Origin of the sequence: Pseudomonas sp. NPDC089422 (assembly GCF_044749405.1) — a bacterium.
Lineage (GTDB): Bacteria > Pseudomonadota > Gammaproteobacteria > Pseudomonadales > Pseudomonadaceae > Aquipseudomonas.
On record NZ_JBIVHW010000005.1, the window covers coordinates 230,687 to 286,655 of the forward strand.

Sequence of the window (55,969 nt, forward strand, 5' to 3'; positions counted from 1 at the left end):
GGCAAGGATTACGTTAGCGCAGGCGTGTTGCGGAATTATTTAAGGCCGGGGGGTTCGGCTTGGGGGGTGTAGCGCCTGCAAGATCGAGCGCCGCCCGTGCGGCGCATCGCAGGCAAGCCTGCTCCTACATCTGTTTCGGGCCAGTTACTCCTGCATTTTCGGCACGCGTACCCTGGGTGCATGACTAGAGAAAGATGAGAAGCAAATGCTCACCTTTCGATATCGAATGGTACAAACAAGGGATCGCGCGCCAATGGCACAGGCAAGACTGGCCCGAAACAGATGTAGGAGCAGGCTTGCCTGCGATGCGCCGCGCGGGCGGCGCTCGATCTCCCAGGCGCTGCCCCCCAAGGCAAGCACCCCCCAGCCCCACCGCCATCAATCATCCCGCGTCAGCACTTCCAGCAATTCGATCTCGAAGGTCAGGTCCGAATTCGGCGGAATAGCCCCCACGCTACGCTCGCCATACCCCAGGTGCGCCGGCACTTGCAGCTTGCGCTTGCCACCCACGCGCATGCCCATCAGCCCCTGGTCCCAGCCTTTGATGACACGGCCGGTGCCAATCACGCACTGGAACGGTTTGCCGCGCGACCACGACGAGTCGAACTCGCTGCCGTCGGCCAGCCAGCCGGTGTACTGGGTCGTGATCAGGGCGCCCTTGACGGCGGCCTTGCCGTCGCCTTCGACGAGGTCGGTGATCTGCAGTTCGCTGCTCATGGGCATGCTCCAACGCTGAAATTCAAGGCGCCCTTTTCTCAGGAATGCACCGGTTTGGCAAGTTCACGGGGTGTTCCATGCTGACGCATCGACCACAGCACCCCGCCGATCACCAGAATGATTGCCGCGGCCTCCAGCAGGCTCGGTCCGGCCTGCCGCCAGAGGAAGGCGTACAGCAGCGCGAACAGGGTCTCGAACACGATCAACTGCCCGCTCAAGGTCAGCGGCAAGCGTTTGGACGCAGCGTTCCACAGCGCCGTGGCCAGCCACGAACCCAACACCGCGCAACCCAGGCAAGCGCCCCAGAACAGCCACCAACGCGCCATCGGCGCCTCGACCTGCAGCTGCTGCGGCTGCCACATCGCCAGGGCGACCACCATCACCAGGCTGCTCAGGCCGGTCAGCACGCCGATCAGCACCGACCACTGGTGGCTGTCGAAATGCCCGCTCTGCTTGAGATAACGGCTGTTCTGCACCGCGTACCAGGTCCAGCAGGCCAGCGCGGCCAGGGCGTAGAACAGCCCCATGAGCTTGTCGCCGATATCGCCCGGGGCGAAGGCAAAGGTCTGCAGATTGATGCACAGCATCCCGGCCAGAATCAGCGCCAGTGGGCCGATCAGTCGCCGGATCGGCACTGCGCCGCTGTCGTTGCGGCCATACAAGGTGATGGTCAGCGGCAGCACACCGACGATCAGCGAGGCAGGTGCCACGCCCAGTCGCTGGATCGCCGCCACCAGGCAGATGAAGTACAGCAGGTTGCCGACCACTGCCAGGCGCAGCAGCATCCAGCCGTCCGCCAGGGTCAGCTGGCGCAGCTGCCGGGCCATCGGCACCGCCAGCAGCAGCGAGATCAGGCCGACCATCGCATAGCGCACGCTGCTCAACAGCATCGGGTTGAACTCCGGCAACAGCTCCGGAACCATCAGTACCATGCCCCACAATGCGCCGGCCCCACCGGCATACATCACACCGCGCTTCACGCTTTTTGCTCCTGTTCGTGGATGCGCGCAGGCTAACGCTGTAAGGGGCCGGCGGCAAAGGATCTTTGCGCATGCGGGCATTGCCGTGGGGAATGGCTCAGCCGAACTGCTCGAACGCTTGCTCGCCGGTCAGCTCCTTGGTCTGGTTGGCAAAGCAGTACCAGGCGGGTTTCTGCTCGACGAAGATCTGCAGGTCGAAATCCCAGGCCTCGTCGCCGTCCAGCAGGCCCACCGGCACCGCATAGTGGTCTTTATCCTTGAGCCGGTAATACAGGTGCGTGCCGCAACGGCTGCAAAAACCACGCTGGGCCCATTCGGAGGAGTCGTAGACCGCCGGCGCCCGCCCCTCGAAGACCGGCGCCTGGCTGCAGTCCACGACCAGCAGCGGGCCGCCGGTCCATTTGCGGCACATGCTGCAATGGCAGGCGCTGATGTGGGTGTTGTCGACAGTGACGCGCAGACGGGTTTCACCGCAAAGGCAGCTACCGCTTTTTTCCAGGGTCATGATGGGGCTCCTTGCAGGTTGGGCCAGCAAGTATAGATCGGGCGCCAAACCACAGCGCCCGCAGCCCCATCCGCGCGCTCAGATGAACACGCTACCGCGCAGGTACAGCGCCGCACGCCCGCTGATGATCACCCGGCCATTGCCCGGCACTTCACAGTGCAACTGCCCCTTGCGCGCGCCACCCTGTTCGCAGCTCAGCGACGATTTGCCCAGCCGCTCGGCCCACAATGGCGCCAGCGAGGTATGCGCAGAGCCGGTAACCGGGTCTTCATTGACGCCGACCCGCGGGCCGAACCAGCGGGTGACGAAGTCGAAGCCACGGCCGGCGGCAGTGACCGCAATGCCACGCACGTCGAATGCCGACAAGGCGACGAAATCGGGCTTCAGCGGGTCGAGCAGCGCGGCATCATCGACCACCACCACATAGTCGTCGGAGCGATACACCGCCTTGGCCGCACTCAGGCCCAGTGCCTCCAGCAACCCGGCCGGCACGTCCACGGCTTGCGGCTGCTTGGCCGGGAAGTCCATGGCCAGCAGGCCGTCGGCGCCACGGCTGACCCGTAGCTCACCACTGCGGGTGTTGAAGCGCAGCACTTCGGCTTGCTCGCCCAGCTGTTCGAACAGCACGTAGGCCGAGGCCAGTGTGGCGTGGCCGCACAGGTCGACTTCGACGGCGGGAGTGAACCAGCGCAGGTCGAAGGTTTCGCCATTGCGCACGAAGTAGGCCGTTTCCGACAGGTTGTTCTCTTCGGCGATGCGTTGCAGCACATCGTCCGGCAGCCAGCTTTGCAGCGGGATCACCGCCGCCGGGTTGCCACCAAAGGGCTCGGCGGAGAAGGCATCGACCTGGAAGATTTCGAGTTGCATCAAACGCTCCTTGTGATCCGGGCAATGCCGGGGGTATTGAAAAGGTTAGGCGCGGACCGGCGTGAGCACCGGCTCGCCGGCAAAGAAGGCCTGCAGGTTGCGCAACACAAGGGTCACGGTGTCGCGTGCGGCCTCCGGCGACTGGCCGGCCACATGTGGCGTGAGCACCGTATTGCCGAGGGCCTTGAGAGCATCTGGCACAGCGGGTTCGTCATCGAACACATCGAGCGCGGCGCCGGCAAGCCGGCCTTGCTCGAGGGCAGCTACCAGCGCCTGGGTATCGACCACGCTGGCCCGGGCGATATTCACCAGGTAACCCTCCGCGCCCAGTGCCTCGAGCACCTGGGCATCAACCAGATGGCGGGTATTGGCGCCACCGGGTGTGGCGACGACCAGGATGTCGACGGCCTCGGCCAGGTGCAACGGGCTGTCGTACCAGGTGTACGGCACGTCCGTTCGCGGGGTGCGGCTGTGGTAGCTGACATTCATGTCGAAGCCCAGGCTGGCGCGCTTGGCGATGGCCTGGCCGACCGCGCCGAGGCCCAGCAGGCCCAGGCGCTTGCCGCTGACCGACGGGCTGATCACCCGGTTCCACTCGCCGCGGCGGGTGCTGGCATCGGCGCGAGGGATGTCGCGCAACAGCGCCAGCAGCATGGCCAAGGTGTGGTCGGCAACCGCCGCGGCATTGGCGCCGGCGCCATTGGTGATGGTGATGCCACGGCCGGCAGCGGCAGCCAGGTCGACCTGCTCGTAGCCAGCACCGATCACGCAGATGATCTGCAACTTGGGCAAGGCGGCGATTTCAGCGGCGGTCAGGCCCAACGGGCCTCGGGTCAGCACGGCGTCGATCTCGCCGGCATGGCGCTGGATGGCGTCGGCACGCATTTGCGGGGATGGGGCGCGAATCAGACGGTAGCCGGCCTGTTCGAGTAATGGCAGATAATCGTCGACGGTTTCTACCAGTACCAGGACTGTCTTGCTCATGCCACCTCCGAGTCAATTTGAAGGGGCATTATGCGGAGTCACCGTCCAGTACAGTCAATCGAAAAATAAGGGGAAAACTGTACTGTATTGGTTATCAGGCCGCTCCTACAATTACTGCCCGTAAGCGCGCCCCAGCCCTCCAGGCACACCACTGCTGTCGGTTTCCTGCCACGGCCCATCCGGGTTCAGCGACCAGCTCCAGCCATTGTCATAGCGGTAGTAGGTACGCTGCCGGTAAAACACATTGGTCTTGTTCTCCAGCACATATACGCCGAGCTTCGGATCCCAGTGACTGGCGCCACCCGGCGGCGGCGCGAAGCTGGCAGAGGTACGCGGCATCGGTTTGGGGATCCCCGCCGGCTTGCTCGGCTGTGTCGACGGCTGGCCGCCTGGCAACGGTTTCACCGCTGGCCCCTGGTGCGGTGGTGCTGTCTCGATCGGCGGCGACGGCTGCTCGTACGGCTGATGCACCGTACACGCGGACAAACCCAAGGCCAGGGTGATCAGGGTCAGGCGGACGGTGCTGTGCATGGCGTTGTTCTCTTACTGGTCGGGGCTGTCGATGGTCAGGTGCTGGGTGGCCTGGGTGGTATTGGCCAAGGGCGCGCCCTGGCCGATCCATTCGCCGCGGGTCGGCTGGCCTGCGCGCGATACGCGTGCCACCAGTTGGACTTCGGCGAACTGGGACAGTTTCATCTGCGGCAGCATAGCGTCAGCGTCGGACAATTCCACTTCCAGCGGCAATTGCGCCACGGTGACCCGCTTGGCCGCCAGCGGCATGGGCGGGCCGTTGCTGGCACGGGCGAAGATGAACACGGTATCGTCAGGCTTGACCTTGTCCTTGAGCGCCGCCGCCAGTTCCACCCGCACCTTCAGGCGGGCAGCCGCAGTGGCCTGTGGTTTGCTGCCGGTGCTGCCCAGGCGCTCTGCCGCGCGGTCGATGCCGCCTTGCAGCGCCGCCCGCGAGGCATCGCCTTCGGGCAGTTGCGCCAGCAGGCGGTTCCAGTAGTCGATGGCTTCCTGGTAGCGCTCGCCCTCGAAGGCGGCGATGCCGCGCAGGCCAAGGCTGGTCACCTCGTTCGGGTCGGCCTTGAGCGCTTCGTCGGTCAGCGCCTGCACCTGCGGGCTCCATTTCTTCTCGGCCGCGAAGTACAGCGCCTGGGCCCACTGGCCCAGCAGCTCGGGCTGGCGGCCGGCCAGGGCGACGGCGCGCTCGTAGGCCCGTGCCGCGTCGGCCGGACGTTGCTGGGCCATGTAGGCCCGGCCCAGGAAGTACAGGCCTTCGGCCGAGTCCGGCTGGGCTTCCACGGCACGCTCGAGGCGCGTGGTCATTTCGTCCATGGTCTTCGGTGCGGCGGCGAATTCCTGGGTCAGCTCGACCTTGTCTGCCGCGCCAAAGTGCAGGTACAGCGCGAGAGCCAATGCAGGCACCAGCACCGCCGCCAGCAATGGCAGGGCCTTGCCCAGGTGGCCCTGGCGCGCCGGTTCCGCGCCTTCGGTGTCGGCCAGCAACTCACGGGCCGCCTCATCGCGGCCCTTGGCCATTTGCGCCGCGTCGAGCACGCCGGCTGCCTGCTGGGCGGCCAGTTCGGCGACACGCTCCTGATACAGTGCGACGTTCAGGGCGGTGCGGTCTTCTTCCTGCTGCTGGCGACGGCCACGCAGGATCGGGATCAGCAGAAAGCCGAGGGCGGCGAGCAGCAGCAGGCCCGCGCTAAGCCAGAATTCAGTCATGGGTCTGTTCTTTTTCCAGCAGTTTGGCGAGACGCTCGCGTTCTTCGACGGACAGTTCCTGTGCAGCCTGGGTCGCCGGGCCACGGCGACGGCGGACGATCACCGCCAGCACCACGAAACCACCAGCCAGCAGGATGCCCGGGCCGAACCACAGCAACCAGGTGCGGCCGCTGAGCGCCGGCTTGTAACGCACGAAGTCGCCATAGCGGTCGACCATGAAGTCGACGATCTGCTGGTTGCTCTTGCCTTCGCCGAGCATGCGGAAGATCTCGCGGCGCAGGTCGGCGGCGATCGGTGCGTTGGAGTCGGCGATGTCCTGGTTCTGGCACTTGGGGCAGCGCAGTTCCTTGGTCAGCTGCTGGTAACGCTCGCGCTCGGCGTCATCGCGGAACTGGTAGGTATCGATGGCCGCCTTGGCCACACCGGCCAGGCTCATGCCCAGCACGGCGGCTGCCAGCCAGCGCCTCATGGCTTGGCCTCGTCGACCAGGCCCTGGTACAGCGGCGCCAGCTGCTCGCGCCACACGTCGGCATCGACGATGCCGACGTGCTTGTAGCGGATGATGCCCTTGGCGTCGATGAGGAAGGTTTCCGGCGCGCCATACACGCCCAGGTCCAGCCCCAGGCTGCCCTGCTCGTCGCGGATATCCAGCTGGTACGGGTTGTGGAACTCGGCCAGCCACTTCTGCGCGGCGGCGTTGTCGTCCTTGTAGTTGATGCCGTGGATCACCACACCCTGCTGCGCCAGCTGATTCAGGTACGGGTGCTCGACCTTGCACGACGGGCACCAGGTGGCCCACACGTTGACCAGCGCCGGCCGGCCGTGCAGGTCGGCCTGGGTCAGGTTGCGGTCACCCTGGGTCGACGCCAGGGCGAACGCCGGGAACGGCTTGCCGATCATCGCCGATGGCAGCTCGTCGGGCTTGAGGAACAGCCCCTTGTAGAGGAAAACCGCCATCAGCAGGAATACCGCCAGTGGCACGACCATGATCCAACGCTTCATGCAGCAGCTCCAGACACGCCCAGGGCTTCACGCACCCGGGTCTTGACCTTGACGCGATAACGCCGGTCGAAGGCCGCCAGCAACCCGCCCAGGCCGGTCAGCAGACCGCCCAGCCAGATCCAGCGGACATAAGGCTTGATATGCACGCGCACTGCCCAGGCGCCGTTCTCCAGCGGCTCGCCCAAGGCCACGTACAGGTCACGGGTGAAACCGGCATCGATGCCGGCCTCGGTCATCATCGATTGCTGCACGGTATACAGGCGCTTTTCCGGGTGCAGGGTGGTCACTTCACGGCCGTCGCGGCTGACCACGATGGTGCCCTTGTCGGAGATGAAGTTCGGCCCCTCAAAGTGCTTGGCGCCCTCGAACAGGAAGTGATAACCGCCCAGTTCGACGCTCTCGCCCGGCGCCATGCGCAGGTCGCGCTCGGCGCTGTTGTTGCTCGACAGCACCACGCCCAGGGCGCACACCGCCAGGCCCAGGTGCGCCAACTGCATGCCCCAGTAGCTGCGGGTCAGGCCGCGCACACCCTTGGCCAGGCCTTTGTGGCGGGTCTTGTCGACGATATCACGCAGCCCGCCAAGCACCACCCAGACCGCCAGGGCGAATGCGCTGAGGACCGGCCAGTCGAGGTCGTCGACGATCAGGCCGGCGACCGGTGCCAGCACTGCGCTGCCGATCAGCACCGGGGTCATCATGTTCGCCAGCCACTTGCCGGGGGTGTCCTTCCAGCGCACCACCACCCCCACGCTCAGCACCACCATCAGCAGCGCCATCAGCGGCAGGAACAGGGCATTGAAGTAAGGTGGGCCGACCGACAGCTTGGCCCCGGTCAGGGCATCGAGCACCAGCGGATACAAGGTGCCGAGCAGGATCATCGACGCCGCCACCACCAGGATCAGGTTGTTGGCCAGCAGCAGGGTTTCACGCGACCACAGGGCGAAGCCGACCTGGCTCTTGACCACCGGAGCGCGCAGGGCGAAGAGGGTCAGCGAGCCACCCACCACGAACAGCAGGAAGATCAGGATGAACACACCGCGCGCCGGGTCGGCGGCGAACGCGTGTACCGAGGTCAGCACGCCGGAACGCACCAGGAAGGTCCCCAGCAGGCTCAGCGAGAAGGCGGCAATCGCCAGCAGCACGGTCCAGCTCTTGAACACCCCGCGTTTTTCGGTTACCGCCAGCGAGTGGATCAGCGCAGTGCCCACCAGCCAGGGCATGAACGAGGCGTTTTCCACCGGGTCCCAGAACCACCAGCCGCCCCAGCCCAGTTCGTAGTAGGCCCACCACGAGCCCAGGGTGATACCGACGCCAAGGAAGGCCCAGGCGACGATGGTCCAGGGCCGCGACCAGCGCGCCCAGGCCGCATCTAGGCGCCCGCCGAGCAGCGCGGCGATGGCAAAGGCGAAGGCCACCGAGAAGCCCACATAGCCCATGTACAGCATCGGCGGGTGGACGATCAGGCCGAAGTCCTGCAGCAGCGGGTTGAGGTCACGGCCGTCGGTCGGCACCTGCGGCAGCAGGCGCTGGAACGGGTTGGAAGTGATGATCAGGAAGCTCAGGAAGCCGACGCTGATCATGCCCATGACCGCCAGCACACGGGCCAGCATCACCTGCGGCAGTTGCCGCGAGAAGATCGACACGGCAAAGGTCCAGCCACCGAGGATCAGCGCCCACAGCAGCAACGAGCCCTCGTGCGCGCCCCAGACCGCACTGAACTTGTAGTACCACGGCAAGGCGCTGTTGGAGTTGCTGGCCACGTAGGCGACCGAGAAGTTGTCGGTCATGAACGCGTGGGTCAGGCAGGCAAAGGCGAAGACCAGGAAGGTGAACTGGCCCCAGGCTGCCGGGCGCGCCAGGCCCATCCACAGGCTGTCACCGCGCCAGGCACCGAGCAGCGGCACCGTGGCCTGCACGGCAGCGAAGCAGATCGCCAGGATCATCGCCAGCTGGCCGAGTTCGGGGATCACCAGTGCCGCGTTCATGGCTTGGCCCCCTCACCGCTGGCCGCCTGGCCGCTTTCCTTCAGGGCCTTGGTGACCTCGGGTGGCATGTACTTCTCGTCGTGCTTGGCCAGCACTTCGTCGGCCACCACCACGCCGTCGCCATTGAGCTTGCCGAGGGCGACGATGCCCTGCCCTTCACGGAACAGGTCCGGCAGGATACCGCGGTAGGTGATCGGCACCGACTTGTTGAAGTCGGTGACCACGAAGCGCACGTCGAGCGAATCGGAGGAACGTTGCACCGAGCCCTTCTCGACCATACCGCCGGCACGAATGCGCGTGTCCAGCGGCGCCTCGCCGTTGGCGATCTGGGTCGGGGTATAGAACAGGTTGATGTTCTGCTGCAGGGCGCTCAAGGCAAAGCCGACGGCAACCGCAACCCCGACCAGCAGGCCGAGGATAATGAACAGGCGTTTCTTGCGCTGCGGATTCACTGGTGGTTCTCCCGGCGCAAACGGCGCGCCTCATCTTGCAGGTAGCGGCGGCGGGACAGCAACGGTGCAGCGACATTCAGCGCCAGCACCGCCAGGCAGATGCCATAGGCCGACCAGACATACAGGGCATGATGGCCCATGGCGAGAAAATCGCCGAAGGAAGCGAAACTCATCGCGCGGCCCTCCGCCCCAGGCTGTTCAATACTTCATCCTTGACCCAACTGGCGCGTGCCTCGCGCTTGAGCACTTCGAGGCGCATGCGCAGCAGCAGCACGGCGCCGAAGAAGCAATAGAAGCCCAGCGCCGTGCACAGCAGCGGCAGCCACATCTCGGCCGGCATCGCCGGTTTTTCGGTGAGGGTGAAGGTCGCGCCCTGGTGCAGGGTGTTCCACCACTCCACCGAGTACTTGATGATCGGAATGTTGATCACGCCGACGATGGCCAGCACCGCGCAAGCCTTGGCCGCGCTGTCGCGGTTGCTGATGGCCTGGCCCAGGGCAATGATGCCGAAGTACAGGAACAGCAGGATCAGCATCGACGTCAGCCGTGCGTCCCAGACCCACCAGCTGCCCCAGGTCGGCTTGCCCCAGATGGCCCCGGTGACCAGCGCCACGGCGGTCATCCAGGCACCGATGGGCGCTGCGCATTGCAGCGCGACATCGGCCAGTTTCATCTTCCATACCAGCCCCACCACGCCGGCCACTGCCAGCAGTACATAGCAGGACTGCGCCAGCATCGCCGCCGGCACGTGAATATAGATGATGCGGAAGCTATTGCCCTGCTGGTAGTCCTCGGGGGCGAAGGCCAGGCCCCAGACCACGCCGGTGACCAGCAGCAGCACAGCGGAAACGGCCAGCCATGGCAGCATGCGGCCGCTGATGGCATAGAACCATTTCGGCGAACCCAGTTTGTGGAACCACGTCCAGCTCATTTTCATCAGGTACATCCAGGGTATTAGCCGGGCTTGAGAGCCCGGGACTCGTTATTCGCCGACGCTGATCTTCAGGCCGGCCGCTATCGCAAAGGGCGCCAGGGTGACCGCCAGGGCCGTCAGGCTGGCGAGCCAGAGCAGATGGCCGGTGGCAGGCATATTTTGCAATGCCGCCTGCAGCGCACCACTGCCCAGGATCAATACAGGGATATACAACGGCAGAATCAGCAACGCCAGTAACAAACCTCCGCGCTTGAGACCGACCGTCAGCGCAGCGCCAACGGCACCCAGCAAGCTCAACACCGGCGTGCCCAGCAGCAGCGAGCCGAGCAGCACCGGCAGGCAGTGGCTGGGCAAGCCCAGCATCAGCGCCAGCAATGGCGCCAACAATACCAGCGCCAGCCCGGAAAAGATCCAGTGTGCCAGCACCTTGGCCAGCACCAGCAGGGCCAGCGGGTGCGGCGACAGCACCCACTGCTCCAGCGAACCGTCCTCGAAATCGCTGCGGAACAGGCCGTCGAGCGACAGCAGCACGGCCAGCAAGGCCGCGACCCAGACCAGCCCAGGCGACAAGGTTTGCAACAATTGGCTTTCCGGGCCCACCGCCAGCGGGAACAGCGCCACGACGATGGCGAAGAACACCAGCGGGTTGGCCAGCTCCGCCGGGCGGCGGAACAGCAGGCGCGCTTCACGGCGCAGCAACAGGATGAATACGCTCATGCCGCCCATTGCCCCAGATTGAGTTCCCGGTAGCCGGACGGTTTGCGCTCCAGCGTGTGGTGCGTGGTCAGCACCACCGTGCCGCCCTGTTCGCAGTGGCTGGCCAGGTGTGCTTCGAGCTGCGCCACGCCCTGTTTGTCGAGGGCGGTGAAAGGTTCGTCGAGGATCCACAGCGGCGGGCTGTCCAGGTGCAGCCGGGCCAGGGCCACGCGGCGCTGCTGGCCAGCGGACAGGGTATGGCAGGGAACATCTTCGAAACCGCGCAGGCCGACCGCTTCGAGTGCCGACCAGATGGCTTCAGGGGTGGCCGGTTGGTGCAGCGCACAGAGCCAGGTGAGGTTTTCCTCCGCCGTGAGCAGATCCTTGATACCGGCAGCGTGGCCGATCCACAACAGGATGCTGGCCAGGGCGTGGCGCTGTTCGCCGAGCGGTTGGCCACCCAGCAGGATCTGCCCGGCAGTCGGCTGCATCAGCCCGGCCAGCAGGCGCAGCAGGCTGGTCTTGCCGCTGCCGTTGGGGCCGCTGATCTGCAGCATGTCGCCGGGGCGCAGCTCGAAATCGAGGTGCTCGAACAACAGGCGCCAGTCGCGCTCGCAGGCCAGGCCCACGGCTTGGAGGTGAAGGGTCACGGATTCGCCTTATCTATATGCTTCTCAAGTCGCCCAACTCGCTGCCGTTATACTGGCAGTGACAGGCGGCAGGCATTATTACATGTGCTGCCACGCTGCCAAGAGGGCGGGCTCCACAGGTTGTATACAATCATGACTGAAATCAATAGTCTCGGCGCACAAACCGCCATCAATCCGCAGGCGATCAAGGCCCAGCTGACCGGTGAGCTGCTCAACCTGACCCAGGCCCAACCCGGCCTGCTCAAACCCGGCGAAACCGCCCAGGCCGAAGTGCTGGCGATGCGCCAGAGCGGCGGTACCTTCCAGCTGGTGTTACAGGTGATCCAGGCCAGCGGCAGCCAGACCCAGGTCCAGGCCACTGCCAGCCAGCCGCTCGCGCAGGGCAGCCAGTTCACCGTCAGCCAGCCTGAAAGCAATCGTCTGGCCGTCATGGTGCAGCAAGCCAGCGCCAGCAACATCGCCACCCTCACCCAGCTCGACACCAGCAAGGTGCCGGTCGGCACCCTGCTGCAGGGCAAGGTTCTGACCAACCAGCCACTCATGTCGAGCCTGGGCGAAGCGGCCAGCTTCCGTTCGCTGGTCAGCCTGCTCAACACGGCCCAGGCCGGCGCAACGCTGACCATCGACAGCCCACGCCCGCTGCCAATCGGCAGCCTGCTCAGCGCCCTGGTGCAAGGTGACCAGTCGCTGCGCTTCGTGCCGCTCAGCGGTCGCCAGGAACAATTGAACATTGCCCAGCAACTGCTGACTCAGCAAGGTCGCCAGGCGTCCCTGCCCGGCCTGCTCGGTGCGCTGCAGCAGATTGCCAACAGCCCGGGCAGCGACGGCGAACTGCGCAGCACCGCCAACAGCCTGCTGGCCAACCTGCCGGATGCCCGTCAACTCAGTGACGGCAAGGCGCTTGCCCAGGCCCTGAACAACAGCGGCGCCTTCCTCGAAGCCAAGCTGCTCGGCGGCCTTGGCGCCAGCGTGGTCACTGACCTCAAGGCGCAACTGGTCAGGCTGGTGGCGCAGGCATCGGTGAACGCGCCCGCCAGCCCGGTAATCGCCTCCACCACCCTGGCGCAGGCACTGCCAGCCATGGCCCGCAGTGCGCTGGGCATGCTCGACCGGGTCAGCCCGAGGACACCACCAGGCGCATTCCCGTTGCCCTCCCGGCTGTTGCAGGCGATGGAAAACGAAGGTGACCTGCAACAACTGCTGCGTCTGGCCGCCGCCGCCATCTCGCGCCTGCAGAGCCACGCCCTGAGCAGCCTGCAACAGTCCGGCACGCTGGATAACGGCAACCTGCAGACCACCTGGCAGACCGAGATCCCAGTGCGCCACGGCCAGGAATTCATCCCACTGCAGGTCAAGCTACAGCGCGAAGAAACCCCGGAACAGCAGGCCGAGCGCCAACGCGAGCAGCAAGACCCGCTGCAGGCACTATGGCGGATCGAGCTGGCCTTTGATCTCGCCCCGCTGGGCCCGCTGCAGGTCCAGGCACAACTGGCTCAAGGGCACCTGTCCGGCCAGCTGTGGGCCGAGCGCGAGCAGACCGCGCGGCTGATCGACAGCCAACTCGGTGCCCTGCGCGAACGCCTGCTGGCCCGCGGCCTGGAAGTCGGTGACCTGGAATGCCACTCCGGCATTCCACCTCAGGGCCCGCGCACGCGGGTGGAACAACGCTGGGTGGATGAAACCGCATGACCAACAAACAACCGCGCCAGGCCATCGCCCTCAATTACGATGGCCAGCAGGCCCCCACACTGACCGCCAAGGGCGACGACGAGCTGGCCGAAGCCATCCTGGCCCTGGCCCGCGAGCACGAAGTGCCGATCTATGAGAACGCCGAGCTGGTGCGCCTGCTGGCCCGCCTGGAGCTTGGCGAACAGATCCCCGAAGCCCTCTACCTGACCATCGCCGAAATCATTGCCTTCGCCTGGCAACTGCGTGGCAAGGTTCCGGTCGGCTTCAGCGACGAGCCCGCCACCGAACGCGACATCACGCCCGACCCATTGCGCCTGCCCCCAGGCCGCCCCCTGTAGATATCTAACGCAGCCAGCGAGCCCAGACGTCGCAGCCTTGCCAGTTCCTCAACCGAGCAAGGTGAATTCCATGTCTGCCAGCAGAATCAACGCCAGCGGCGTGCAGTACGTCCGCGACCACTTGAGCAACCTGCCACGCCCCGATCGCGAGGCCAACCGGCGGATCCGCCAGTGGCTGGCCCAGCGCGGCCTCGACCTCGACCCCGACCAGATCGATGTCGTCACCCTGCATTACCGCGCGGATGGCCCGCGCGCCTACCTGGCGGCAGTGACCCAGCGCCAGAGCCTGGCACAGGCGCTGCTGGGCAATTGGCAAGGTGAATCCAGCAACGACCTGCTCGACGCCCTGATCAAGCCCTCTTGGGCCGGTACCCTGCCCGACGGCCCGTTGCGCATGGTCGAAACCTTGCCGGCGCCAGCCTTCAACCACTATGGCGCGGCCCACGAAGTGTTCAATGGCCTGTTCCGGCGAACCGAGCCCGCCCGTTACGACGCCTCGACGCACCTTCCGATAGCCGCCGAGGCGTTTCAGCAGTTCATCGCGACGCTGGACTTCCACACGCCGTTCAAAGCCATGCTGGATGATTACTGGCGCAACCACCTGCACAGCTACCGATTGTCCAGCAAGCTCAATTTCATCGCCGCCTGCAACCTGCAGGTCGCACAAGGCAGCCTCAGCGATGCCGGACGCCAACTGGCCTGGCGTGCCGCCGACCTGCTGCCGCGTGGCCAGGACCTGCGCCTGAGCACCCTGAACATCTATGGCTACGCCGCAACCGACCTGTTGTACATCAACGACGCCAGTAGCGATCTGACCCTGCTGTACGCCCCAGGCAACAGCGCTCCGCTGTTGGAGTTCGCCAGCGAGACGCTGCTCAAGGACTGGGTTGGCCAACAATGCAAGGCGCCCGCCAGTCGCCAGGCCCTCAGGCAGCACTTCAGACTGGCCGACGGCCCCCAGGGCCTGGACTTCAGTGGCCTCGATACCGCCCTGGAAGGCTTGGGCGAGTATCCCCGCAGGCATCGTTTACCACCTGAGCACGGCTTTTTCAACGACGATGGCACCTGGTCGCCCCGCAACTATGTCAACTATCGGCCTGGCAAGTACAACCCCAGAATCGCTGGCGACCTGTTCCAGGCCCTGGCTGAGCGGCAGCGCCAGCGCAGCTACGACGATGCCGACTTCATCATCACCACCGACAGTGACGTCACCAAGGCACGTTGGCGCACCTACCTGAACACCACGCTCAACCTGATAGCGCCGCTGAGCCTTGTGGTACCTGGCCTGGCACCGCTGCTGGCGCTTGGCGGTATCGCCCAGCTCGGCCTTGGGCTGGACCAGGCCATCAATGGCAAGGGCCTGCAAGACAGGCAAGACGGCTTGGCCGACATCGCCTGGGGCCTGCTCAATGCCGTGCCGCTGATCGTGCACGGGGTTGCCCGCAGCAAGGTACTGTTCGAAAGCAAGAGCGACCGTTTCGTAGTGCCAAGCCGCCTCAACGATCAACTCGGCTACCCGCTCAGCCCGCTTTCACCGCCACACCTGCCAGACGTCGATATCGCGCCGTACTTCCACATCCCTGACCCCATCCCGCCATTGCCGGAAGGCGATCAGGCCGTGGCCGACTCGGTGATACGGGTCCCTCGCTACGATGGCACACCCGATAACCTCGACGCGCGTATCGATACCTACAACGTACGCGTCATCTACGACATGGAGCGAGATGCATTCATTCAGGAAAACGCGCTCAATGAAGTCGACCCGGTTGCCTATATAGCCCGCCCTGGCAGCCACGATCTGGTCCCGGCAGCTGCCGGTCGAGAAGTCAGCAACGCCACACGCGTGCGTACCCTTCGGGCGCTGGGCGTCGACTTGCCACTGCCGGTCGATTTTCCGTTGGCGGCGGACGAGGGCAGCCAGGCAATCCCGAAAACGATCTCCTGCCTTTGGGTTGGCGACAAGGTGATCAGCCCGTCGCTCATCGCCAACCTGGCCAGCAACGCCGCACGTGCCAACGACAGCGCCTACACCCTGCGCTTGTTTCTTTCCGCCGCGTCGCCATCGGCCTATGCCGAAAACCTGCGTCTCCTGGCCGAGCAGGCCCCTGCCCTGCAGGTTCTGCCGCTGGAAGAGCAAACCTTCTTTCGAAGCTTCCGGCAAAGCAGATACTACGGCCAGTACCAGGCCGCGCTGGACGGCAACGGCGGACTGGCAAGCAACTATGCCTCAGCCTCCGATGTGCTGCGCTACCCCATGCTGCACCATGAAGGTGGGCTGTACATGGACGTGGATGACTACCTGCTGGCGCAGGGTGAGCCGCCACTGGTAGTCAACGGGCAGGCCATCGGCAACCCGGGTGAAACGCTCGATCAGGTCGCGCTGGTCAGCGCAGCAGATGGGCTGCTGCTGCCGCCGCCGATGTCCAACGAGAAAATGAGCATGAACTGCCTCTACAACACCAGCGTGATCGGCAGCCATGCCGGTAACCCGACACTCGAGGCAATTTCCGAAGAAATGCTTTCCCGCTACCAGGCCAACCTGGACTTTTACGACAGCAAACCAAGCCTGGCGCAAGACCCTGCTGGCTTCTATCGCTACGCCAAGCGCCTGAGCTACCTGACCGGGCCAGACTTGCTCTCCAGCGTTGTCGATCAACGCCTGCCGGCCCTGCGCACCCTGCGCCAGATCATGAACCTGTACAACATGCCGCGAATCCACGCATGGCAGCACGTCAACATCGACCATTACAACCAGGCACTGCGCAACCTGTTGCCGCTTAACCGCACGGTCAGAGTCGGTGCCAACCATTCCTGGGCCACGGCCTGACTACATACATACCCCATGGGCCGTGGGGCCTGCACCCATCATGCAGGCCCCACGACTATGGCAGGTCAGCCCATGACGACTCAATTGCACCCTTGCGCCATCCAGCACGCGCGCGACCATCTCACCCAGATCCCCCGCCCCGATCGGCTCAGCCTCGAAAAGACAAAGGCGTGGGCGCAGGCTCAAGGCGCGGATTTCGACCCGGAAACCACGCTGGCAGTGACCTTGCACTACAAGCCCAACCCCGAGGGAGGCTGGATGGCTCAGGTGGTCGAGCAGATACCGCTTGCGCAGGCGGTACTTTCCAAGTGGCAGGAGCAGCCCGACAATTTGCTGCACGTTCCGCCAGGCACCTTGAGCGCCCTCAATTTTCTCGGCCTGCTGCGCGACTGGAGCCTGCCGCAGGAGCGCTGGTCCGAGGCTTTCGCCCAGGCGCAGGTGCAGATCGTCGATGAACTGCCAAAGGGCGGCCTGTTCGGCACGCTCGACGATTACGCCGTGTATCAAGGGCTGTTCCGCAAGTCGCAGCCCATGCAGTACTCCCGCGAAACCCAGGTCGCCACGGATACCCAAGCGTTTCAGACGTTCATCTGGGCGCTGGATCTGCACGATGAGTACATCGCTCAACTCGACAACTACTGGCAACACGCGTTCGACGACTACACCACACTGGCCCAGGTCAACTTTCTCGCAGCCTGCAACAGGCAGGTCGAAGAAGGCAGCCTGAGCGAGGCCGGTTGCGCGCTGGCCTGGCGCTCGGCTGGCATCGCCAGCGCGGGAGAACCATCAATGGGTGATGAACGCCCGTTCGAAGCACGCATGCTGAATGTCTATGGCTATGTGGCCACCGACATCCCGTGCCTCACCGATCAGGACTCGGGACTGACCTTGCTGTACATCCCTGGCAACTCATCGCCGCTACACGAGTTCGAAAACGCCGACGCGATGAAAGCCTGGCTGGTGGAACAGTGCAAGGACGCCGAAAAGCGCAAGGCACTGATGGCGCACTTTCGTCTCCAGGACTTGTCGACCGGGGTCAACTTCACAGGGCTGGAGGATACGCTCAAAGGGCTCGCCAATTACCGGGGGCCGCGTTTCGTGCATGTTAGCAACCTGATCATTCCAGCCCGCGGCTGGTCCACCGACTACATCAACTACAAGACCGACGAATACAGCCCTTTGATAAGCGAGGGTCTGTTCGGTCATATTGCCACGCGGCAAAAACTGCGCAGTTATGAAGATACACAGTTCCTGATCACGACCAACAGCGATGTCATCAAGGCGAAATGGCGCGGTTATCTGAACCTGACGATTACCCTGCTTGCCCCACTGACGCTGGTCGTGCCTGGGCTGGGATGGGTGGTTGCCATAGGCGGCATCGCTCAGCTTGGCTTGGGGCTGGATGAAGTCATCAATGGCAAGAACCTGGAGGAGAAGGTCGATGGCGCCGTGAATGCAGCGTTCGGCGCACTATGTGCCCTGCCGTTGGCTGCCAATGCCTGGAGCGCCAGCAAGCAGATCTTCCAGACTCAATTCGATGGATTCGTCGCCCCCGAAAGAGTCAATGGGCAGATCGGCTACCCGCTCAGCCCGATACGGGCACCCAGGACGCGCTGGACCGGTCACAACTTCGAGACATTCTTCGAGCAACCGGTCCCGGTCGAACCGCTGCCGGCACCCGCGCCCCAAATGCTGATCAGCCGCCAGACCACCCATGTCGGCATGGACACGCTCGTGGACACGAGCAACCCGGCAACGCATTGGGTGTATGAGCTCGAAACGGACGCCTTTGTAAAAACAAGCGATCTTGAACAGCACTCACCCGAACGCTACATCGCCCAGAATTCCCGCTTGCGTGTCTACCGGCCAGAAATCAACGGCCCACGTGTGGTGACGGACGCCATGCGCGAAAGCACGCTGCGCACCCTCGGCATAGAAATAAGCCTGCCCATCGAAGTACCGAGGGTGCCTGAGGTAAACCAGGTAGATATTCCCAAGCGTGTGATGCACCTGTGGGTCAGCGACGATCTCCTTGCACCTGACATGCTCACCCGCATCGCCCGCAATTCCAGGCTGCTCAGGGATGCGGGTTATGGCCATTGCCTCTATCTGTCCGAACAGAACGCCGCAGCCTTCAACCAGAATGCCCGTGCCTTGGCGGTTGCCGCACCCAACCTGCAGGTACTGCCGCTCGAGCGACAAGGTTTTTTCGCCAACATGGGACACACCAGACGCTACTACGATGCCGCCATGCAAGGCCCTGCGCGAGGTTCATCCCACCTGACCGCCGCCACCGACATGCTGAAGTACCATGCGCTGCATGAGAATGGCGGCCTGTACATGGACATTGGCAACGACCTGCTGGCCCCCCCGGCCCACCCTTCGGCGGCAGGCATCACCAATGAAGCTTCACCCAGTGACTGGATTGGCAACATACCCCTGCGGACCACGCCCGATGGGCTATTGCTGGAGCAGCCTACATCGAACCCGTTCAAGGGGGTTCACCAGCAATACAACACCAGCGTGATCGGCAGCCATCCGGGCAACCCGACACTGATGAATGTGATTCGCAACATGGACCTTCAGCTGGATACGCGACCTGGCTTTTTCACGCAGAGCTCCCATTGGCCGGGCAAAGGCGCTCATGCCCCCAAGTATGCAACTTATGCCAGAGCGCTGAGCGAGCTCACCGGCATTGGCATGTTCAATCAGGCCGTGGACCAGAGCCTGCCCACCCTGCGACAGATGAAAAAGCTCTACAAACTGCTCAGCTGCCCATTGCTGAACGCGCCCACGTTGCTGGGGGCTGACCTGCAGCCTGTGTCGAACACAGAGCTGCAGACCACCCTGCAGTCGCTGTTTCGCGTTTCACGGGTCGTACGCGTCAACAACGGGTTCGGGTGGCGGAACCTGAATCACTGACCGTGCCAAATTGCGTACTGAAGCGGAAAACCAAAGGGCGCCCTCAGGCGCCCTTTGCTGTTTCATTCGCTGCGATGCAGCTTGCTCATCAGTTCCGCCTCGGCCTGGGTCAGGCCGCAGGTTTCCGTAAGCTCCGCCACACTGGCGCCCATGCCTACCAGCTTGGCGGCCTGGGTGAAGGTCACGCTGTTGGGGTCGCGCTGCTCCAGCTGATGGAGCTTTTCCGGCAGCGGTGCCACGGTCGCGCGCAGTTCATGGATGGCCTCACCCATGCGCACGGTCCCGTTCTGGTAGTCGTCCAGGCGCTTGGCCAGGTCCTTGATGCGCTGGTCGCGCAGGGCATCGCCCACGGCCTGCTGCGCCGCCAGTTCGCGCTGGCGCTTGCTGTAGTTGAGGAAGAACCACAGGCTCAAGGCCCACAGCAGCGCCAGAAAGATTACCGCCACCTCGAAGATCAACTCAGATGTTCTCCAGCTCGGACCACTCTTCCTCGGTCATCATCTTGTCCAGCTCGACCAGGATCAGCAGTTCGCCGTTCTTGTTGCACACGCCCTGGATGAACTTGGCCGACTCTTCGTTACCCACGTTCGGTGCCGTTTCGATTTCCGACTGGCGCAGGTACACCACCTCGGCAACACTGTCGACCAGGATGCCGACCACTTGCTTGTCCGCCTCGATGATGACGATACGGGTGTTGTCGGTCACATCCGACGGCATCAGGCCGAAGCGCTGGCGGGTGTCGATCACCGTCACCACGTTACCGCGCAGGTTGATGATGCCCAGCACGTAGCTTGGCGCGCCCGGCACCGGAGCGATCTCGGTGTAGCGCAGTACTTCCTGCACCTGCATGACGTTGATGCCGTAGGACTCGTTGTCCAGACGGAAGGTTACCCACTGCAGGATCGGATCTTCAGAACCTTGCGCAGACGACTTTTTCATTCCCCTAGCCCTCTAAATCCGCTGTTGGCGGTTGTGTTCGGTGTCATTTCTGTTTGCCATGCAACTGCTTGACCGCGCCACTGGCGATCAGCTCGGCCAGTTCGGCGACGTCGAGCAGTGCACACATGTGTTCGATGACCGTGCCAGCCAACCAGGGTCGCTGGCCACGCTGGCTGCGCCACTTGATCTCGGCGGGGTCCAGGCGCAGCGAGCGGCTGACCTGATGCACCGCCAGGCCCCATTCGTAGCCCTGCACGGAAATCACGTAATTCAGGCCCTGGCGGAAGTCGTCGCGGTAGCGGTCGGGCATGACCCAGCGCGCGGTATCCAGCACCTTGAGGTTGCCGGCCTGGCAGGTCAGGATGCCCAGAAACCAGTCCGGCTGGCCGAACAGCGGTGTCAGCTCCTGGCCTTCCAGGCTGTAGATCGAGCCCAGGCAAACCAGCGGCACCGCCAGGGTCAGCCCGGCGACGTCGAACAGCAGGCACTCGAACGGCTCGGCAGCCCAGGCCGGGCGGCCATCGACGCTGGCCGGCGGGGCCGGCGTGTCAGCCATGCCTGCCGCTGGCAGGTGTACTTCCACCAGGGGCGCAACCGGCTCCGGCGCCGGCACCTCGGTCAGCACCGGGATGCTGGCCTGCACCACCACTTCAGCCTCGACCACGGCCACCACCGGCTGCTCTACCGGCATCACGGCGGGCAGCACCTTCACCTGCGGCTCGGCGAACGGCCTGGCTGCGGGGGTTGGCTGGCGTGCGTCACGGGCCTGCTCTTCACGCACGGCGGCGGTGAATTCGTCGTTGGCCGTGGGCGCCTGGGCAGGCGTTGCCAGGTCGAGGATATCCTCGGCCTCGGTGGCCTCCTGCAACAGCCCATCAAGGTACGACTGCAGGGCCAGTTGTGGCTTGGTACCGACAGGCCGGTTCATGAAACCACCTGCGCGGCCGGCTTGTAGGTGAGCATGTGCTTGAGCAGTGCCCGGTAGGCGATCACGCCGCGACTCTTGCCATCGAACTGTGACGGCGTGACGCCATTGCGGCTGGCATCGCGCAGGCGCGTGTCGACCGGGATGTAGCCCTGCCACACCTGGTGTTCATAGGTATCGCGCAGCACCTTGAGGGTGCCCAGCGAAGCCTGGGTACGGCGGTCGAACAGGGTCGGCACGATCTGGTAGGGCAGCGCCTGCTTGCGCGAGCGGTTGACCATGGCCAAGGTGCCGATCATGCGCTCCAGGCCCTTCACCGCGAGGAATTCGGTCTGCACCGGGATCACCAGCTGCTGGCTGGCAGCCAGGGCGTTGACCATCAGCACGCCGAGCAAGGGCGGGCTGTCGATCAGCGCAAAGTCGAAATCCTGCCAAAGCTGCGCCAGACTCTTGGCGATCACCAGGCCCAGGCCACTCTGCCCCGGCGACTGACGCTCCAGCACCGCCAATGCGGTACTCGACGGCAGCAGCGAGATACGCTCATCGCTGGTGGGCAGCAACAACTGCCCCGGCAGGCCCTCGGGTACGCTGCCCTTGTGCAGGAACAGGTCGTAGCAGCTGTGCTCCAGGGCATCCGGGTTGTGCCCGAAATAGCTGGTCATCGAGCCATGCGGGTCGAGGTCGACGACGACCACGCGCTTGCCCGCCTCGGCCAGCAGGCCGGCCAGGGCGATGGTGGTCGTGGTCTTGCCTACGCCACCTTTTTGATTGGCTACTGCCCAGACTCTCATAGGACAACTCTTGTCTCATTGGTGTCGCCGGCTCCCACAGGGCATGCGGTGACGGAGAATTGACGGCTCACTTGGCCGTCGTCGCTGCTGGGGCTGGCGGTGCACTTTGTGTGCCAGCACGGCGCAACGCTGCATCCGGGGTCGCATTGGCACTGCCCGAGCCGGTCAGGCTGCGGCGCACTTCGAGGTTGCGGGAAATCACCAGCACGACCCGGCGATTGCGCGCACGCCCTTCGGCGGTGTCGTTGCTGGCCACCGGCTGGTACTCGCCATAGCCCACCGAGGCCATGCGCGCCGGGTTGACCCCTTCCATGGCCAGCAGGCGCACGATGCTCGCTGCCCGCGCCGCCGACAGTTCCCAGTTGGTCGGGTACTGCGCCGTGCGGATCGGCAGGTTGTCGGTGAAGCCCTCGACGTGCACCGGGTTGGCGAACGGTTTGAGGATGTTGCCGACCTTCTCGATGATGGCGAACGCCTGGTCACTGGGCATGGCATCGCCACTGCCGAACAGCAAGGACGAGTTGAGCTCGATCTCCACCCACAGCTCGTTGCCACGCACGGTCATCTGGTCGGACTTGATCAGGTCGCCGAAGGCATCGCGCACGTCGTCGCTGATGGTCTTCAGCGGGTCGACGTTGGTCTGGGCCAGGCCCGCATCGGTCTGCTCGCTGTCCTTGATCAAGGGTTCCGCGGGTTTCACGCTGAGCGGCTGTTCATCGCCGATCGGGATCGGCTTCATGCTCCGCTCAGGGTCGTTGAACACCCCGAGCAGCGCTTGCGAGATGACCTTGTACTTGCCCTCGTTGATCGAGGAGATCGAATACATGACCACGAAGAAGGCGAACAGCAAGGTGATGAAGTCGGCGTACGACACCAGCCAGCGTTCGTGATTCTCGTGCTCCTCGGTATGACGGCGACGGCGCATGGCTTACTCCATGAAGCCTTGCAGCTTCAACTCGATCGAGCGCGGGTTCTCGCCCTCGGCGATCGACAGCAGGCCTTCGAGCAGCATCTCGCGGTAGCGCGACTGGCGCAGGACGATGGCCTTGAGCTTGTTGGCGATCGGCAGCAGGATCAGGTTGGCGCTGGCCACGCCGTAGATGGTGGCGACGAAGGCCACGGCAATGCCGTTGCCCAGCTGAGACGGGTCGGCCAGGTTGCCCATGACGTGGATCAGGCCCATGACCGCACCGATGATGCCGATGGTCGGGGCGTAGCCGCCCATGCTCTCGAACACCTTGGCGGCCTGGATATCACGGCTTTCCTGGGTCAGAAAGTCGACTTCGAGGATGCTGCGAATCGATTCCGGCTCGGCACCATCGACCAGCAGTTGCAGGCCCTTGCGGGCGTACGGGTCGGGCTCGGCATCGGCCACGCCTTCCAGGCCGAGCAGGCCCTCCTTGCGCGCCGTCAGGCTCCAGTTGACCACCCGGTCGATACCACCGGCCAGGTCGACCCGCGGCGGGAAGAAGATCCAGCGCAGGATCTGCAACGCGCGCTTGAACGCCGACAGCGGCGACTGCAACAGTGCCGCCGCCAGGGTGCCGCCAAGCACGATCAGGCCCGCCGGGCCATTGAGCAAGGCACCGACATGGCCACCTTCAAGGAAGTTGCCACCGACGATGGCGACGAACGCCAGGATCAGGCCAATCAGGCTGAGCACATCCATCAGACACAAGCCTCGACCAGGTGTTTGCCGATTTCATCCAGGCTGTACACCGCGTCCGCCAGGTTGGCTTTGACGATGGCCATGGGCATGCCGTAGATCACACAGCTGGCCTCATCCTGGGCCCACACGGTACTGCCGCCCTGCTTGAGCAGGCGCGCGCCTTCACGGCCATCGGCGCCCATGCCGGTGAGCACCACCGACAGCACCTTGTCGCCGTAGGACTTGGCCGCCGAGCCGAAGGTGATATCCACGCACGGCTTGTAGTTCAGGCGCTCGTCGCCCGGCAGGATCTTCACCGTGCCACGGCCGTCGATCATCATCTGCTTGCCGCCCGGGGCCAGCAGCGCCAGGCCCGGGCGCAGCATGTCGCCGTCCTCGGCTTCCTTGACGCTGATCTTGCACAGCTTGTCGAGGCGTTCGGCGAATGCTTTGGTGAAGGCCGCGGGCATGTGCTGGATCAGCACGATCGGTGCCGGGAAGCTCGCCGGCAGCTGCGTCAGCACCCGCTGCAGGGCCACCGGGCCGCCGGTGGAGGTACCGATCGCCACCAGCTTGTAAGGCTTGCGCTTGGGTGCCGGGGCATGCGCCGGTGCCGGTGCCGCCGCACGGGCAGGCGCGGCAGGCCGCACCGGCGCGGCGCTGGCCAGGCTGCTGGCGGGTGCATGGCTGCTGGCCGGTGCCGGAGCGGTGAGCGGCGCGTGGCTGCTGTAACCGCCGAAACGGCGGTTGCTGCGCGAGAGGGTATGCACCTTCTCGCACAGCAGCTGCTTGACCTTCTCCGGGTTGCGCGAGATGTCTTCAAAGTTCTTCGGCAGGTAGTCCACCGCACCGGCATCCAGCGCGTCGAGGGTGACGCGGGCACCTTCATGGGTCAGCGAGGAGAACATCAACACTGGCGTCGGGCAGCGCTGCATGATGTGCCGCACTGCGGTGATGCCATCCATCATGGGCATTTCGTAGTCCATGGTGATGACATCGGGTTTGAGCGCCAGTGCCTGGTCGATCGCTTCCCTGCCGTTGGTCGCGGTGCCGACCACCTGGATCGTCGGGTCCGCCGAGAGGATTTCCGAAACGCGGCGGCGGAAGAAACCGGAATCATCCACCACCAGGACCTTGACTGCCATAAACACTCCATATAGGCGGCGCAACCCGCCAGGGTGCGCCGCCGAAAATCAGATACGCCGTGCCGCGTAACGCTTGAGCATGCTCGGCACGTCGAGAATCAGCGCGATGCGGCCGTCACCGGTGATGGTGGCGCCGGACATGCCCGGGGTGCCCTGCAGCATCTTGCCCAGCGGCTTGATCACCACCTCTTCCTGGCCCACCAGCTGGTCGACCACGAAGCCGATACGCTGGGTACCGACCGACAGGATCACCACATGGCCCTCGCGCTGCTCCTCGTGCACCTGGCCCTGAACCAGCCAGCGCTTGAGGTAGAACAGCGGCAGCGCCTTGTCGCGCACGATCACCACTTCCTGGCCGTCGACCACGTTGGTGCGCGACAGGTCGAGGTGGAAGATCTCGTTGACGTTGACCAGCGGGAAAGCGAACGCCTGGTTGCCCAGCATCACCATCAGGGTCGGCATGATCGCCAGGGTCAGCGGCACCTTGATGACGATCTTCGAGCCCTGGCCCTTGGCCGAGAAGATGTTGATCGAGCCGTTGAGCTGGGAAATCTTGGTCTTCACCACGTCCATGCCGACGCCGCGGCCGGACACGTCGGAAATCTCGGTCTTGGTCGAGAAGCCCGGGGCGAAGATCAGGTTGTAGCAGTCCGACTCGCTCAGGCGGTCGGCGGCGTCCTTGTCCATCAGGCCCTTTTCCACGGCCTTGGCGCGCAGGATGTTCGGGTCCATGCCCTTGCCGTCGTCGGAGATCGACAGCAGGATGTGGTCGCCTTCCTGCTCGGCCGACAGCACCACACGGCCGGTCCGGGCCTTGCCGGAGGCTTCACGCTCGTCCGGCATCTCGACACCGTGGTCGACCGCGTTGCGCACCAGGTGCACCAGCGGGTCGGCCAGGGCCTCGACGAGGTTCTTGTCGAGGTCGGTCTCTTCACCGACCAGCTCCAGGTTGATCTCTTTCTTCAGTTGCCGAGCCAGGTCGCGGACCAGGCGCGGGAAGCGGCCGAAGACTTTCTTGATCGGCTGCATGCGGGTCTTCATCACCGCGGTCTGCAGGTCGGCGGTGACCACGTCGAGGTTGGACACGGCCTTGGACATGGCCTCGTCGCCGCTGTTCAGGCCCAGGCGCACCAGGCGGTTACGCACCAGCACCAGCTCGCCGACCATGTTCATGATCTCGTCCAGGCGCGCAGTGTCGACACGCACGGTGGTTTCCGCTTCGCTGGCAGGCTTTTCCGCGGCCGGGGCCGGGCTGCGGGCAGGCGCGGCAGGTTTGGCAGCGGCCGCAGCAGCCGCAGCCGGGGCTGGCCGGGCGACCGGTGTGCTTTCGGCCTTGGCGACAACCGGCGCAGCCACGGCGACAGGCGCTTCGGCAGCATCGGTTTCACCGGAAAACTTGCCCTTGCCGTGCAACTGGTCGAGCAACGCTTCGAACTCGTGCTCGGTGATCTCGTCACTGCTGGCGGGTGCGACAACGTTTTCCACTGCAGCGGTGGCAGCCGGCAAGGCATCGGCCTGGAAGGTGCCCTTGCCGTGCAACTGGTCCAGCAACGACTCGAATTCTTCGTCGGTGATCTCGTCGCTCACCGGCGCACTGCCATCGACCAGCGCTTCGGTGGCGGCCACTTCGGGCGAGAACTGGCCCTTGCCATGCAATTGATCGAGCAGCGATTCGAACTCGGCGTCGGTGATGTCGTCACCCGCGCCGCCCAGGGTCTCGCCCTGCAGCTGTTCTTCGGCTGCGGCCGCTTCGGCCTTGACCGCGTCGAGCGAGTCGAGCAGCTGCTCGAACTCGGTGTCGGTAATGTCCGCCTCGGCAGCCACCGGCTCCGGCGCAGCTTCGACCACCGCTGCCGGGGCGTCGGCGCTGGCAGGTTCCGCCAGGCGCGACAGGGCCGCCAGCAGCTCCGGCGTGGCCGGGGTCACTTCGCTGCGCTCACGCACCTGGCCGAACATGCTGTTGACCGTGTCCAGTGCTTCGAGCACCACATCCATCAGTTCCGCGTCGACCCGGCGCTCACCTTTGCGCAGGATGTCGAACACGTTCTCGGCAATGTGGCAGCATTCCACCAGCTCGTTCAGCTGAAGGAAGCCGGCGCCCCCTTTTACAGTGTGGAAACCGCGAAAGATCGCATTGAGCAGGTCGGCATCGTCGGGCCGGCTTTCCAGCTCGACCAGTTGCTCGGACAGTTGCTCAAGAATTTCGCCGGCTTCTACCAGGAAATCCTGAAGGATTTCTTCATCGGCGCCGAAGCTCATTAAACGTGCTCCTTAAAAACCCAGGCTGGACAGCAGATCGTCGACGTCGTCCTGACCGGACACAACGTCTTCACGCTTATCGGCATGAATCTGCGGACCTTCACCCCGAGTCGGATGTTTTTCTTGATCTTTTTCAGCGCGCAGCTGCTGGTGGTCATGTTCGATACCGGCAAAACGGTCGACCTGACTGGCCATCAGCACGAGCTTGAGCAGATTGCTTTCCACTTCGGTGACCAGCGCCGTCACGCGCTTGATCACCTGGCCGGTCAGGTCCTGATAGTCCTGGGCCAGCAGAATGTCGTTGAGGTGGCCGGCGACCTTGCGGTTACCCTCGGCGCTGAGCGTCAGGAAACTGTCGACGCGCTTGACCAGGTCGCGGAACTCCGGCGCTGCGACTTCGCGGCGCATGAAGCGCTGCCAGTCGACGCTCAGGCCTTGCGCCTCGGCTGCCAGCTCGTTGAGCACCGGCGTGCTCTCCTCCACCAGGTCCATGGTGCGGTTGGCAGCGCCCTCGGTGAGCTTGACCACGTAGGACAGGCGCTCGGTGGCGTCGGTGATCTGCGAGACTTCCTCGGCCTGCGGCATGCGCGGGTCGATCTGAAAGCTGACGATCGCGCTGTGCAGTTCACGGGTGAGCTTGCCGACTTCCTGGTACAGGCCACGGTCGCGGGTCTGGTTGAGCTGATGAATCAGCTGCACCGCGTCGCCGAAACGGCCCCGTTCCAGGCTCTCGACCAGCTCCTGAGCATGTTTCTTCAGGGTCGACTCGAACTCCCCCAAAGACGTCTGTGTTGATTCCATGGCGCCCCCTGACGTGACTCAGCCGTTGACGCGTTCGAAGATCTTCTCGATCTTTTCTTTGAGCACCTGGGCGGTGAACGGCTTGACCACGTAACCATTGACGCCGGCCTGGGCCGCTTCGATGATCTGGTCGCGCTTGGCTTCGGCGGTCACCATCAGCACCGGCATGGTCTTCAGGCGATCGTGGGCACGGACCTTGCGCAGCAGGTCGATACCGGTCATGCCAGGCATGTTCCAGTCAGTCACCAGGAAGTCGTAATGGCCGCTTTCGAGCATCGGCAGCGCGGTGGTGCCGTCATCGGCTTCATCGGTGTTGGTGTAGCCCAGGTCACGCAACAGGTTCTTGATGATCCGCCGCATCGTCGAAAAGTCGTCAACGATGAGGATTTTCATATCTTTGTTCAAGTAGACCTCCAAGCAGTCTCAAACGCGCTCGGCCCCGAGCACGCGTATTCATTCAATTCGGTACAACGTAGAAAACGACTGCAACGACCCTTGGCTCAACGCGCCCGCCATTCCCCCAGGCGGCTGCGCAGGCGCGCGGCACACTGGCTGTGCAACTGGCTGACACGCGATTCGCTGACCCCCAGCACCTCACCGATTTCCTTGAGGTTCAGCTCTTCGTCGTAGTACAGCGCCAGCACCAGGCGCTCACGCTCCGGAAGGTTGGCGATCGCATCGGTCAGGGCAGCCTGGAAGCGCTCGTCCTCCAGATCGCGCGACGGCTCGACCTGGCCACTGGCGCCGTCCTCGTGCAACCCTTCGTGCTCGCCGTCCTGCAACAGGTCGTCGAAACTGAACAGGCGGCTGCCCAAGGTATCGTTCAGGATCCCGTAGTAATCATCGAGACTCAATTGGAGTTCGGCAGCAACTTCATGATCTTTAGCGTCGCGGCCCGTTCTTGCTTCCACGGCGCGCATCGCGTCACTGACCATGCGCGTATTGCGGTGCACCGAACGCGGTGCCCAATCGCCCTTGCGGACCTCGTCGAGCATCGCCCCGCGGATGCGGATGCCGGCGTAGGTTTCGAAGCTGGCGCCCTTGCTGGCGTCGTACTTGTTGGCCACTTCCAGCAGGCCGATCATGCCGGCCTGGATCAGGTCCTCGACCTGGACGTTGGCCGGCAGGCGTGCCAGCAAGTGGTAGGCGATGCGCTTGACCAGCGGCGCGTAGCGTTCCACCAGCTCGAACTGGGCGTCTTTCGACGCCTTGCTGTACATCTTGAAGCCGCTCGCGTTCATAGCACAGGTCCTGCGCTGGTGGGTTGCACCAGGCGCTCGACAAAGAACTCAAGGTGGCCGCGCGGGTTGGCCGGCAGCGGCCAGCTGTCGACCTTCTGCGCGATGGCCTTGAAGGCCAGGGCACACTTGGAGCGAGGGAAAGCCTCGTACACCGCGCGCTGTTTCTGCACCGCCTTGCGCACGCTCTCGTCATACGGCACGGCGCCGACGTATTGCAGGGCGACGTCAAGGAAGCGGTCGGTGACCTTGGTCAACTTGGCGAACAGGTTGCGCCCTTCCTGCGGGCTCTGCGCCATGTTGGCCAGCACACGGAAACGGTTCATGCCGTAGTCGCGATTGAGCAGTTTGATCAGCGCGTAGGCGTCGGTGATCGAGGTTGGCTCGTCGCACACCACCAGCAGCACTTCCTGCGCCGCGCGCACGAAGCTGACTACCGAGTCACCGATACCCGCAGCGGTGTCGATCACCAGCACGTCGAGGTTGTCGCCGATCTCGCTGAAGGCCTGTATCAGCCCGGCATGCTGGGCCGGGGCCAGGTGCACCATGCTCTGGGTGCCGGAGGCGGCCGGCACGATGCGCACACCGCCAGGCCCCTGCAACAGCACATCACGCAGCTCGCAGCGCCCCTCGATGACATCGGCCAGGGTGCGTTTCGGGGTGAGGCCAAGCAATACGTCGACATTGGCCAGGCCAAGGTCGGCGTCCAGCAACATCACCCGGCGGCCGAGTTCGGCCAGCGCCAGGGACAGGTTCACTGAAACGTTAGTCTTGCCGACGCCACCTTTGCCACCGGTGACGGCGATCACCTGTACGGGATGCATGCTACCCATGTTCGTTGTTTACCTTGTCTCGCTTGGACCCAAGCCACACGCGGGGTAGCACTGCCAACCCCGGAATGTAGGTACTTTGCATACGCTTCATCCTCAACCTGCGCGCCGCGGGTTGTGGTAGAGATCAGCGAACATGTCGGCCATCGCCTCTTCGCTGGGCTCGTCCTGCAGCTGCACGTTCACCGCGCGGGTCACCAGCTGGTGCGGGCGCGGCAGGTGCAGGTCGTCAGGAATGCGCGGGCCGTCGGTGAGGTAGGCCACGGGCAGTTCATGACTGATGGCCAGGCTCAGCACGTCGCCGAGGCTCGCCGTTTCATCGAGTTTGGTCAGGATGCATCCGGCCAGGCCGCAGCGCTTGTAGCTGTGGTAGGCAGCGGTCAGCACCTGCTTCTGGCTGGTGGTGGCCAGCACCAGGTAGTTCTTCGCGGCAATGCCACGGCCGGCCAGGGTTTCCAGCTGCATGCGCAGGGCCGGGTCGCTGGCTTGCAGGCCGGCGGTATCGATCAGCACCACGCGCTTGCGCAGCAGCGGCTCCAGCGCGGCGGCCAACGACTGGCCCGGATCGACGTAGGTCACCGGTACGTTGAGGATGCGCCCCAGGGTCTTGAGCTGCTCCTGGGCACCGATGCGGAAACTGTCCATGCTCACCAGGGCCAGGTTCTGCGGGCCGTACTTGAGCACGTAACGCGCTGCCAGCTTGGCCAGGGTGGTGGTCTTGCCCATGCCGGCCGGGCCGACCATGGCGATCACGCCGCCCTCTTCGATCGGTTCGACCTGCGGCACTTCGATCATCCGTGCCAGGTGCGCCAGCAGCATGCGCCAGGCCTGGCGCGGCTCTTCGATGCCATTGGTGAGGTCGAGCAGTTCGCGGGCGATCGGGCCGGACAGGCCAATGCGCTGCAGGCGACGCCAGAGGTTGGCCTGGGCCGGTTTGCTGCCCTGCAGCTGGTTCCAGGCCAACGAGCCGAGCTGCACTTCGAGCAGCTCACGCAGGCCCGACAGCTCCGAGCGCATGGCGTCGAACAGGCGCGGGTCGACCGGGGCCGGAGCAGGCGCGGCAGCCGCTGCCGGGGCATCGACATGCGCTTCGATCAATGGCTCGGCGGCGGTCAGCGACTGGCCGGCGAACAATTGGCGGTTGCCTTCGCTGGCCTCGGCGCGGTTGTCCAGCTCGGCCTGGGCAGTGGCGATGCGCGACTGGGTCTTGCGCAGCTCTTCTTCCAGCTCGACGTTGGGCACGCGCGGGGCCAGCGCGGACAGCTTGTAGTCCAGCGCGGCGGTCAGCTCGACACCACCGGCGATGCGGCGGTTGCCGATGATGGCGGCATCGGAGCCCAGCTCATCACGAACCAGCTTCATGGCCTGACGCATATCGGCGGCGAAAAAACGCTTGACTTGCATAACCCACTACCTCAGCCGTTGGGGCCCACTGTGGCAACGATGGTGACTTGCTTGTTATCCGGTATTTCCTGATACGCCAGAACATGCAAATTCGGTACAGCCAGGCGGCCGAAGCGCGACAACATGGCACGGATCGGGCCAGCTACCAGAAGAATGGCCGGTTGGCCTTGCATTTCCTGGCGCTGGCAGGCGTCGATCAGCGAACGCTGCAGCTTTTCGGCCATGCTCGGCTCAAGAAGAACACCGTCTTCCTGACCTTGCCCGGCCCTTTGCAAACTATTGAGCAAGATCTGTTCCAACCTTGGCTCAAGGGTGATCACAGGCAGCTCGGACTCAACGCCGACAATGCTTTGGACGATGGCACGACACAATCCGACGCGCACTGCCGCCACCAGCGCGGCGGTATCTTGACTCTTGTTGGCATTGTTGGCGATGGCCTCGGCAATACTGCGGATGTCACGCACCGGCACTTGCTCTGACAACAACGCCTGCAGGACCTTGAGCAGCCCCGACAAGGAAATGACACCAGGCACCAGCTCTTCTGCAAGTTTAGGCGAAGCCTTGGACAATACCTGCAACAGCTGCTGGACCTCTTCGTGACCGATCAGCTCGTGGCAGTGCTTCTGCAGGATCTGGTTGAGGTGGGTGGCAACCACGGTACTGGCGTCGACCACGGTATACCCCAGCGACTGCGCCTGGGCGCGCTGGCCGATGTCGATCCACACCGCCTCGAGGCCGAATGCCGGGTCGCGCGCGGCGATACCGTTGAGGGTGCCGAACACCTGCCCCGGGTTGATCGCCAGCTCGCGGTCCGGGTAGATCTCGGCTTCGGCGAGAATCACGCCCATCAGCGTCAGGCGATAGGCGCTGGGCTGCAGGTCGAGGTTGTCGCGGATGTGCACGGTCGGCATGAGGAAGCCCAGGTCCTGGGAAAGCTTCTTGCGCACCCCCTTGATCCGCGCCAGCAGCTGGCCACCCTGGTTGCGGTCGACCAGCGGAATCAGGCGGTAGCCGACTTCCAGGCCGATCATGTCGATCGGCGTCACGTCGTCCCAGCCCAGCTCCTTGGTTTCCAGCGCGCGCTGCGGCGACGGCAGCAGGTCCTGCTGGCGCTGCGCCTCCTTCTGCGCTTCGACCTTGGCCTTCTGCTGCTTCTTCCACACCAGGTAGGCACCACCACCGGCCAGCAGGCCGAGGCTGAGGAAGGCAATGTGCGGCATGCCCGGCACCAGGCCCATGATGATCATCAGTCCCGCGGACACACCCAGCGCCTTGGGCGAGTCGAACATCTGGCGGTTGATCAGCTTGCCCATGTCCTCGGAGCCCGAGGCCCGGGTGACCATGATCGCGGCAGCGGTAGACAGCAGCAGTGATGGCAATTGCGCCACCAAACCGTCACCGATGGTCAGCAAGGCGTAGACCTTGCCCGCATCGCTGAACGACATGTTGTGTTGCAGCATACCGATCAGCATGCCGCCGATCAGGTTGATGAAGAGGATCAGCAGGCCGGCGATGGCGTCACCGCGGACGAACTTGCTGGCACCGTCCATCGAACCGTAGAACTCGGCCTCCTGGGCCACCTCGGCGCGGCGCGTCTTGGCCTGGGCCTGGTCGATCAGGCCGGCGTTGAGGTCGGCGTCGATCGCCATCTGCTTGCCGGGCATCGCGTCGAGGGTGAAGCGCGCGCTCACCTCGGAAATACGCCCGGCACCTTTGGTCACCACCACGAAGTTGATGATCATGAGGATGGCGAACACCACCGCACCCACGACGTAATTGCCGCCGATCACCACCTCACCGAAGGCCTGGATCACTTTACCGGCAGCGCCGTGGCCCTCCTGGCCATGGAGCATGACCACCCGCGTGGAGGCCACGTTCAGCGCCAGGCGCAGCAAGGTCGCCACCAGCAGGATGGTCGGGAACGCGGCGAAGTCCAGCGGGCGCAGGGCGTACACACAGACCAGCAGGACCACGATCGACAGGGCGATGTTGAAGGTGAAGAAAACGTCGAGCAGGAACGGCGGTATCGGCAACATCATCATTGCCAACATCACCAGCAGCAGCAACGGCACGCCCAGGTTGCCCCGGCCGAGCCCGGCCAGGTTGTTGCGGGCGTTGCTGATTAACTGAGTGCGATCCACCGCGAGTCCTCTTGATGCAAAACTTTGACGCCCAAGGGGCGCTTGGGCGTGGCTTTGCAAGAAGCCTTCCAACTTTGCTCGCCTTTAGGTAGTTGGCGCCTGAGAGATCGAGCGCCGCCCGCGCGGCGCATCGCAGGCAAGCCTGCTCCTACATCTGTTTCGGGCCAATTAATCCTGAGGTAATGGCGCGCGTCCCCTTGGCGCATGGCTCGATATCGAGGAGAGCAAAGAAGGCGCTCGCGCGCGATGGCGCAGGCGTTATTGGCCCGAAATAGATGTAGGAGCAGGCTTGCCTGCGATGCGCCGCGCGGGCGGCGCTCGGTCTCACAGGCGCAGCATGCATCAAGGCGGACCCTTTTCAATCATCACGCCGCAGGTCCGGCGGAATCGGCAGGTCTTCCTTCAACGGCTCGGGCCGCTTGCCCTTGCCGGCACGGTACTGGCGGATCTGGAACACATAGGCCAGCACCTGGGCCACCGCCAGGTACAGCCCCGCCGGGATTTCCCCTTCAACCTCGGTGGAGTAGTAGATCGCCCGCGCCAGGGCCGGCGATTCGAGGATCTGCACCTTGTGCTCGACGCCGATCTCGCGAATCTTCAAGGCGATGAAGTCAGTGCCCTTGGCCACCAGCAACGGCGCCACCCCACCCTTCTCCGGGTCGTACTGCAGGGCCACGGCATAGTGCGTCGGGTTGGTGATGATCACGTCAGCCTCGGGCACTGCGGCCATCATGCGCCGCTGCGACACCTCGCGCTGCAGCTGGCGGATACGCTGCTTGACCTCGGGCTTGCCTTCGCTGTCCTTGTATTCGTCCTTGATCTCCTGCTTGGTCATCTTCAGCTTCTTGTGGGTCTGCCACAGCTGGTACGGTACGTCGGCCGCAGCAATCAGCAACAGGCCGGCGGCCATCCACAAGGCACTCCAGCCAACCACCTGGACACTGTGGATGATCGCCTGCTCCAGGGGCTCGTTGGCGATTGCCAGCAGCGCCTGGCGATCATTGCCCAGCACCACCAGCGCAACGATCAGGATCACGAAGAACTTGGCCATCGCCTTGAGCAGCTCAGTCAGCGAGTTCAGCGAAAACATGCGCTTGATGCCCGACAATGGGTTCATCCGGCTGAACTTTGGCTGCAACAGGCTGCCGGAAAAGATGAACCCGCCGAGCACGATGGGCGACACGAATGCAATCACGAACAGCAGCATGAGAATCGGCTGTACCGCCCAGATGGCCATCTTGCCCGAGGTCAGCAGAAAGAGCCCCATCGACCGCTCATCGGTAATCACTTCGCGTGTCAGCGAGAAATTCAGCTGCATCAACGTCATCAGCGTTTCTGCCAGGTTGCCGCCAAACGCCAACAGCGCGCCCGCGCCGGCCAGCGTCGACGCCACCGTGTTGAGCTCCTTGGAACGCGCGATTTCGCCTTTCTCACGCGCGTCACGCTTGCGCTTGTCGGTGGGCTCTTCCGTCTTGTCCTGACCGCTCTCGCTTTCAGCCATGCTCAGCGCGCCCTTGCCAGTTCACGCAGCCACTGCAGCGCTTCACTGGCCAGCGACTGGTAGTGGGAAAGAATATCGGCCAAGCCCACCCAGAAGATGCCCATACCCAGCACCAGCGTCAGGGGGAAACCGATGGAGAAGATGTTCAGCTGCGGTGCGGCACGGGTCATCACGCCAAACGCGATGTTAACCACCAGCAGCGCGGTGATTGCCGGCAAGATCAGCAGCAGGCCGGCACCGAACACCCAGCTCAGGCGCCCCGCCAGTTCCCAGAAGTGACTGACCACCAGCGCGTTGCCCACCGGCAAGGTGGTGAAGCTCTCGGTCAGCACCTCGAATACCACCAGGTGGCCGTTCATCAGCAGGAACAGCACGCTCACCAGCATGGTCATGAACTGGCTGATCACTGCCACGTTGACACCGTTGGCCGGATCGACCATCGAGGCAAAGGCCATGCCCATCTGCACGGCGACAATCTGCCCAGCGATGACGAAGGCCTGGAACAGCATCTGCAGCGAGAAGCCGAACAGCGCACCGACAATGACCTGTTCGCCACACAGCAACAGGCCGCGCAGGCTCAGCGGGTCGAATGCCGGCAATGGCGGCAGTGCCGGCACGATCACCACGGTGATGGCCAGCGCCACGTACAGGCGGATGCGCGCTGGCAGCATGCGCGTGCCGAAGATCGGCATGGTCATCAGCACCGCCGTCACCCGGAACAGCGGCAAGATGAACGTGGCAACCCAGGTGCCTATCTGCGCATCGGTCAGCTCCAGCATGGCAGGCTCAACCGATCAGCTGCGGGATGCTGGTGTACAGGCCGGTGATGTACTCCATGAACTTCTGCACCAGCCAGGGCCCGGCGACGATCAGCGTGACCAGCATCACCAGCAGGCGCGGCAGGAAGCTCAGGGTCTGTTCGTTGATCTGCGTGGCCGCCTGGAACATCGCCACGATCAGCCCGACCAGCAGGCTCGGTATCACCAGGATGGCAACCATCAGGGTGGTCAGCCACAACGCGTCACGGAACAGGTCGACGGCTACTTCAGGTGTCATGCAGGGCTCTCCTTGGCGGCGTCAGACGCCGCCGAAACTGCCGGCCAAGGTGCCCATGATCAGCGCCCAGCCATCGACCAGGACGAACAGCATGATCTTGAATGGCAGCGAGATGATCAGCGGCGACAGCATCATCATACCCATGGCCATCAGCACACTGGCCACCACCATGTCGATGATCAGGAACGGGATGAAGATCATGAAGCCGATCTGGAACGCGGTTTTCAACTCCGAGGTGACGAACGCCGGCACCAGGATCGTCAGCGGGACCTGGTCGGGGCCGGCGATGTCGGTGCGCTTGGACAGGCGCATGAACAGGTCGAGGTCACTCTGCCGGGTCTGTGCCAGCATGAAGTCCTTGAGCGGGCCCTGGGCCTTCTCGATGGCCTGCTGGGCCGTCATCTTCTCGCTCAGGTACGGTTGCAAGGCATCCTGGTTCACCCGGTCGAATACCGGCGCCATGATGAACATGGTCAGGAACAGTGCCATGCCGGTCAGCACCTGGTTCGATGGCGTCTGCTGCAGGCCCAGGGCCTGACGCAGGATCGAGAACACGATGATGATGCGGGTGAAGCTGGTCATCAGGATGACGAACGCCGGAATGAAGCTCAGCGCCGTCATGATCAGCAGGATCTGCAGGCTGACCGAATACTCCTGCTGCCCGTCCGCGGTGTTGGACAGGGTGATGGCCGGGATCGACAGCGGGTCGGCGGCCAGGGCCAGCGGCGCAGCCAGCAGCAGCGCCAGGGTCACTACAATGCGCAGCGCGCTGCTCATCACTTCTTGTCCTTCTGATCCTTGCCCATCAGCTCCATCAGCCGCTGGGCAAATTCCGGCGTCGCCTGGCGGGCGCTGGCGGGCACTTCGACGGGTTCGGCCAGCACGTGCAAGGCCTCGATGCTGCCTGGGGTATGACCGATGAGGATCTGTTCCTTGCCGACCTGCACCAGCAACAGCCGGTCACGCGGGCCGATGGCGCGGCTGCCGACGATCTCGATCACCTGGCCGCCCTTGGGCGCGGCGCCCTGCATGCGGCGCAGCGCCCAGGCCAGGAAGAAGATCAGCCCCACCACCAGCAACAGGCCGAACACCATCTGCGCCAGCTGCCCGCCCAGGCTTCCGGGCGCAGCGGCCGGCGCCGCAGCCGGGCTGGCTGCAGGGGTGGCGGCGGCGATGGCCAGATCGCTGGCCAACAACGTGGCCAGGGCCATCACGGCCCGCATCGTAGCCTTCACTCAGCGCAGCTTCTTGATACGTTCGCTGGGGCTGATCACGTCGGTCAGGCGAATGCCGAACTTCTCGTTGACCACGACCACTTCGCCATGGGCGATCAGCGTGCCATTGACCAGCACATCGAGTGGCTCACCGGCCAGGCGATCGAGCTCGATCACCGAGCCCTGGTTGAGCTGCAGCAGGTTGCGGATGTTGATTTCGGTACTGCCCACTTCCATGGAAATGCTCACCGGAATGTCCAGGATCACATCCAGGTTCGGGCCTTCGAGGCTGACGTTCTCGTTAGGTCGTGGCGAGCTTGCGAACTCTTCCATCGGCAGGCGACCGGCACCGGCCTTGCCGCTGTCACCGGCGAGCAGCGCGTCGATATCGGACTGGCCGGCATCACCGGTTTCTTCCAGGGCCGCAGCCCACTCATCGGCCAAGGCCTGGTCTTCCGGGGAAGTGATCTCGTTTTCGTTAGCCATGATGTCCTCGACAGGCATTCAATTCGTTAAGAGCGACCGGCACGCGTTCAGCGGCGTTCGATCGGGTCGATGATCTGCAGGGCCAGGTTGCCCTTGTGCGAGCCCAGGCGCGCCTTGAACGACGGCACGCCATTGGCGCGCAGCACCAGGTGCTCGGGCAACTCCACCGGGATCACATCACCGGCCTGCATGTGCAGGATGTCGCGCAGCTTCAGCTGGCGGCGGGCAACCGTGGCGGTCAGCGGCACGGAGACGTCCAGCACGTCCTCGCGCAGGGCCTTGACCCAGCGCTCGTCCTGGTCGTCGAGGTCGGACTGGAAGCCGGCATCGAGCATTTCCCGCACCGGCTCGATCATCGAGTACGGCATGGTCACATGCAGGTCACCGCCACCGCCGTCCAGTTCGATATGGAAGGTCGACACCACCACCGCCTCGCTCGGGCCGACAATGTTGGCCATGGCCGGGTTGACCTCGGAGTTCATGTACTCGAAGTTGACCGGCATGATCGCCTGCCAGGCTTCCTTGAGATCGACGAAGCACTGGTCCAGCACCATGCGCACCACGCGCAGCTCGGTGGGGGTGAATTCGCGGCCCTCGATCTTGGCGTGACGGCCGTCACCGCCGAAGAAGTTGTCCACCAGCTTGAATACCAGCTTGGCATCGAGAATGAACAGCGCGGTGCCACGCAGTGGTTTGATCTTGACCAGGTTGAGGCTGGTCGGCACGTACAGCGAATGCACGTACTCGCCGAACTTCATCACCTGCACGCCACCGACCGCCACATCCGCAGAGCGGCGCAGCAGGTTGAACATGCTGATGCGGGTGTAGCGGGCGAAACGCTCGTTGATCATTTCCAGGGTCGGCATGCGACCCCGCACGATCCGATCCTGGCTGGTCAGGTCGTAGCTTTTGATGCTGCCGGGCTCGGCAACGCTCTCGGTCTGTACCAGACCATCGTCGACGCCATGCAACAGGGCATCGATCTCATCCTGGGACAGCAGGTCCTGTACGGCCATTGCGGACTCCTACTGCAATACGAAATTGGTGAACAGCAGCTGGTCGACCACCGGCTTGCCGACTTCCTTCTGCGCCACTTCCTGGACCACCGCGGTGGCTTTCTGACGCAGCATCTCCTGGCCCACCGAACTGGCCGCCAGGGTGTCGAAACCCTGCCCGGAGAACATCATCACCAGGTTGTTGCGGATCACCGGCATGTGCACCGAGAGTGCGTCAAGGTCGGCCTGACTGCGGCCTTGCATGGTGATGCTCAGCTGCATGTAGCGCTGGCGACCGTTCTGGTTGAAGTTGACCACGAAGGCGGGCGCCAGCGGCACGTAGATCGCAGGGGCCTTGACGTTGGTGGCGGCCGCTTCCGGGGCGGGGGCTGGTTCACTCTTGTGCATGATGAACCAGGTGGCACCCACCGACAGGCCGACCGCCAGCAGCAGGGCCAGCACCAGCAGCAGGATCAGCTTGAGTTTGCCTTTTGCGGCGGGGTCTTTCACTGCGTCGCTCTTCGCCATGCCAATAATCCGTCGTCCATCGGGGTTTCAAAGGAGGATGACGTGGCTTGAGCAAGTGTTATGCCATGTTTGGCTTGAGAGCTGCGGCGCCTGTGCAATCGAGCGCCGCCCGCGCGGCGCATCGCAGGCAAGCCTGCTCCTACATCTGTTTCGGGCCAATTGTTCCTGAGGCATTGGCGCGCGCCCCCTTGGCGTACGACTCAATACCGCGTCGTACAAACAAGGGGTCGCGCACCAATGGATACAGGAGATACTGGCCCGAAACAGATGTAGGAGCAGGCTTGCCTGCGATGCGCCGCGCGGGCGGCGCTCGATCTCACAGGCGCTGAAAATTCAAAGCCAAACGCATCAGGCGTAATAATCGACGGCGCTGTCGCCGATGACCACCTGCTGCTCGGCAGGCCGGGAGACTTCGCCCAGCCCACCCTGCTCGCCCTCATCCCCTTGGGCCCGGCGCGCGGCCACGCCGGACAGCTGCGAGCCATCCTGCTGCGCCTGCTGCTGTTGCTGGCGCGACTGGTCGGCGACATTCACGTCCGGCTGTGCCAGCCCCTGCTGGGCGAACAGCTCGCGCAGGCGATACACCTGGCTGTCCAGCGCATCACGCACGCCAGCATGGCCACTGACGAAGGTGATCTGGGTGGATTGGTCAGTCGCGACATTGACGCGGATATCGAGGCGTCCGAGCTCGGCCGGCTCCAGCTGGATATCCGCCGACTTCAGGTTCTGGCTGGACAGGTACATGACCCGATTGACCAGGCCTTCGGCCCACGCGCCCTGGTTCATCTGCAAAGGCTGATGCAGGGGATTGGCATTGACCGGCACGGCATTGGCGGTCTTGGCAGTAACGGCCTGGGTCAGGCTGGCCAAGCGGTTGGCGAAGTCGTCGATCCGGGTATCGCTGCTGGCGCTCTTGGTGTCCTTGAGCCCGTCTTCAAGCAAGGCCCCGAAGGCCTTGTCGCCGGTCTCCGACTTCCCTGCTTCGCCCTCGACCTTGTCGATCAGGCTCGCCAACGGATTGACGGCCACCTGACCGTCATCGGACTGTACCTTGGAAGGGTCAGCCGCATGCGCCGAAGTCGTGCCTTTGGCCTGGGCGTTCTGCTCCAGGGCCAGGCGCAAGGTCGGCAGGTTGGCCAAGGGGTCGGCATCAGGGTCAAAAGCTTCGGCCTCAGGCTCTTCCGGCAACGGCTCGGCAACCTCTGCGACGGGCGGCGGCTGAATGGCGGCCTGCAAAACCGCCGCTTCGGCCTGAGCCTGCAGCAACTGCGCGCCAGGTTGCGCATCGGTCACCTGGCCCGCCACCAGATTGGCATCGAGCGAGCCCACGTCGCTGGCGGTCGCAGCATCGGCAGCGGACTGCGACGCATCGTCTGCTGGCAATTTGTTGCCGTCATCGGCAACCGCCGGTTTATCGGCGGCCTGCTTCTTGCCGCCCTGGGCTACATCGGGCTTGTCTTTCGGGGCGGGCTGGGCAGGTTTGTCATTGCGCACGGGCGGCTTGTCACGCCCCTGCCCGGCCATGACCTGATCGAAGCCGCCGCCCAGCCCGCCCGCCGCCTGCAGCGGCTTGTCCAGCCGCGATGAGCCTGCACTCGAAGGCTTGCTCAGGGTGTTGGCTTGCAACAAAGGGTTGGGTGCGACAGGCATTGAGCGGTCTCCGCGCCAGAAACTGAAATATCATCTGGCCACAGAGAGGCAAAAGTCGCGCCAACTTGCCATCAGTTCGCCGAAACGCGCTCATGCTCGCCGCGATAGAAGCACTGCACCTCCAGGTATTCCTGATCGATGCGGTTGATCAGGTCTTCGATGCCATACAGCGACCGCACCCTCACCCGCTCCTCCAGCTGCTGGCACAACTTGGCAAGGCCGACAGCCCCCATGTTGCTGCTACTGCCCTTGAAGCTGTGCGCGGCCATGCCGAGCTCATCGGCGCTCTTGGCCTCATGCAGCTGGCTCAAACGCCGCTCGGAGTCTTCCAGAAAGGTTTCCAGCAGCTGCAGGTAGCCATCTTCCATGACCTCCCGCAAGTCGCTGATTACCTTGTGGTCAATATGCATGTCAGTCACTTGTTCACTCCTTGATCAAGCCGGATTATGCCTGAGCCGCCAGGCGGCGCTCCAGGCGCATCACCAATCGAACCGTACGCGGGCGCAGCGCCCGCCTTCGCACCACTCGGCATGGCTGCCAAGCCGCTGCACCAGGTTCAGCCCGCGCCCGCTCAATTCCTGCTCCTGGGGCGGACGCGACAACACACGCTGCACGTCGAACCCCGCACCACTGTCGCGGACCTCGACAGTAAGACGCCCACCCGCCCCTGAGGGTTCCACCTTCAGGTCGATGCGCACGAAACCCTCGGCCAACACCAGCAAGCGTCGGGCCCGTTCCTGATAGTAGTCGGCAAACCCCTGCACATCACGTTTGAGCTGCGAGTCCAGGCCCAGTACACCATGTTCCAGGGCATTGGAATACAGCTCACTGAGCACACTGTGCAAGGCGCCGGTGCGCGGTCGCAGACCATGTATCTCCTGCAACAACTGCACCAGGTAAGGCACCGGGTTGAATCGCTTGAGGCTTTCACCGCGCAATTCGAACCCCAGCACCCAGTCCAGCGGGCTGGAGCGCCCGCTGTCGGAATACAGGGTCGGCGCCGGCACCCGGTCTTCGCCACTGAACATGCGGATGTCACACAGGCTGATGTCATCCCGGGGCCGCCCGCCGAAACGCTCCAGCGCCTGCATCAACTCATCGAACAGCTGCGCCGGGTCTCGATTGGCGGCCAGCACCTCGCGCAAGCGCTCGACACCGAACAGGCGCTCCTGCTCGTCCGCAGTATCGACCACGCCATCGGACAGCAGCAACAGCCGCTCGCCCGCCGCCAATGGCAGCACTTCGGTGCTGTCATCGAAGCGCTCCGGCGCCAGGATTCCCAGCGGCAGGTGACGCGACCCCAGGCAGCCAAGCACTTCGCCGTCGGCCGACAGTCGGTAGCCATCCGGCATGCCACCATTCCACACCTCCACCGCACCGCGCTGCACGCTCAGGTTGAGCAGCAGCGCACAGCAGAACATGTCTACCGGCAGGATGCGCTTGAGCTTGGCGTTCATCTCGCGGAGCATCTGCGCCAGGCCGTAGCCTTTCGCGGTCATGCCGTAGAACACTTCTGCCAGCGGCATCGCACCGACTGCGGCCGGCAAGCCATGGCCGGTGAAGTCACCCAGCAGCACATGCATGTCACCGGCCGGGGTGAACGCGGCCAGCAGCAAGTCGCCATTGAACAGCGCATAGGGTGACTGCAGGTAACGGATGTTCGGCGCCGTGATGCAGCCGGAATGCGCGACCTTGTCGAACACCGCCTTGGCCACCCGCTGCTCGTTCAGCAAGTGGTGATGGTGACGGGTGATCTGGTCCCGCTGCTCCAGCACGGTCGCCTGCAAGCGGCGCAGGCGGTCCATGGCGCGAATCTTGGCACCGAGGATCACCGCACTGTAGGGTTTGGCCATGAAGTCGTCGCCCCCGGCCTCCAGGCAACGCACCAGGGCATCCTCCTCGTTCAGCGAGGTCAGGAAGATGATCGGCACCAGCGCCTCGCCGGCCAGCGCCTTGATCTGCCGCGCCGCCTCGAAACCGTCCATCACCGGCATCAAGGCGTCGAGCAACACCAGCTGCGGACGTTTCTCGGCGAACAGCGCCACGGCTTGCTCGCCGTTTTCTGCGGTGTACACCTGATGGCCCTGGCGACGGACGATCTGCGCCAACAGCAGGCGGTCGACCGCCCCGTCCTCAGCCACCAGCACGGTCAATGCCTGTTCGGCCGGCATCTGGGCACTCAACTGATGTCGAACAGTTTTTCGAAATTGGAAATGGCCAGGATCTTGCGCACGTCGGAGCTGGCATGCACCACGCGAACGTCCGAGTCGTCACCGCCGGCATGATCACGCAGCAACAGCAGCATGCCCAGCGCAGAGCTGTCCAGATAGGTGGCGTCCTTCAAATCGACTACTACCGAATCGGGCCTTTCAGGCTGGCGTTCGTAGGCATCACGGAATTCCTGATGCTTGCCGAAATCGAAGCGCCCCCTGACCTTGATTGTGAGCTTTTTCCCGTCCTGCGAAAAATCAGTCTCGACTGCCATGCTAGCGATTCCTTCGATGATGGCGAATGCAACTCTTCAAGGTTTAGCAGGCCGCGGCAGGACTATCAAGGTAAGCCTGTCCTGGCCTCTTCGTGGGTTTACCCGCGAAGAGGCCGGCGCAGATTACAGATGAGCTTGCCTTGGCAAGCGCTGAGACAGTTCGTCGAGCAAGCGCTGCTCGCGCTTGTCTTCGGCCCGCCGCGCCTCCTCCATGTACCGCTGCACCAGCTTGCGCAGCCCCTCCACCCGGGCATAGGCCTGCTGCCAGGTGCCTCGGGCATTCTTCAGGTTGTTCTCATGCCAGGCCAGGCTTTGCCGCTGCTGGGTCATGGCCGTTTCCAACTGGGCCAGGAAGCGCTGGTAGTTAAGCAGCCAGCTGCCATTCACCCCCTGCCCGCCACGATTGATCCACTGCGCCTGGTACCCTTCGCGGAACGATTCCAGCTCGGCCAGCTTGGCCTGGGCCTGAACCACCTGCTGCTGGAAGTGCCCCACGCGCTGGGCGGCCTTGCGCTCAGCTTCTTCAGCCATGTTGACCACAGGGGCCAGGCGGGCAGCGCGACCGGGCAGGCTCATGGCCTATCAGCCCTTCGCCGGTGGCGTGAAGATCGCCGCCAGCTCGTCGCGGCTCTGGCCCATGCCGACATTCTCGTCCAGCCCCTGGCGCAGGAAGTCCACCAGCCTGGGCTGCAAGGCAATGGCCAGGTCGGTTTCCGGATCGCCGCCGGCAACATAGGCACCCACGCTGATCAGGTCTCGGCTCTGGGACAGGCGCGACCACAGTTGCTTGAATTTCTGGGCCTGGCGCAAGTGCTCGGCACCCACCACCTGCGGCATGACCCGGCTGATCGAGGCCTCGATGTCGATGGCCGGATAATGACCTTCCTCGGCCAGGCGCCGCGACAGCACGAAGTGGCCGTCGAGCACGCCCCGCGCCGAGTCGGCGATCGGATCCTGCTGGTCATCCCCCTCGGACAACACGGTATAGAAGGCGGTGATCGAGCCACCGCCGGGCTCGCCGTTACCGGCGCGCTCCACCAGCTTGGGCAGCTTGGCGAACACCGACGGCGGGTAGCCGCGGGTGGCCGGGGGCTCGCCGATGGCCAGGGCAATTTCGCGCTGGGCCTGGGCGAAACGGGTCAGCGAATCCATCAGCAGCAGGACGTTCTTGCCCTTGTCGCGGAAGTATTCGGCAATTCGCGTGCAGTACATGGCTGCGCGCAAGCGCATCAGTGGCGCATCGTCAGCGGGCGATGCCACCACCACCGAGCGCTTGAGCCCCTCCTCGCCGAGGATGTGCTCGATGAATTCCTTGACTTCGCGGCCCCGCTCGCCGATCAGGCCGACCACGATGATGTCCGCCTCGGTAAAGCGGGTCATCATGCCCAGCAACACCGATTTACCCACACCGGTACCGGCGAACAGCCCCAGGCGCTGGCCGCGACCGACGGTGAGCAGCCCGTTGATGCTGCGAATGCCTACGTCCAGCGGCGTGCTGATCGGGTCACGGTTGAGTGGGTTGATGATCGGGCCGTCCATCGGCACCCAGTCTTCGGCACGCATGCCGCCCTTGCCGTCGAGGGCGCGCCCGGCACCGTCGAGCACCCGGCCGAGCATGCTCATGCCCATGGGCAGGCGACCACTGTCGTCCAGCGGCACCACCCGGGCACCTGGGGCGATACCGGCGATGCTGCCCACCGGCATCAGGAATACCTTGTTGCCGGCAAAGCCCATCACCTCGGCCTCCACCTGCACCGGGTGGTAGCTGTCGTCGTTGATTACCAGGCAGCGACCGCCTACCGCAGCGCGCAGGCCCTCGGCTTCAAGGGTGAGGCCGACCATGCGCAACAGGCGGCCTTCGACCACCGGCTGCACCGGCAGCTCGATCGCCTCGGCGTAGCCGCCCAGGCGCTTGCCGAAGCTGGTGCGGTCAAGGCGCATCGCGGGTGTCCAGTTCGACCGACAGGTCCGCCGCCGCCGGGTGCAGGGCCTGATCGTGCAACTGGTCGAACAATTGCGCCACGGCTTTCTCGATGCGGGTTTCCATGGTCGCGTCGATACGGCTATGCAGGGTCTCGATCCGGCAGCCGCCTGGCAGCAGGGCTTCGTCTTCGAGCAGCTTCCAGCTTTCCTCATGGCGTTCGCGCAAGGCCTTGGCCAGCTCGAAATCCTGCGGGTTGAGGTGGATGCGAATGTTGTCGGCGCCCATCGGCAGCAGCTTCAGCGCCTCGCGCAGCACCTGGGTGATCTGGCTGGAGTCGTTGCGCAGCTCACGGCCGATGACCTGGCGCGCCATGTGGGCAACCAGATGCACCAGGCTTCGTTCGATCTGCGTGTCCTGCTCGGCGATCGGCTCCAGCAGATGCCCCATCAGCTGCTCCAGGCTGGCCAGCTTGGCGGCAAGCGCCTCCTCGGCCTCCTGGCGTACCTTCAGTTGCGTGCTGTGAAAGCCCTCACGCTCACCGGTGGCGAAGCCTTCGTTGTAGGCCTCCTGGCGGATCGCTTCGAGTTCTTCGAGGGTCAGCGGCTGAACTTCTTCCAGCGGCACTTCTTCGACTTCTTCGACGACTTCCGGCTCAGGCTCGGGTTCCGGCTCAGGCTCCGGGTCGAAGCTGGGCAGTGCCCAGACATCGACACCCTCGAGGTCGCGGGCACGGATCAGGTCGCTGGGATGGGATTCTTTGGTGGGCATGTTTTCAGCTACTCATCTGCAAGCGACACGATCCTACAAGGGCTCGGGTCGCCTGTTGGATCAGATCATTTCCTCGGCACCCTTGCCGCCGAGCACGATCTCGCCGGCCTCGGCCATGCGTCGGGCAATCGTGAGGATCTCCTTCTGCGCCGTTTCCACGTCGCTGACGCGCACCGGGCCCTTGGCCTCGAGGTCGTCGCGCAACAGCTCGGAAGCACGCTTGGACATGTTCTTGAAGATCTTGTCCTTGACCCGCTCGTCGGCGCCCTTGAGCGACACCACCAGCACATCGGACGACACTTCGCGCAGCAGTGCCTGGATGCCGCGATCGTCGACATCGGCCAGGTTGTTGAAGACGAACATCAGGTCCTCGATCTGCTCCGACAGGTCGCTGTCGATCTCGCGGATCGCGTCCATCAGCGCACCTTCCACCGAGCTGTCGAGGAAGTTCATGATGTCGGCGGCGCGCTTGATGCCGCCCAGGGTGGTGCGCGCCGCATTGGAATTGCCCGAGAACTGCTTCTCGAGGATCTGGTTCAACTCCTTGAGCGCCGCCGGTTGCACGGTATTGAGCGACGACACGCGCAGGACGATGTCCAGGCGCACCTTGTGGTCGAAGTTGCTCAGCACCTCGCCGGCCTGGTCGGGGTCGAGGTAGGCGACCACGATGGCCTGGATCTGCGGGTGCTCGTAGCGGATCACATCGGCCACGGCACGCGGCTCCATCCACTTGAGGCTGTCCAGGCCGCTGGTGTTGCCACCGAGCAGGATGCGGTCGACCAGGCCATTGGCCTTGTCCTCGCCAAGGGCCTGGTTGAGCATCTTGCGGATATAGGCGTCAGAGCCCACGCCCAGGCTGGTCTGGTCGCCGACGATCTCGACGAACTCGCTCATCACCTGCTCGACCTGCTCGCGGTGCACGGTGCCCATCTGCGCCATGGCCACACCCACCCGCTGCACTTCCTTCGGGCCCATGTGTCGCAGCACTTGTGCAGCATCGGTCTCACCGAGCGACAGCAGCAGGATCGCGGCTTTGTCGACACGGCTCAGCTTGGCGGTAATGGCTCGATTGTCACTCATCGGCGTTGATCCACTCTTTGACGACCTGGGCTACGCGGCCCGGGTCTTCGGCCACCAGGCCCTTGATTGCGTTGAGCTGTGCTTCGTAACCCTCGGTCGGGCTCGGCAACAGAATGCTTGACGGGCCACCGAGGCTGACACGGTCGTTGGCCAGTTCGCCATCCAGACCGATCATCCCGCCCAGTTCCATGTCGCTGTCCGCAGCAGCCTGCTTGCCGCCACCGGTGATGTTGTTGAGGACCGGGCGCAGCACACCGAACACCAGCACCAGGATGAACAGCACGCCCAGCACCTGCTTGACGATGTCCCAGAACCACGGCTGCTGGTAGAACGCGATATCGGCGATCTCTTCGCCACGGTCGGCGGCGAACGGCACGTTGATCACGGTCACGCTGTCGCCACGGCTGGCATCGAAGCCCACCGCGTCCTGCACCAGGCGCGTGAAGCGCGCCAGGTCTTCGGCACCCCAAGGGGCACGGGTGGTTTCGCCATTGGCATCGACCTTGACCTGGTCGTCGACCACCACCGCCACCGACAGGCGGGTCAGGCGACCTTGCTGCTGGCGGGTGTGGCTGATGGAACGGTCCAGCTCGAAGTTCTTGGTGGTCTGCTCACGCTTGTCCGACGGGTACGGGGCCAGCATCGGCTGGCCGGTGGCCGGGTCCATGATCTGCTGGCCGTTGGCATCCACCAGTGGCTGACCAGGCTGGATGGCAGCGGCCGCCCCGGCAGCGCCACCCGTGGTTTGCGGCGCCGACGCCGGGCCGGGCGGCTGGTTGCTCAGCGCGCCCGGAACGCCCTGTGGGCCCTGGCTGCTGGCGCGCTGTTCGTTGACCGCCTGCTCGCTGCGCAGCGCCGGCTGGTCCGGGTTGAACTGCTCGGAGGTCGATTCGACCGCACTGAAATCCAGGTCGGCGGACACTTCTGCCTTGTAGCGGTCGTTGCCCAGCACCGGCTGCAGGATGTTGTGCACACGCTGGGTGAGCATGCCTTCCATGCGGCGGCTATAGTCGAACTGCTTGCCGGCCATGGTCAGCGCGGTGTCCTGCAGCTGCTCGGAGAGCAGGTTGCCCTTCTGGTCGACCACGGTGACTTGCGACTTGTCCAGTTCGGGCACGCTGGTGGCGACCAGGTTGACGATGGCCATCACCTGACCGGCCTCCAGCGAACGGCCAGGGTACAGCTCGACCAGTACCGAGGCGCTTGGCTTGCGCTCGTCACGCACGAACACCGAGCTTTTCGGAATCGCCAGGTGCACGCGCGCGGCCTTGACGTTGTTCAGGCTGGAGACGGTACGCGCCAGTTCACCTTCCAGGCTGCGGCGATAGCGGGTCGCTTCCATGAACTGGCTGGTGCCCAGGCCCTGCTCTTTGTCGAGCAGCTCGAAGCCGACATTGCCATCGCTCGGCGCCACGCCGGCCGCCGCCAGTTTCAGGCGCGCACGGGAGAGGTCGTCGGCCTTGACCAGCAGAGCACCGGAGTTGGGCTCGACGTGATAGGGGATGTCTGCGGAGGCCAGGGTATCCATGACCTGCTTGGTGTCCATGCCGGCCAGGCTGCCGTACAGCGGCCGGTAGTCCGGCTGCTGCGACCACAGCACCACGGCGAAGCCGATCGCCACGCTCGCCGCCAAACCGACCAGCAGGCCGACCTGACGCAGCATGGGCATCTGCGAGATGTTTTCCAGGAACGCCATGTTCAACAACGGTGGCTTGGAACCTGGCGCGCCGCTCTTGGCGGGGGCGTTATCGACGACTGCATCAGCCATGGCTTACTTCCGTCCTCAAACCGGCATCTGCATGATGTCCTGGTACGCCTGGACCAGCTTGTTGCGTACCTGGGTCAACGCCTGCATGGACACGCTGGCTTTCTGCGAGGCGATCATCACGTCAGTCAGGTCGACACCGCTCTTGCCGATCTCGAAAGCATTGGCAAGCTGGGTTGACGCCTGCTGGGTCTCACTGACCTTGCCGATGGCCTGGCCGAGCATGTCGGCAAAGGTGCTTTGGCCAGGCGCCAGCTCGGGGGCAGCGGTGGCTTTGGGCAACGACATGGCATCGGCCTGCATGGCCCGCATGTCCAACATCAGACGATTGAATTCAACACCTTGGCTCATGACCTTCTCTCTCCGGCGGCCGCATTTTTTTGACACTCATGCGGCGGATAGCCCTGAACTAGCAACTCATGTGCCAGCCCGCACCGCAAACATATAAATGACTGTCTTCAGCCGAACAGACTGGCTTCCACATCAAGCCCGGCATCACGCATCTGCGCCAGCTTGTAGCGCAAGGTACGCGGACTGATGCCCAGTTTTTCGGCCGCTTCCTTGCGCCGACCACGCTCGGCGCGCAGGGTGTCGATGATCATCTGGAATTCGTGGCGACGCATGTCGTCGCCCAGCCCCCCCGAGTCCACCGCCGCATCGACAGATAGTGGCGATGTAGTGGCTACTACCCCAGCCGACAATGGAATGGCGCCTGCCAGACAGAAATCCGCCGCTTCAATCACCCCGCCTTGCTGCAGGATCAACGCCCGCTGCAAGGCGTTGTCCAGCTCGCGCACGTTGCCTGGCCAGGCGTGCCCCTGCAGACAGGCGCATGCCTCGGCAGACAACCGCACCGGCGCATGCTTCATCTTCGCCACATGGCGCGAAAGCAAGCGCTCGGCCAGCGGCAGGATGTCGCCAGCGCGCTCGCGCAGCGGTTGCCAGGCCAGCGGGAATACCGAAAGACGGTAATACAAGTCTTCGCGGAAGCGCCCTGCTGCCACTTCACCTGCCATGTCGCGGTTGCTGGTGGCCAGCACACGGATATCCAGGGCGATCGGCTTGCGCCCACCGACCCGCTCCACCTCGCGCTCCTGCAACACGCGCAACAACTTGGCCTGCAGGCCAAGGGGCATTTCGGAGATTTCGTCGAGCAGCAGGGTGCCGCCCTCGGCCTGCTCGAACTTGCCAGCCTGGGCAGCGATGGCGCCGGTGAAGGCCCCCTTTTCGTGCCCGAACAGCGTGGCCTCGAGCATGTTGTCGGGGATCGCCGCGCAGTTGATCGCGACAAAGGGCTGCGCCGCCCGCGGCGACTGCTGATGGATGTAGCGCGCCAGCACTTCCTTGCCAGTCCCCGACTCACCGGAAATGAGCACGGTCGAGTCGCTGCGAGCCACGCGCGCAGCCAGCTCCAGCAAGTGTCGGCTGGCGGCCTCGCATGCCACCGGCCCTTCGCTGTCGGCTGCCGTCAGGCGCCCGGCAGCATGGCGCTCGACCAGGCTCAGCAACGCCTTGGGCTCGAACGGCTTGACCAGGTAATCCGCAGCCCCTTGGCGCATGGCCTCCACAGCCCGCTCGACGGCCGCGTGGGCGGTCATCAGCAACACCGGCAACTGTGGATGATGTCGTCGCAGCTGCGCCAGCAACTGATGCCCGTCCATGCCCGGCATGTTCACGTCGCTGACCACCAGGCTGTATGCCTCGCCCGCCACCGCCTGCAGCGCCTCCTCGGCACTGCCGACCGCATCGAAGGCGAAACCGCCGATCTCCAGGGTATCGCCCAGCGCCTGGCGCAAAACGCGGTCATCCTCGACCAGCAGCACCTTGATTGCCATTACATGCCCTCCGTTGCCTGCCCGTCGATCAACGGCAGCTCAACCTTTACACAGGTGCCACGCCCGACTTTCGAGCGCAGCTGAAGCGTGCCCCGGTGCGCACGCACCACAGCCTTGACCACCGCCAGCCCGAGCCCGGTGCCCGTGGCCTTGGTGGTCAGGAACGGCTCACCCAGGCGCGCCAGCAACTGCGCATCGATACCGCTGCCGGCATCGCTGATACTCAAGTGCAGGGTGTGCTCACGGCGGAACAGGTGCACCTTGAGCCGCGCCGGGCCGTCACTGGCCTGCAAGGCGTTCTCGACCAGATTGAGCAAGGCACCGACCAGGGTGTCGCGATTGCACAGCAACTCACCCAGATGGCTGTCGCACTGCCAGCGCACTGCATGCCCTTGCACATGGGGCTGGGCAGCTTGCTGCAGGGCCTGGAACAGGCCCTTGGGGGTCAGCCGGTCACCCAGCGGCAGCTCGCCACGGGCAAACACCAGCATGTCGCGCACCTGATGCTCCAGTTCGTGCAGGCGCTCCTTCAGGCTGCCGGCAAAGCGCTCGCGGGTTTCTGGCGCAAGCTCGCGCTCAGTGTCAGCCAGGTGACTGGCATAGAGCATGGCCGCCGAAAGGGGCGTGCGAATCTGATGCGCGAGCGAGGCGACCATGCGCCCCAGGGAGGACAGGCGCTCATGCCGGGCCAGTTGATCCTGCAGGCGACGGGTTTCAGTCAGGTCGTTGAGCAGCACCAGCTGGCCAGGCTCGGCATCCAGCGAACGCGTGGCAATGGACAAGCGACGACCATCCCGCAGCGAGACCTCATGGCCGTCATCCTTGCGCGGCGCGAAGCTGCGGGCGATGACGTGACGCCACAGCTGGCCGACCAGCGGCTCGCCGAGCAATTCGCAGGCCGCCGGGTTGGCCTCACGCACCAGGCCCTGGTCGTCGATCACGATCACCCCGCCCGGCAACAGGTCGAGCAGGTTCTGCAGGCGGTTGGCCAGGCGCTCCTTCTCGTTCAGCTCGGCCATGCGCTGCGCACCGACCACCGCCAACTCGCCCTTGAGCTCGCTGACGCGGGCCTCGAGCATGCTGTAGGACTGGTTGAGCTGGGTGGAAACCTGATTGAACAGGGCGAACGCCTGCTCCAGCCCCTGTCGACTCTCCTGTTCGACCGGGGTACGCCCCTGCGGATCAGGGACTCGGGAAAAGTGGGCGGCCTGGGGCATCGTGCTCTCTCGCGTGGCTGACCGTCATAAAAACGGTGTGGTGAGAGCGGTGTAGCAATAGCCGTGCCGGGGATGGGGGATTGGCTGAGAGATCGAGCGCCGCGCGGGCGGCGCTCGATCTCAGCCACACCATCAAACTCAAGGCATACACCCAAAAGCGGAATCAGTCTTCCGCCTGGTCCTCGCCGCCCTGGCGGCTCATGCCGTACTTGCGCATCTTCTCGACCAGGGTGGTCCGGCGAATGCGCAAACGTTCAGCCGCGCGCGCAACGATACCGTTGGCATCGTCCAGCGCCTGCTGGATCAGGCCCTGCTCGAGGCTGCCGAGGTAGTCCTTCAGGTCCAGACCCTCTGGCGGCAACATCGCATGGTTACTGAAGTTCGGGGTGTGACCGTTGATCGCCACGCGCTCTTCGAGGTCGCTGCGCAGGCTGTCGACCAGTTGCTCATCCTCGTCGTCGATGTAGCGGAACTTCTTCGGCAGCTCCGACACCCCGATCACGCCATACGGGTGCATGATCGCCATGCGCTCGACCAGGTTGGCCAGTTCGCGGACGTTGCCCGGCCAGCCGTGACGGCACAGCGACATGATCGCCGCCGAATTGAAGCGGATCGAACCGCGCTTCTCGTGCTCCATGCGCGAGATCAGCTCGTTCATCAGCAACGGGATGTCTTCCACGCGCTCGCGCAGGGGCGCCATCTCGATCGGGAACACATTCAGGCGGTAGTACAGGTCTTCGCGGAACGTCCCGTCCTCGATCATGGTTTCGAGGTTCTTGTGGGTCGCCGCGATGATGCGCACGTCGATGCTCTGGGTCTTGTTGCTGCCCACGCGCTCGAAGGTCCGCTCCTGCAGCACACGCAGCAGCTTGACCTGCATCGGCAGCGGCATGTCGCCGATTTCGTCGAGGAACAAGGTACCGCCGTTGGCCAGTTCGAAGCGCCCGGCTCGGCTGGTGATCGCGCCGGTAAAGGCGCCCTTCTCATGGCCAAACAGCTCGCTTTCCAGCAACTCGGCAGGGATCGCCCCGCAGTTGACCGGCACGAACGGCGCTTCGCGGCGCTTGGAGTGATAGTGCAGGTTGCGCGCCACCACTTCCTTGCCGGTGCCGGACTCACCGAGGATCAGCACGCTGGCGTCGGTATCGGCCACCTGCTGCATCATCTGGCGCACATGCTGGATGGCACGGCTGGTGCCAACCAGGCTGCGGAACAGGTTGGGCTCGCGCTGACGACCGCGCTCACGGGCCTGGTCGTACATCTCGCGGTAGACCTGGGCACGGTGCAGCGAATCGAGCAGCTGGCTGTAGCTCGGCGGCATCTCGAGGTTGGACAGGACCCGACGGCGCAGTTCTTCCGGGTAGTCCGCAGAAGAAATTTCACCAATCAGCAGAACCGGAAGGAACTCATCCCACCCAGCCACTGTCTTAAGCAGCCCAAGTACACTGCCCGGGGCATTGACGGTACCGATCAGCACGCAGAGCACTTCACGACTCGAAGACAGGCTCCCTACGACCTGCTGCCAATCCTGGCTGGAGCATGGGAGGTTTTCTTCGCCGAGAAAGTTCAGGACCACCGCCAGATCGCGGCGGCGGGCGCTGTCGTCATCGATCAGGAGAATCTTGGTTTCACGCCACATGCAATAGCAACTTCCCTAGTCATATCGGCGCCCTTCTCAGGGCATGCTCGACATCTCCGACTGAATGGTCAGTGTTCGGACGTCTGAAATTCGAAAACAGCCACTAGTAAAGTCAAAAAAACCCGTGCAGTCAAATTAATGGCGCACGGCTTTCTGTACATCCGTGGTCAACTGAACAGATGGTATACCTTGGCGGCGTTTTTCGCCTGACGGATTTGCGTCATCTCGTCGACTATTGATTGACGCTCGCCACTTGCAACGTCGATTAGTTGCCGGTAAACGTCGAGCAACTGCTCCAGGCTGTCGCGAACATCCGCTTCCTGGCCCTGGGCTTCACCCAGCACATCGCTGATGCGCAGGCGGCATTCCAGGTCCAGCTCGCCCACGGCATCCCAATCGCGCTTTTCCAGCGCCGTCAGCAGCAGCTGACGGGTCTGTTCGATACGGGCGATCACATCGCTCATGTCATCCTCCTGGCTCAGGAAGCCGACGACTGGTCGCCGATTGCGTCCCAACCTTCTTTCACGGTGATCAGCAGGCGCGCCACCTCATCGATGATGGCCGGGTCGCTCTTGACGTTGGCCTCGATCAGGCGGCGACTCATGTAGGTATACAGGCTGTCCAGCTCGGCCAGGCTGTCGGCGTGGTTTTCCAGATCCAGACCCTCGCGCAGGCCGCCGATGATGTCGATGGCCTTGCCGATCAGAATGCCTTTCTGGGCGATATCGTTGCGCGCCATGGCCCCCTTGGCCTGGGCCATGCGGTCAAGCCCGCCTTGCATGAGCATCTGCACCAGACGGTGCGGGCTGGCTTCGGACGTTTGAGCCACACCGTTGACTTTCTGGTACTGCCGAAGGGCCAACATCGGGTTCATGGATCTACCTCGTTGCTGCGAAAAAGGTTGCTTGTACCCTGTGTATCGCCGGGACGTCAAAAAACTTTAGGAAAAAGCCAAAAGCCCGGGGCATCCAGAGGACGCCGCCGGGCTTTTGTCAGAAGACGCCTGATCAGGACTTCTTGGCCTGGGCGTTGATCGCTTCGAAGATCGAGGTGATCTGATCAGCCTGGGCCTTCATCTTGCCCAAGGCGGTGTCGAGGGCAACATACTGCTTGGTCAGCGCCTCGGTCAGCGACTCGGTGCGACGATCCAGCGCCTCCTGCTGGGCTGCCAGCTGCGAAGCTGCCTTGTCCAGGTTCGACTTGCGCGTCGCGAGACTGCCATCAGACTTGTTGTAAGGGTCGATGGCCTTGTTCATGCGCTCGAAGATACCGTCGGTGCCGGTGAACAGGGTCTGCACCTCCGGGCCGAGCTTCTTGTCGTTCATCGCCGACGTGAACTTGGTGCTGTTGAACTCGAGCGTGCCGTCCTTCTGGGTATTGATCCCCAACTGGCTCAGAGTGGTCAGGTTGTCGCCCGCACCGACCTCGCTCAGCACCTTGCGAACATCACCCAGCAACGAGCGCGTGGTGGGATCGTTGGTGAGCGGACCAAGCACCAGCTTGTCATCAGTGTCGCGACTGGTCGAGGTCAGCGAGGTAATCGCCTTCTGCAGGGTGTTGTAGGCATCAACGAAACTCTGGACCGATTTCTTCAGGCCATCGTTGTCGGCTGCCACAGTCACTGCGGTAGGCGTACCGGTAGTCGCACCACTGGCCTTGGCGCTGACGCCCGTCAGCTCGAGGGTCATGCCACTGATGGCGCTGTCGACGGTATTGGAGGCACTTTTGACTTTCAGACCGTCGATGGTCAGCTCGGCATCCTGAGCCTTGGCACTGATGAAGCCAGCGCCGGTACCGGACATCTGCGTGGTGCCATCGATGGTCAGCTCGGCGATACCACCCAAGGAAATATCGGAGCCCGCACCCGTGGTGGTAGAGCTGAGCACGAGACGGGAACCACCCTCCTCGTTGACGATGTTGGCGGTAATACCGTTGGCGCTCATTTCCTTGTTGATCTGGTCGCGCACGCTCTGCAGCGTCGAACCACTGGCCACATCAAGATTGTAGGTCTTGCCGCCCTGGCTGATCGTCAGCTGGCCCGCAGTGATCGCGCTGGAGGCGCCGCCTGCAAACTGCTGGCTGGCCACCTTGGAACTGGTGGCCAACTTGTCGACGACGATGTCATAGCTACCGGCCACTGCCGTGTTGCTGGACTTGATCTTGACCACGGACTCGTTGGCCGAGGTCGCAGCATAGGCGTTGAACGATGGCGCATCCTTGTCATTGAGGCCCTTCATGGCATCCTGGAAGGCCGTCAGGGCACTGCGCAGCGAGCCAATACCCGAAATCATCGCGCTGTTGTTGCTGGTCTGCCGGGTGATCTGCGACTGCTTTGCGGATGTATCGGCCTTGACCAACGCAGTCACGATCTCGGTGATATTGAGACCGGAACCCAGGCCAGTACTGGAGGTAATCGGGCTTGC

57 protein-coding genes (1 of these 57 only partly in view) are annotated in these 55,969 nt (G+C 64.0%); 4 read left to right on the plus strand and 53 right to left on the minus strand.

The genetic code is table 11. The annotated features are described in order from the left end of the window. Positions 1-378: 378 nt before the first annotated feature. From ACIPZ8_RS11720 to ccmA, 15 genes are all read right to left on the minus strand, one after another. Positions 379-717: an FKBP-type peptidyl-prolyl cis-trans isomerase gene (locus ACIPZ8_RS11720; protein WP_012315472.1), complete on the minus strand. Its 339-nt coding sequence runs from the start codon at positions 715-717 to the stop codon at positions 379-381. Between the two features lie 38 nt (positions 718-755). After that, positions 756-1,697 (minus strand): DMT family transporter, encoded by a 942-nt coding sequence (locus ACIPZ8_RS11725; RefSeq protein ID WP_400722930.1) that lies wholly within the window; start codon positions 1,695-1,697, stop codon positions 756-758. Positions 1,698-1,794: 97 nt separating this feature from the next. Then, positions 1,795-2,202, minus strand: a complete 408-nt coding sequence (locus tag ACIPZ8_RS11730; RefSeq protein ID WP_400722933.1) for a GFA family protein — start codon at positions 2,200-2,202, stop codon at positions 1,795-1,797. A gap of 78 nt (positions 2,203-2,280) precedes the next feature. Continuing rightward, positions 2,281-3,069, minus strand: a complete 789-nt coding sequence (locus ACIPZ8_RS11735; RefSeq protein WP_400722935.1) for a PhzF family phenazine biosynthesis protein — start codon at positions 3,067-3,069, stop codon at positions 2,281-2,283. Positions 3,070-3,114: 45 nt separating this feature from the next. Next, positions 3,115-4,053 (minus strand): 2-hydroxyacid dehydrogenase, encoded by a 939-nt coding sequence (locus ACIPZ8_RS11740; protein ID WP_400722937.1) that lies wholly within the window; start codon positions 4,051-4,053, stop codon positions 3,115-3,117. Positions 4,054-4,164: 111 nt separating this feature from the next. Continuing rightward, positions 4,165-4,584: a hypothetical protein gene (locus ACIPZ8_RS11745; protein ID WP_400722939.1), complete on the minus strand. Its 420-nt coding sequence runs from the start codon at positions 4,582-4,584 to the stop codon at positions 4,165-4,167. 12 nt (positions 4,585-4,596) lie between these two features. Further along, positions 4,597-5,787, minus strand: coding sequence for a c-type cytochrome biogenesis protein CcmI (gene ccmI, locus ACIPZ8_RS11750; RefSeq protein WP_400722942.1), 1,191 nt, complete (start codon positions 5,785-5,787; stop codon positions 4,597-4,599). Then, on the minus strand, positions 5,780-6,256 hold the full coding sequence (locus ACIPZ8_RS11755) for a cytochrome c-type biogenesis protein (protein WP_313202094.1): 477 nt from the start codon (positions 6,254-6,256) through the stop codon (positions 5,780-5,782). The genes ccmI and ACIPZ8_RS11755 overlap by 8 nt, the downstream gene beginning before the upstream one ends. Continuing rightward, positions 6,253-6,789 (minus strand): DsbE family thiol:disulfide interchange protein, encoded by a 537-nt coding sequence (locus tag ACIPZ8_RS11760; protein ID WP_152958871.1) that lies wholly within the window; start codon positions 6,787-6,789, stop codon positions 6,253-6,255. The genes ACIPZ8_RS11755 and ACIPZ8_RS11760 overlap by 4 nt, the downstream gene beginning before the upstream one ends. Next, the gene (locus ACIPZ8_RS11765) at positions 6,786-8,759 is read right to left on the minus strand and encodes a heme lyase CcmF/NrfE family subunit (protein ID WP_400723287.1); all 1,974 of its coding nucleotides are present in this window, start codon (positions 8,757-8,759) and stop codon (positions 6,786-6,788) included. The genes ACIPZ8_RS11760 and ACIPZ8_RS11765 overlap by 4 nt, the downstream gene beginning before the upstream one ends. An 11-nt stretch (positions 8,760-8,770) precedes the next feature. Beyond that, a complete protein-coding gene (ccmE, locus tag ACIPZ8_RS11770) occupies positions 8,771-9,226 on the minus strand; it encodes a cytochrome c maturation protein CcmE (RefSeq protein WP_400722946.1) in 456 nt (151 codons plus the stop codon). Then, entirely contained in the window at positions 9,223-9,399 is a 177-nt protein-coding gene (gene ccmD / locus ACIPZ8_RS11775) for a heme exporter protein CcmD (protein WP_400722949.1), read from the minus strand. The genes ccmE and ccmD overlap by 4 nt, the downstream gene beginning before the upstream one ends. After that, complete coding sequence (locus ACIPZ8_RS11780) at positions 9,396-10,163, minus strand: heme ABC transporter permease (protein ID WP_159411485.1); 768 nt, start codon at positions 10,161-10,163, stop codon at positions 9,396-9,398. Before ACIPZ8_RS11780 ends, ccmD begins: the two co-directional genes overlap by 4 nt. A gap of 45 nt (positions 10,164-10,208) precedes the next feature. After that, complete coding sequence (gene ccmB / locus ACIPZ8_RS11785) at positions 10,209-10,886, minus strand: heme exporter protein CcmB (RefSeq protein ID WP_013973563.1); 678 nt, start codon at positions 10,884-10,886, stop codon at positions 10,209-10,211. After that, positions 10,874-11,506 (minus strand): cytochrome c biogenesis heme-transporting ATPase CcmA, encoded by a 633-nt coding sequence (ccmA, locus tag ACIPZ8_RS11790; protein WP_400722952.1) that lies wholly within the window; start codon positions 11,504-11,506, stop codon positions 10,874-10,876. The genes ccmB and ccmA overlap by 13 nt, the downstream gene beginning before the upstream one ends. A 132-nt stretch (positions 11,507-11,638) precedes the next feature. On the opposite strand from ccmA, the gene ACIPZ8_RS11795 reads away from it, so the two are divergent. The 4 genes from ACIPZ8_RS11795 (at position 11,639) to ACIPZ8_RS11810 (ending at position 19,282) form a co-directional block, all read left to right on the plus strand. Continuing rightward, complete coding sequence (locus ACIPZ8_RS11795; RefSeq protein ID WP_400722955.1) at positions 11,639-13,195, plus strand: flagellar hook-length control protein FliK; 1,557 nt, start codon at positions 11,639-11,641, stop codon at positions 13,193-13,195. Next, entirely contained in the window at positions 13,192-13,533 is a 342-nt protein-coding gene (locus tag ACIPZ8_RS11800; RefSeq protein ID WP_400722958.1) for an EscU/YscU/HrcU family type III secretion system export apparatus switch protein, read from the plus strand. The genes ACIPZ8_RS11795 and ACIPZ8_RS11800 overlap by 4 nt, the downstream gene beginning before the upstream one ends. A 70-nt stretch (positions 13,534-13,603) precedes the next feature. Then, positions 13,604-16,360: a dermonecrotic toxin domain-containing protein gene (locus tag ACIPZ8_RS11805; protein WP_400722961.1), complete on the plus strand. Its 2,757-nt coding sequence runs from the start codon at positions 13,604-13,606 to the stop codon at positions 16,358-16,360. A 72-nt stretch (positions 16,361-16,432) separates the two neighbouring features. After that, positions 16,433-19,282 (plus strand): dermonecrotic toxin domain-containing protein, encoded by a 2,850-nt coding sequence (locus ACIPZ8_RS11810; protein WP_400722964.1) that lies wholly within the window; start codon positions 16,433-16,435, stop codon positions 19,280-19,282. 62 nt (positions 19,283-19,344) lie between these two features. Here the strand turns inward: ACIPZ8_RS11810 and ACIPZ8_RS11815 are convergent, their stop codons facing one another. The 38 genes from ACIPZ8_RS11815 to fliD all read right to left on the minus strand — a co-directional run. After that, positions 19,345-19,740, minus strand: a complete 396-nt coding sequence (locus ACIPZ8_RS11815) for a DUF2802 domain-containing protein (protein ID WP_400722967.1) — start codon at positions 19,738-19,740, stop codon at positions 19,345-19,347. Position 19,741: 1 nt separating this feature from the next. Further along, positions 19,742-20,221 (minus strand): chemotaxis protein CheW, encoded by a 480-nt coding sequence (locus tag ACIPZ8_RS11820; protein WP_016393802.1) that lies wholly within the window; start codon positions 20,219-20,221, stop codon positions 19,742-19,744. 43 nt (positions 20,222-20,264) lie between these two features. Beyond that, complete coding sequence (locus ACIPZ8_RS11825) at positions 20,265-21,149, minus strand: chemotaxis protein CheW (RefSeq protein ID WP_400722970.1); 885 nt, start codon at positions 21,147-21,149, stop codon at positions 20,265-20,267. Continuing rightward, the gene (locus ACIPZ8_RS11830) at positions 21,146-21,937 is read right to left on the minus strand and encodes a ParA family protein (protein ID WP_400722973.1); all 792 of its coding nucleotides are present in this window, start codon (positions 21,935-21,937) and stop codon (positions 21,146-21,148) included. The genes ACIPZ8_RS11825 and ACIPZ8_RS11830 overlap by 4 nt, the downstream gene beginning before the upstream one ends. A 67-nt stretch (positions 21,938-22,004) precedes the next feature. Continuing rightward, entirely contained in the window at positions 22,005-22,862 is an 858-nt protein-coding gene (gene motD / locus ACIPZ8_RS11835) for a flagellar motor protein MotD (protein ID WP_400722976.1), read from the minus strand. A 3-nt stretch (positions 22,863-22,865) separates the two neighbouring features. Beyond that, entirely contained in the window at positions 22,866-23,606 is a 741-nt protein-coding gene (locus ACIPZ8_RS11840; RefSeq protein ID WP_152958862.1) for a flagellar motor protein, read from the minus strand. Next, positions 23,606-24,730, minus strand: a complete 1,125-nt coding sequence (locus ACIPZ8_RS11845) for a chemotaxis response regulator protein-glutamate methylesterase (protein WP_400722979.1) — start codon at positions 24,728-24,730, stop codon at positions 23,606-23,608. The genes ACIPZ8_RS11840 and ACIPZ8_RS11845 overlap by 1 nt, the downstream gene beginning before the upstream one ends. Positions 24,731-24,778: 48 nt before the next feature. Further along, entirely contained in the window at positions 24,779-26,989 is a 2,211-nt protein-coding gene (locus ACIPZ8_RS11850) for a chemotaxis protein CheA (RefSeq protein WP_400722982.1), read from the minus strand. A 12-nt stretch (positions 26,990-27,001) separates the two neighbouring features. Then, complete coding sequence (locus ACIPZ8_RS11855; protein WP_400722985.1) at positions 27,002-27,790, minus strand: protein phosphatase CheZ; 789 nt, start codon at positions 27,788-27,790, stop codon at positions 27,002-27,004. 18 nt (positions 27,791-27,808) lie between these two features. Beyond that, positions 27,809-28,183, minus strand: coding sequence for a chemotaxis response regulator CheY (locus ACIPZ8_RS11860; RefSeq protein ID WP_400722988.1), 375 nt, complete (start codon positions 28,181-28,183; stop codon positions 27,809-27,811). 107 nt (positions 28,184-28,290) lie between these two features. Then, positions 28,291-29,031 (minus strand): RNA polymerase sigma factor FliA, encoded by a 741-nt coding sequence (gene fliA, locus ACIPZ8_RS11865; RefSeq protein WP_103446502.1) that lies wholly within the window; start codon positions 29,029-29,031, stop codon positions 28,291-28,293. Beyond that, positions 29,028-29,861 carry a flagellar synthesis regulator FleN gene (gene fleN, locus ACIPZ8_RS11870; RefSeq protein ID WP_054884183.1) on the minus strand — a complete coding sequence of 278 codons (834 nt, stop codon included), beginning with the start codon at positions 29,859-29,861 and terminating at the stop codon, positions 29,028-29,030. The genes fliA and fleN overlap by 4 nt, the downstream gene beginning before the upstream one ends. 93 nt (positions 29,862-29,954) lie before the next feature. Continuing rightward, entirely contained in the window at positions 29,955-31,262 is a 1,308-nt protein-coding gene (flhF, locus tag ACIPZ8_RS11875; RefSeq protein ID WP_400722992.1) for a flagellar biosynthesis protein FlhF, read from the minus strand. Positions 31,263-31,273: 11 nt separating this feature from the next. Continuing rightward, the gene (flhA, locus tag ACIPZ8_RS11880) at positions 31,274-33,403 is read right to left on the minus strand and encodes a flagellar biosynthesis protein FlhA (RefSeq protein ID WP_400722995.1); all 2,130 of its coding nucleotides are present in this window, start codon (positions 33,401-33,403) and stop codon (positions 31,274-31,276) included. Positions 33,404-33,761: 358 nt separating this feature from the next. Next, the gene (gene flhB, locus ACIPZ8_RS11885; RefSeq protein ID WP_400722998.1) at positions 33,762-34,904 is read right to left on the minus strand and encodes a flagellar biosynthesis protein FlhB; all 1,143 of its coding nucleotides are present in this window, start codon (positions 34,902-34,904) and stop codon (positions 33,762-33,764) included. Between the two features lie 2 nt (positions 34,905-34,906). Then, complete coding sequence (gene fliR / locus ACIPZ8_RS11890; protein ID WP_400723000.1) at positions 34,907-35,683, minus strand: flagellar biosynthetic protein FliR; 777 nt, start codon at positions 35,681-35,683, stop codon at positions 34,907-34,909. A 7-nt stretch (positions 35,684-35,690) separates the two neighbouring features. Then, positions 35,691-35,960, minus strand: a complete 270-nt coding sequence (gene fliQ, locus ACIPZ8_RS11895) for a flagellar biosynthesis protein FliQ (protein WP_400723002.1) — start codon at positions 35,958-35,960, stop codon at positions 35,691-35,693. 21 nt (positions 35,961-35,981) lie between these two features. Further along, positions 35,982-36,737: a flagellar type III secretion system pore protein FliP gene (fliP, locus tag ACIPZ8_RS11900; protein WP_103446495.1), complete on the minus strand. Its 756-nt coding sequence runs from the start codon at positions 36,735-36,737 to the stop codon at positions 35,982-35,984. Continuing rightward, positions 36,737-37,183, minus strand: a complete 447-nt coding sequence (fliO, locus tag ACIPZ8_RS11905; protein WP_400723290.1) for a flagellar biosynthetic protein FliO — start codon at positions 37,181-37,183, stop codon at positions 36,737-36,739. The genes fliP and fliO overlap by 1 nt, the downstream gene beginning before the upstream one ends. Positions 37,184-37,195: 12 nt before the next feature. Further along, positions 37,196-37,660, minus strand: a complete 465-nt coding sequence (gene fliN / locus ACIPZ8_RS11910; RefSeq protein WP_400723005.1) for a flagellar motor switch protein FliN — start codon at positions 37,658-37,660, stop codon at positions 37,196-37,198. 47 nt (positions 37,661-37,707) lie between these two features. Further along, positions 37,708-38,676, minus strand: a complete 969-nt coding sequence (fliM, locus tag ACIPZ8_RS11915) for a flagellar motor switch protein FliM (protein WP_027921190.1) — start codon at positions 38,674-38,676, stop codon at positions 37,708-37,710. Positions 38,677-38,685: 9 nt separating this feature from the next. Beyond that, positions 38,686-39,183: a flagellar basal body-associated protein FliL gene (fliL, locus tag ACIPZ8_RS11920; RefSeq protein WP_110636535.1), complete on the minus strand. Its 498-nt coding sequence runs from the start codon at positions 39,181-39,183 to the stop codon at positions 38,686-38,688. Between the two features lie 348 nt (positions 39,184-39,531). After that, the gene (locus ACIPZ8_RS11925) at positions 39,532-40,833 is read right to left on the minus strand and encodes a flagellar hook-length control protein FliK (RefSeq protein WP_400723009.1); all 1,302 of its coding nucleotides are present in this window, start codon (positions 40,831-40,833) and stop codon (positions 39,532-39,534) included. Between the two features lie 71 nt (positions 40,834-40,904). Next, complete coding sequence (locus ACIPZ8_RS11930) at positions 40,905-41,252, minus strand: Hpt domain-containing protein (protein ID WP_400723012.1); 348 nt, start codon at positions 41,250-41,252, stop codon at positions 40,905-40,907. Between the two features lie 60 nt (positions 41,253-41,312). Continuing rightward, on the minus strand, positions 41,313-43,004 hold the full coding sequence (locus tag ACIPZ8_RS11935; RefSeq protein WP_400723014.1) for a SpoIIE family protein phosphatase: 1,692 nt from the start codon (positions 43,002-43,004) through the stop codon (positions 41,313-41,315). Positions 43,005-43,012: 8 nt separating this feature from the next. Then, positions 43,013-43,318: an STAS domain-containing protein gene (locus ACIPZ8_RS11940; RefSeq protein ID WP_400723017.1), complete on the minus strand. Its 306-nt coding sequence runs from the start codon at positions 43,316-43,318 to the stop codon at positions 43,013-43,015. Positions 43,319-43,441: 123 nt separating this feature from the next. Then, positions 43,442-43,894, minus strand: a complete 453-nt coding sequence (gene fliJ / locus ACIPZ8_RS11945) for a flagellar export protein FliJ (protein ID WP_400723020.1) — start codon at positions 43,892-43,894, stop codon at positions 43,442-43,444. Positions 43,895-43,900: 6 nt separating this feature from the next. Next, positions 43,901-45,259, minus strand: coding sequence for a flagellar protein export ATPase FliI (gene fliI / locus ACIPZ8_RS11950; RefSeq protein ID WP_400723023.1), 1,359 nt, complete (start codon positions 45,257-45,259; stop codon positions 43,901-43,903). Beyond that, complete coding sequence (gene fliH / locus ACIPZ8_RS11955) at positions 45,249-46,010, minus strand: flagellar assembly protein FliH (protein ID WP_400723025.1); 762 nt, start codon at positions 46,008-46,010, stop codon at positions 45,249-45,251. The genes fliI and fliH overlap by 11 nt, the downstream gene beginning before the upstream one ends. 60 nt (positions 46,011-46,070) lie before the next feature. Further along, the gene (gene fliG / locus ACIPZ8_RS11960) at positions 46,071-47,090 is read right to left on the minus strand and encodes a flagellar motor switch protein FliG (RefSeq protein ID WP_054887156.1); all 1,020 of its coding nucleotides are present in this window, start codon (positions 47,088-47,090) and stop codon (positions 46,071-46,073) included. Further along, positions 47,083-48,858, minus strand: a complete 1,776-nt coding sequence (gene fliF / locus ACIPZ8_RS11965) for a flagellar basal-body MS-ring/collar protein FliF (RefSeq protein ID WP_400723028.1) — start codon at positions 48,856-48,858, stop codon at positions 47,083-47,085. Before fliF ends, fliG begins: the two co-directional genes overlap by 8 nt. Positions 48,859-48,873: 15 nt before the next feature. Then, a complete protein-coding gene (fliE, locus tag ACIPZ8_RS11970) occupies positions 48,874-49,206 on the minus strand; it encodes a flagellar hook-basal body complex protein FliE (RefSeq protein WP_085677773.1) in 333 nt (110 codons plus the stop codon). A 107-nt stretch (positions 49,207-49,313) separates the two neighbouring features. Beyond that, on the minus strand, positions 49,314-50,690 hold the full coding sequence (locus ACIPZ8_RS11975) for a sigma-54-dependent transcriptional regulator (protein ID WP_400723030.1): 1,377 nt from the start codon (positions 50,688-50,690) through the stop codon (positions 49,314-49,316). Beyond that, complete coding sequence (locus ACIPZ8_RS11980) at positions 50,690-51,907, minus strand: sensor histidine kinase (protein ID WP_400723033.1); 1,218 nt, start codon at positions 51,905-51,907, stop codon at positions 50,690-50,692. Before ACIPZ8_RS11980 ends, ACIPZ8_RS11975 begins: the two co-directional genes overlap by 1 nt. A gap of 163 nt (positions 51,908-52,070) precedes the next feature. Continuing rightward, positions 52,071-53,546 carry a transcriptional regulator FleQ gene (gene fleQ / locus ACIPZ8_RS11985; protein WP_400723035.1) on the minus strand — a complete coding sequence of 492 codons (1,476 nt, stop codon included), beginning with the start codon at positions 53,544-53,546 and terminating at the stop codon, positions 52,071-52,073. Positions 53,547-53,713: 167 nt separating this feature from the next. Then, a complete protein-coding gene (locus tag ACIPZ8_RS11990; protein ID WP_400723038.1) occupies positions 53,714-54,010 on the minus strand; it encodes a flagellar protein FliT in 297 nt (98 codons plus the stop codon). A 14-nt stretch (positions 54,011-54,024) separates the two neighbouring features. Then, positions 54,025-54,420, minus strand: a complete 396-nt coding sequence (gene fliS, locus ACIPZ8_RS11995; RefSeq protein ID WP_400723040.1) for a flagellar export chaperone FliS — start codon at positions 54,418-54,420, stop codon at positions 54,025-54,027. Between the two features lie 133 nt (positions 54,421-54,553). After that, positions 54,554-55,969, minus strand: the 3' portion of a protein-coding gene (gene fliD / locus ACIPZ8_RS12000) for a flagellar filament capping protein FliD (protein WP_400723043.1). The gene runs 3 nt beyond the window's last position; only the last 1,416 of its 1,419 coding nucleotides appear in the window; its start codon lies beyond the right edge, outside the window; its stop codon occupies positions 54,554-54,556.

Bases quoted from the DNA above. Each gene is read 5' to 3' on its own strand.
- ACIPZ8_RS11720 (WP_012315472.1), bottom strand. From the start codon at position 717: ATGAGCAGCGAACTGCAGATCACCGACCTCGTCGAAGGCGACGGCAAG.
- ACIPZ8_RS11730 (WP_400722933.1), bottom strand. From the start codon at position 2,202: ATGACCCTGGAAAAAAGCGGTAGCTGCCTTTGCGGTGAAACCCGTCTG.
- ACIPZ8_RS11735 (WP_400722935.1), bottom strand. From the start codon at position 3,069: ATGCAACTCGAAATCTTCCAGGTCGATGCCTTCTCCGCCGAGCCCTTT.
- ACIPZ8_RS11740 (WP_400722937.1), bottom strand. From the start codon at position 4,053: ATGAGCAAGACAGTCCTGGTACTGGTAGAAACCGTCGACGATTATCTG.
- ACIPZ8_RS11745 (WP_400722939.1), bottom strand. From the start codon at position 4,584: ATGCACAGCACCGTCCGCCTGACCCTGATCACCCTGGCCTTGGGTTTG.
- ccmI (WP_400722942.1), bottom strand. From the start codon at position 5,787: ATGACTGAATTCTGGCTTAGCGCGGGCCTGCTGCTGCTCGCCGCCCTC.
- ACIPZ8_RS11755 (WP_313202094.1), bottom strand. From the start codon at position 6,256: ATGAGGCGCTGGCTGGCAGCCGCCGTGCTGGGCATGAGCCTGGCCGGT.
- ACIPZ8_RS11760 (WP_152958871.1), bottom strand. From the start codon at position 6,789: ATGAAGCGTTGGATCATGGTCGTGCCACTGGCGGTATTCCTGCTGATG.
- ccmD (WP_400722949.1), bottom strand. From the start codon at position 9,399: ATGAGTTTCGCTTCCTTCGGCGATTTTCTCGCCATGGGCCATCATGCC.
- ACIPZ8_RS11780 (WP_159411485.1), bottom strand. From the start codon at position 10,163: ATGAAAATGAGCTGGACGTGGTTCCACAAACTGGGTTCGCCGAAATGG.
- ccmB (WP_013973563.1), bottom strand. From the start codon at position 10,886: ATGGGCGGCATGAGCGTATTCATCCTGTTGCTGCGCCGTGAAGCGCGC.
- ACIPZ8_RS11795 (WP_400722955.1), top strand. From the start codon at position 11,639: ATGACTGAAATCAATAGTCTCGGCGCACAAACCGCCATCAATCCGCAG.
- ACIPZ8_RS11800 (WP_400722958.1), top strand. From the start codon at position 13,192: ATGACCAACAAACAACCGCGCCAGGCCATCGCCCTCAATTACGATGGC.
- ACIPZ8_RS11805 (WP_400722961.1), top strand. From the start codon at position 13,604: ATGTCTGCCAGCAGAATCAACGCCAGCGGCGTGCAGTACGTCCGCGAC.
- ACIPZ8_RS11810 (WP_400722964.1), top strand. From the start codon at position 16,433: ATGACGACTCAATTGCACCCTTGCGCCATCCAGCACGCGCGCGACCAT.
- ACIPZ8_RS11820 (WP_016393802.1), bottom strand. From the start codon at position 20,221: ATGAAAAAGTCGTCTGCGCAAGGTTCTGAAGATCCGATCCTGCAGTGG.
- ACIPZ8_RS11825 (WP_400722970.1), bottom strand. From the start codon at position 21,149: ATGAACCGGCCTGTCGGTACCAAGCCACAACTGGCCCTGCAGTCGTAC.
- ACIPZ8_RS11830 (WP_400722973.1), bottom strand. From the start codon at position 21,937: ATGAGAGTCTGGGCAGTAGCCAATCAAAAAGGTGGCGTAGGCAAGACC.
- motD (WP_400722976.1), bottom strand. From the start codon at position 22,862: ATGCGCCGTCGCCGTCATACCGAGGAGCACGAGAATCACGAACGCTGG.
- ACIPZ8_RS11840 (WP_152958862.1), bottom strand. From the start codon at position 23,606: ATGGATGTGCTCAGCCTGATTGGCCTGATCCTGGCGTTCGTCGCCATC.
- ACIPZ8_RS11845 (WP_400722979.1), bottom strand. From the start codon at position 24,730: ATGGCAGTCAAGGTCCTGGTGGTGGATGATTCCGGTTTCTTCCGCCGC.
- ACIPZ8_RS11850 (WP_400722982.1), bottom strand. From the start codon at position 26,989: ATGAGCTTCGGCGCCGATGAAGAAATCCTTCAGGATTTCCTGGTAGAA.
- ACIPZ8_RS11855 (WP_400722985.1), bottom strand. From the start codon at position 27,790: ATGGAATCAACACAGACGTCTTTGGGGGAGTTCGAGTCGACCCTGAAG.
- ACIPZ8_RS11860 (WP_400722988.1), bottom strand. From the start codon at position 28,183: ATGAAAATCCTCATCGTTGACGACTTTTCGACGATGCGGCGGATCATC.
- fliA (WP_103446502.1), bottom strand. From the start codon at position 29,031: ATGAACGCGAGCGGCTTCAAGATGTACAGCAAGGCGTCGAAAGACGCC.
- fleN (WP_054884183.1), bottom strand. From the start codon at position 29,861: ATGGGTAGCATGCATCCCGTACAGGTGATCGCCGTCACCGGTGGCAAA.
- flhF (WP_400722992.1), bottom strand. From the start codon at position 31,262: ATGCAAGTCAAGCGTTTTTTCGCCGCCGATATGCGTCAGGCCATGAAG.
- flhB (WP_400722998.1), bottom strand. From the start codon at position 34,904: ATGGCTGAAAGCGAGAGCGGTCAGGACAAGACGGAAGAGCCCACCGAC.
- fliR (WP_400723000.1), bottom strand. From the start codon at position 35,683: ATGCTGGAGCTGACCGATGCGCAGATAGGCACCTGGGTTGCCACGTTC.
- fliQ (WP_400723002.1), bottom strand. From the start codon at position 35,960: ATGACACCTGAAGTAGCCGTCGACCTGTTCCGTGACGCGTTGTGGCTG.
- fliP (WP_103446495.1), bottom strand. From the start codon at position 36,737: ATGAGCAGCGCGCTGCGCATTGTAGTGACCCTGGCGCTGCTGCTGGCT.
- fliO (WP_400723290.1), bottom strand. From the start codon at position 37,183: ATGCGGGCCGTGATGGCCCTGGCCACGTTGTTGGCCAGCGATCTGGCC.
- fliN (WP_400723005.1), bottom strand. From the start codon at position 37,660: ATGGCTAACGAAAACGAGATCACTTCCCCGGAAGACCAGGCCTTGGCC.
- fliM (WP_027921190.1), bottom strand. From the start codon at position 38,676: ATGGCCGTACAGGACCTGCTGTCCCAGGATGAGATCGATGCCCTGTTG.
- fliL (WP_110636535.1), bottom strand. From the start codon at position 39,183: ATGGCGAAGAGCGACGCAGTGAAAGACCCCGCCGCAAAAGGCAAACTC.
- ACIPZ8_RS11925 (WP_400723009.1), bottom strand. From the start codon at position 40,833: ATGCCTGTCGCACCCAACCCTTTGTTGCAAGCCAACACCCTGAGCAAG.
- ACIPZ8_RS11935 (WP_400723014.1), bottom strand. From the start codon at position 43,004: ATGCCGGCCGAACAGGCATTGACCGTGCTGGTGGCTGAGGACGGGGCG.
- ACIPZ8_RS11940 (WP_400723017.1), bottom strand. From the start codon at position 43,318: ATGGCAGTCGAGACTGATTTTTCGCAGGACGGGAAAAAGCTCACAATC.
- fliJ (WP_400723020.1), bottom strand. From the start codon at position 43,894: ATGAGCCTGCCCGGTCGCGCTGCCCGCCTGGCCCCTGTGGTCAACATG.
- fliI (WP_400723023.1), bottom strand. From the start codon at position 45,259: ATGCGCCTTGACCGCACCAGCTTCGGCAAGCGCCTGGGCGGCTACGCC.
- fliH (WP_400723025.1), bottom strand. From the start codon at position 46,010: ATGCCCACCAAAGAATCCCATCCCAGCGACCTGATCCGTGCCCGCGAC.
- fliG (WP_054887156.1), bottom strand. From the start codon at position 47,090: ATGAGTGACAATCGAGCCATTACCGCCAAGCTGAGCCGTGTCGACAAA.
- fliF (WP_400723028.1), bottom strand. From the start codon at position 48,858: ATGGCTGATGCAGTCGTCGATAACGCCCCCGCCAAGAGCGGCGCGCCA.
- fliE (WP_085677773.1), bottom strand. From the start codon at position 49,206: ATGAGCCAAGGTGTTGAATTCAATCGTCTGATGTTGGACATGCGGGCC.
- ACIPZ8_RS11975 (WP_400723030.1), bottom strand. From the start codon at position 50,690: ATGGCAATCAAGGTGCTGCTGGTCGAGGATGACCGCGTTTTGCGCCAG.
- ACIPZ8_RS11980 (WP_400723033.1), bottom strand. From the start codon at position 51,907: ATGCCCCAGGCCGCCCACTTTTCCCGAGTCCCTGATCCGCAGGGGCGT.
- fleQ (WP_400723035.1), bottom strand. From the start codon at position 53,546: ATGTGGCGTGAAACCAAGATTCTCCTGATCGATGACGACAGCGCCCGC.
- ACIPZ8_RS11990 (WP_400723038.1), bottom strand. From the start codon at position 54,010: ATGAGCGATGTGATCGCCCGTATCGAACAGACCCGTCAGCTGCTGCTG.
- fliS (WP_400723040.1), bottom strand. From the start codon at position 54,420: ATGAACCCGATGTTGGCCCTTCGGCAGTACCAGAAAGTCAACGGTGTG.